Origin of the sequence: Streptomyces sp. NPDC006140 (assembly GCF_040628815.1) — a bacterium.
GTDB lineage: Bacteria > Actinomycetota > Actinomycetes > Streptomycetales > Streptomycetaceae > Streptomyces.
Window position 1 is genome coordinate 251,968 of record NZ_JBEXTS010000007.1, and the last position, 54,900, is coordinate 306,867.

Genomic DNA, 54,900 nt, shown 5'->3' on the forward strand with positions numbered 1-54,900 from the left:
TCGCCGCCGCCAACCCCTGCCCGCCGGAGCGCGCGGCCCTGGCCGCCCTCACCGACGACCCGCGCACCCTCGTGGAGATCCTGGAGGACCACCCGGCGCTGCGCGGCGCCCTGGACTGGCCGCGGCTCCTCGACCTCCTCACCCCCCTGCGCCCGCGCCACTATTCCATCTCCTCCTCGCCCGCCGTCGACCCCGGCCACGTGGACCTGATGGTCTCCCTGCTCCAGGCGCCCGCCCGCTCGGGCCGGGGCGTCTACCGGGGCACCGGCTCCGGCCACCTCGCCACGCTCCGGCCCGGCGACACGGTGTACGCGCGCGTGCAGCCCTGCCGGGAAGCCTTCCGCATGGAGGCCGCCGAGGGCTCCGCACCGGTCGTCATGGTCGCGGCGGGCACCGGCCTCGCCCCGTTCCGCGGCGCGATCGCCGACCGTACGGCGGCCCTCGCGAAGGGCGCCGCACTCGCCCCCGCCCTCTGCTACTTCGGCTGCGACGCCCCCGACGCGGACTTCCTGCACGCGGAAGAGCTGCGCGCCGCCGAGAGGGCCGGGGCGGTCTCCCTGCGCCCCGCCTTCAGCGCGGCCCCCGAGGGCGAGGTGCGGTTCGTGCAGCACCGCATCGCCGCCGAGGCCGAGGAGGTCCGGGCACTGCTGGACGCCGGAGCGCGGGTGTACGTGTGCGGTGACGGTTCCCGAATGGCCCCCGGGGTGCGGGAGGCGTTCCGTACGCTGTACCGCAAGCACACGCCGGACGCCGACGAGCGGGCCGCCGAGCAGTGGCTCGACGGGCTGATCGCGGACGGGCGGTACGTCGAGGACGTGTACGCGGCCGGCTGACCGAGAACGAAGGGGAGGGGTGGGCGCACGGTGGTGGACTCCTGGGAACGGGCCCGGCGCATTCTCGAGGAGGCGGGCCTGGACCCCGGCGGCCTCGCCCACCTCGCCCCGCTGGCCGGCGGCACGTACAACACCGTCGAGGAACTCCGCCTCACCGACGGCAGCCGCTACGTGCTGAAGATCCCGCCCGCCGCGGCCGTCCCCGGCCTGCGGCACGAGCGCCGGCTGCTCGTGTCGGAGGCCGAGTTCTACCGCTCGGCCGCCGGCGTGGGGGTCCGCGCGCCGCAGCTGGTGTCCCTGGGCGACGACTTCCTGCTGATGACGGCCTGCCCGGGCGACGCCTGGGACGACTCGCTCACGGAGCGGGAGACGACCGCGCTGCGCCGGGAGCTGGGCGGCCAGGTGGCCCGGCTCCACCGCGTGAGGGGCCCCGGCTACGGCTACCCCTCCGGCGCCCTCGGCCCGCTCGCCCCCGACTGGCGGACCGCGTTCCGGACGATGTTCGACGCCGTCCTCGACGACGCCCGCCGCTACGGGGCCCGGCTGCCCCGTCCCGCCGACGCGGTCGCGCGTACCGCCGAGTCCGCGTACGGCGCCCTCGACGAGGTCACCGTGCCCTGCCTCGTGCACTTCGACCTGTGGCAGGGCAACATCCTCGTCGACCGCTCGGACGGCGGCGCCCGCATCGGCGGCCTCATCGACGGCGAGCGCATGTTCTGGGGCGACCCCCTGGCCGACTTCATCTCCCTGGCGCTGCTCGGGGACATCAGGCGGGACGAGGCGTTCCTGGCGGGCTACCGGGAGGCCGGCGGCCGGGCGGAGTTCGACACCCCGGCCCGGCTCCGCCTCGCCCTGTACCGCGCCTACCTCGACCTGATCATGATCACCGAGACGGTTCCGCGCGAGTACGGCCCCGAACGGGAGCGCTGGCTTCAGGAGACGGTCGCCCCGGAACTCGTCGCCGCCCTGGACGAGATCGAGGCCCTCGTGGCGGACCCCGGGCATTAGCTCACCGACGGCGGCCGCCCGCACACCGGACAGTGCGTTCCCCACCTGGCGTGCTGCGCTGCCGGAGCGCGCATCGCGCTGAGGTTTCCCGGGGCGCGGCGGAGGTACTCGCGTGGCGCCCGGACGAGCGAAGGGAGTAATGCCGTGACCGACCACCGCCTCGAAGCACCCGGCGAGAACGGTGAGCCCGTCCCGCGGGACATGCCGGACCAGCAGGCCGACGCCGGCGAGGACCCGTGGGAGGTCGCACCGCGCTTCACGGGCACCGGCAAGGGCGAGAAGGACCAGGCGGCGGACGAGGCCGACGAGCCGGCCGAAGACGTCCCCGACACGGACGAAGCGGGGACGGGCCGGCAAGGCGCGCCGCGGTCCGGAACGGTCCACCCCGAGCACCCGGTGCCGGACGAGCCCTCCGCCTGAACGCGGACGCGGAGGACCCAGGAACACCGAGGGCCGCAGCCGGCTGTGGGGGTCGGCTGCGGCCCTCGGCCTCGTCCTCGTAGTGATCTTCGGCGGGTCAGCCCACCTTGCGGCCCCGCAGCGGCTCCGTGCCCGCCCCCGCGCCCTGCTGGAGGCCCTGCAGGAACTCCGCCAGCACATCCGTCGCCGTACGCTCCGGCTGCCAGCCGAGTTCCGTCCGGGCGCGCGCGGAGTCCATCAGGGGGAGCCGCAGCACCGCGTCGAACAGGTGCGGGGAGGCGGGCAGCAGGTGCAGGCCCCAGGCGGCCGCGATCGCCGAACGGGCCGCCGAGCGCGGCAGCCGCACGGGCCGGGCGCCCAGCATCTCGCCCAGCACGTGCGCGTCGACCGGCGGATCGGCCGCCAGGTTGAAGGCGCCCCGGGCGTCGGAGTGCACGGCCAGCCGGTACGCCTGCGCCGCGTCGTCCGTGTGCAGCGCCTGGACCCGCAGCCCCGGGATGTCGGGCAGGAAGGGCAGCAGCTCCGGGCGGGCCAGCGGGCCCGGCAGGAACTTGCCGCCGAAGATGCGGCGCTGCTCGCTCGCGGACTCCCGCTTGAACAGGAAGGCGGGGCGCATCCGCACCACCCGCGTCCCGGGGTGGTCGCGCTCGAACGTGTCCAGCGCGCGCTCCAGATAGGCCTTCTCCCGGCAGTACGCGGCGTCCGGCCAGCCGTGCGTCGGCCACGACTCGTCCACCGTCTCGTCCTTCGGGCCCGGCGAGTACGCCCCGACCGACGAGGCGTGCACCAGCGCCGGCACCTCCGCGGCGGCCACCGCCTCGAAGACCCGCATGCTGCCGAGCACGTTGGTGCGCCAGGTAGCCGCCGGATCGTGTGTCGGCTGGAACGCCCAGGCCAGATGGACGACCGCGTCGGCGCCCGTGAACCGCTCCACCAGGTCGGACCGCTCGGAGGCCAGGTCGACCGCGTCCCAGTCGGTCTTCGGGGGCGACCAGTCGGGGAGCCGCCGGGCCAGGCCCAGGACGGAGCCGATCTCGGGATCCTCGGAGAGGAGACGCACCACGCTCGTGCCCACGTTGCCCGTGGCGCCCGTGACGACGACCCTCATGCCCGTTGCGCTGCTCACCTCTGGCTCCTCTCGGCCGCGTGGTTCCGCGAGAGAGGACCGAGTACCCGGGTGGGGCGGATTGCACGTGGGCAGAAGGAAGCCCCGGCCGGACGGGGGAATCACGGCCGGGGCGGCTCTGAGGTGGGAGGCCCGGGGACACTGTCCCATCCGCACCCACGTGTTGTTCAACGGGGAACTACCGCTGGGTGTTCCGGGTTCGCGCGCCCGGCCCGTGAGGTGTGTCACTGCCCTTTGTCGTCGGGCACGGTCTCCGCCCAGAGGTTCTCCGCCTGGAGCAGGAGCGTGCCGAGCACCGCCGTGTGCGCGGCGCCCTCCTGGGCGTGCCGGCGGAGCTTGTCCTGCAGTTCCTCGTGGAGTTCCCGCATCGCCTTCTCGGTCCCGTCGTCCGGCCGGCCGTGCAGGCTGCCCTCGCGCAGACTGTCCGCCTGCGCCTGGCAGGCGTCCCCGATGAGCTCCAGCATCCGCGCGTACGACCGCAGGGCCCGGCCCTCGGGCGGGACAGGAGTCCGGTTGTCGTCCACGGACACCGCCAGAGCCCGGGTCAGGGCGGTGACGTGCCCGGTGATCCGGCCGAACCGCTCGTCCTCCTCCACCGGCGGCAGCGCGGCCTCCCCGTGCGGTACGCGGTGCAGGGCGCGCAGCGGGCCGGAGGTCAGGCGCAGGCTCTCCTGGCTCCAGCGGCGTGCCGAGTGCAGCGCGTCCAGGCGGTGCTCCAGCCCGGCCGAGGCGCTGAGCCAGCCGGCGGCGGTCTGCGCGTCCCACTCGCCCTCACGCAGGTCGGCGGCGACCCGGTGCAGGACGTCCCCCACGTCCCGGGCGAGCGCCACCAGGTTCTCCCGTACGTCCCGCAGATGGATCGGCGGCAGGACGAGCGCGTTGACGGCGACGCCGATGACGGCGCCGAGCGCGGCCTGGCCCACCCGGTGCCCCACGCCGGACAGGCTCACCGTGCCCGCGGCCAGGGTGAACAGGGCCGTGGTCGCCGCGTAGATGCCCTGGTCGCCGAAACGGGGCCAGTTCGCCAGCAGCATCAGCACCGGCACGGACAGGGCGAGCGCGCCGGTCGTGTCGCCGGTCACGGCCTGCGCCGCCGAGGCCAGCAGGGTGCCGACGCAGATCGCCCCGAACTGCCGCGCGCCCTGCACCAGCGAGCTGTAGACGGTCGCCTGCACCAGCACCAGGGCCACCCACGGCGCCATCAGGGCCAGCGGGTCCCCCATCCAGACCCCGCCCACCAGCCAGGCGATCACGGCCGCCGCGGCCGCCTTCAGCGACTGGACGACCAGATCCCTCTCCCGCCCGGGGCCCCGCCAGGCCGCCCGCATCGCGTCCCAGGCGGCCCGGGTCTCCCGTCGTACGGCGTCCACCGGCTGCACGGCACGGATGCCGTGCTGCAGATTCCGTATGCGCCTCGGGGCCGCTATCGCACCCCCGGGCCGCGGACCCGGGGCCGGGCCGCCGGTGTCGTCCGCAGTGGTGCCTCGGTCCCTCCGCGGGCGAAGGGCGCCCGCCGTCCGCCGTACCGCACTCGTCACACGCGTCATGCGCTGCGGGTATCCGCGTGACCGGGGGTTTCACGTCGCCTCACGCCAGCGGGCCGTCCCGGAGCGAGGCGAGGAGGTGCGCGGGGTCGGCGTAGACCGCGTCCGCGCCCGCCTCCTCCAGGTCCCTGCGCGGGATGCCGCCGCACAGCACGCCCACACAGCGCACCCCGGCCCGGCTGCCCGCGCGCATGTCCCACACCGTGTCGCCGACGAACACCGCCCGCTCCGCCGGCACCCCGGCCAGCTCCAGGGCGTGCTCGACCGGCTCGGGCGCCGGCTTGCCCCGGTCGACGTCGTCGGCACTGGCCGTGGCGGCGATGGCGTCGTCGGCGTCGATCGCCCGGCGCAGCGCGCTCAGCTCCGCGCCGCCCGCCGAGGTGGCCAGCACCACCGTCCAGCCCTCCCGGTGCAGGCGCCGCAGCAGCGCCCCGGCCTCCGGCAGCGCGGGCAGCCGGTCGAAGTACTGCCCGTACAGCGCCTTGTGCCCGGCGCTGATGTCCGCGTCCTGGTCCGTGTCCCGGTCGTCGCCCAGCAGATGGGCGACCAGGTCGGTGGACGGCAGGCCCACGGCCCGGTGGACGGCGTGCATCGGCACCTGGTGGCCCGCCTGCCGGAGGGCCTCCCACCAGGCGACGACATGCAGATGGTTGGTGTCGACCAGGGTGCCGTCGACGTCGAACACGGCCGCGCGTTCCATGGATTTCGGTTCCTTTCTCTCCGGCCGCGTGAGTACCACGTCAGCCGGACGGCACGCGCCGCTCACGGGTCCACGCCAGCAACTCGTCCAGCGACCACGTCGTCACCACCCGCTCGGGCGGCACCCCGCACTCCTCCGCCCGCGCGCACCCGTTGATCTGCCAGTCCAGCTGCCCCGGCGCGTGCGCGTCGGTGTCGACGGAGAACAGCACCCCCGCGTCCATGGCCCGGCGCAGCAGCCGCCGCGGCGGGTCGAGCCGCTCCGGCCTGCTGTTGATCTCCAGGGCCGTGTCCGTCTCGGCGAGCGCCGCGAACACCTCGTCCGCGTCGAACTCCGACTCCGGCCGCCCCCGCCCGGTCAGCAGCCGCCCCGTGCAGTGCCCGAGCACGTCCGAGTGCGGGTCACGGACGGCGGCCACCATCCGCCGGGTCATCGAGCGGGCGTCCATCCGCAGCTTGGAGTGGACCGACACCACCACGACGTCGAGCCGGTCCAGCAGCTCCGGCTCCTGGTCGAGCGAGCCGTCCTCGAGGATGTCGCACTCGATGCCGGTCAGCAGCCGGAACGGCGCCCAGGACTCGTTCAGCTCCGCCACCACGTCCAGCTGCTCGCGCAGCCGCCCGGCCGACAGCCCGCGCGCCACCGTCAGCCGCGGCGAGTGGTCGGTCAGCGCCGCCCACTCGTGCCCCAGCGCCGCCGCGGCCCGCCCCATCTCCTCGATCGGGCTGCCGCCGTCGGACCAGTCGGAGTGCAGATGGCAGTCCCCGCGCAGCAGCGCCCGCAGCTTCTCCCCGCCCCGCACGGGCCGCGGCTCACGCGCCTCGGCCTCCAGCTTCTCCAGATAGCCCGGCACCTGCCCGTCCAGCGCCTCCCGCACCACCTGCGCGGTCTTCGGGCCGACCCCCTTGAGCTGCTCCAGCGAACCGTCACCCGCCCGCCGGCGCACCTCGTCCCCGCCCAGCTCCTTCAGCACCCGCGCCGCCGTGCGGAAGGCGCGCACGCGGTACGTCGGCGCCAGGGACCGCTCCAGCAGGAAGGCGATCCGGTCCAGTGCCTCGACGGGGTCCATCGCCACCTCCACCTCAAGGGTTCCCCAGCGCCCCGCGGGCCGCACGACGGGCCGGCGGTTTGTCCCGTACCCACCCGGGTACTGCGATGCCTCGTCCCGCCCGCGTCGACGAGGAGGCCCGTCATGCCCGCCCCCACCGCCCCCACCGGCAGGGTCGCCGTGATCACCGGCGCCGACTCCGGCATCGGCAGGGCCACCGCCGTGCGCCTCGCCGAGGCCGGCCTGGACGTCGGCATCACCTGGCACAGCGACCACAAGGGAGCGGAGGAGACGGCGGAGGAGGTCCGGGCGCACGGGCGGCGCGCCGAGGTCGCCCGGATGGACCTCACCCGGCTGCCCGGCGCCGCCGACACCGTCGACGAGCTGTGCGAGCGCCTCGGCCGCCTCGACGTGCTGGTCAACAACGCCGGCACCGGCACCATGACGCCCTTCCTCGACCTGGAGCTGTCCAAGGTGCGCGAGGTCCTCGACGTCGACCTCGTCGGGCCGTTCCTGTGCGGGCAGAAGGCGGCCCGGCACATGATCCGGCAGGGGGACGGCGGCCGGATCGTCAACGTCACCTCCGTCCACGAGCACCAGCCGCGCGTGGGCGCCGCCCCGTACTGCGCCGCCAAGGGCGGACTCGGACTGCTCACCCAGGTCATGGCGCTCGAACTCGCCGAGCACGCCATCACCGTCAACGCCGTCGCGCCCGGCGAGATCTCCACGCCCATGACCGGGCAGGAGGACACCGACCCGCACACCGAGAGCCGCCCCGGCATCCCGCTCGGACGGCCCGGTGACGCCCGCGAGGTCGCCGCCGTCATCGCCTTCCTCGCCGGACCGGACGCGTCCTACGTCACCGGCGCCTCCTGGAGCGTCGACGGCGGCATGCTGCGGATGGGCCCGCAGGCCGGCTCGCACCTCACCGGCGACGACTGGCGTCGCCCCTGAGGGAGCCGCGGCGAGACCGCGCACCAGTTCCCGGCAGCGCCCGGCACACCCGTGGCAGGTCCGCGAGGTCAGCCACTGCGTGCCGTCCTCGATCCTCGGCCGCTGACCTGAACCCCGCGCCGGAGCCGGTTCCGCTCTACGCTCGATGCATGACCGAAATCTCGAGCCCGCACATAGCGCACCCCCGGATCATGGTGCTCGGGGTACAGCCGGGCACACCGCCGTTCCGGATCGTGGAGATCGACGGCCAGGTGGTCGGCGAGGCCAGGGCCATCACCGACGTCCTGGCGGCCGCGGCCGCGTTCGGCATCACGGTCCACGACCTGGACGACCCGGACGTGGTCCGCTGGGTCGGCGGGGACAAGTTCACGTGGACGGTGCACTAGACCCCACCGCCGTGGCCTACGATCTCCGGATCATGCCCGATCATGTCCACGCCACCGGCGCGTACTCGGCCGACGAACTGGTCTCACTCCTCAGCGACCGCCTCGGGCTGGTCTTCACCGAGCGCGACAGCTTCTTCCTCGGCGTTCACCACGTCGCCGCCCTCCCCGGCGGCCGGATCACCATTCAGCCCAACGCGATCCCCGGTGACGACGGCGAGGACGACCGCTACGCGGAGGAACACCCGGCGGACTGGGTTCTGCTGCTCACCACCACCTCGGTCGAGGACGCGGATCCGCCGGCCCGTCTGGAGTCCATCGAGGGGATCGTCCGCACGGACGGCCCGGAGTAGCCCGGCAGCTCAGCTGCCCGCCGTCGTCTTCCCCGGTCGGTCCCGGTGGGGCCTGCGGGCGTGGACCGCGCGGCTGAGGCGGCGGCCCAGGAGGAGGTAACCGATCAGCGCGCCCGTCGTGTTGAGGATGACGTCGTCGATGTCGAAGGCGCGGCCGGTGACCAGGGCGCCCTGGGCGAACTCCACCAGGAGCATCACCACGGCCGTCAGGAACAGGACGCGCAGGATGCCGCGGGTGCGGGGGGCGACCACGGGGACGAGGACGCCGAAGGGGACGCCCAGCAGGATGTTGCCGCCGATCTGCCGGACGGCGTCCCGCAGCTCCGGCTGGTCGAGATAGGCCTTGAGTGAACTGCCCGGCCGCAGATTGCTGTGGGTCAGCGCCTCGGAGGCGGGCGAGGGCTGCAGGGTCAGCCGTGCCAGCACCACGGCGAACGCGACCATGAACGCGAAGGCGCACAGCATCGCCAGCACCCGCAAGGGCAGCGGAAGCGGGCGACGCTCTCGCCCGGACCGGGCGGTCCGGGGACGTGACACTGCACCGGCCATTGGTCCTCCAGTCTTCAACTTCCCTGCGTGGTAACGCGGTTACCCAGAGCGGGACCGACGATGCCGCCACCGGCCGTTCCCAGCCACGGTTTCCCCGCCTCCCGCCGGGGCACTCCGCACCGGAGCCGCCGCGCGCCGCCACGTCCCGCAGCCGGCCCGGTGCTTGGATGACCGGGCCGCGCTCGCCGCGCTGTGGCTGGTGCTCGTCACCACCGTCGACGCCCTGGAGATCACCGTCGGCGCTGCCGCCGCCCTCCTCGGGGCACTCGCCGCCCGGGCCGCGCGGCGGGCGGTGACCCGGCGGTGAACGGCTGGATCCTCGCCGCGACGCTCCTGCTCGGCACCGGCCTGACCGCCGCCCTGTGGGGCGTCGCCACCGGCCCGCCGCGCCGCCGCGTCGTCGCGCAGAACCTGTCCACCGCTCTCGCCTGCCCGGGCCTGCTCCTCCTCGCCCAGGGCTACGACCGCCCCTCCTACGTCGACCTCGCCCTGGTCCTCGCCCTGCTCGGCCCCGTCGGCACGCTGGTCTTGCGCGTGGCCACGGGCCCGGGCCGGGCGACGGCGAAGCTCCTGCTGACGGGCCAGTCCGGGCACGTCGGGGACTACGTCGCGTGGCTCCTGGTGGGCACCACACTGCTGGGCGCGCCGGCCCTGCCCGGGATCCTCGGGAGCTGACTGACGCTGCCGGGGCCGGCCCCGGGCCGCCCGGAAGCCGGTCAGTTCCCGTACGAGACGTTCACCTCCTCGAAGCCCAGGGAGCGCAGCAGGCCTTCGAGCATGCCGGTGGTGTTCGACTCGGCGCGGGCGGTCAGCTCGCTCTCCTTCGCCGCGTCGCCGATGTGCCGTACCGCGAGCTGCTGCACGGCCTGTTCGCCGTTCGGGTTGTCCGAGAAGAGGTCGCCGAGGCGGTCGAAGAGACCGCGCTGCTTGGAGACGGCGTAGGAGCGTTCGGGGTCGAGGGCCGGCTTGCCCAGTTGCGCGTGGGGCAGCCGGAGCGTGGCGGACGTGCGGTCGCCGTTGACCCGCACGTCGTTCTCGCCGACCTTGCCCAGGTCGACGTAGGCGTCGACGGTGCCCGCGCCGACGTACAGGGTGCGGGTGCCGCGGATCGCGTCGGGGAGGAACTTCGCGTCCTTCTCCAGGTCCACGACGACCTGGAAGTTGCCGGAGGCGGCGTCGTAGCGGCTGATGTCCTGGATGGACTGCAGCAGTGCGGGGCCGGACCGGTCGTGGGTCTCGGTGCCGAACAGGTCCTTCAGGCCCGGGAGCACGCTCAGCCGGATCCCGGCGAAGAACACGACGAGCACCAGCACGAGCGCGGCCACCACCTTGGCCCAGCCGGGCATGCGCCTGGGGAGGCGCTTGACGGGAGTCGTCATGTGACGGCCCTCCTTCCTACTGACCGGATGCCCGCCACGCCCCCTGCCAGACCGCGGAGTTGAGGATTCGACGAACCCGGCGGAAGCATGCGGGGCGCAGGCGTGTCCCCCTCAGGGGCGGGACGTGGCCTCCGGCTGCTGCAGGGCCGCGTCGAGTGTCGGCTGCGGCGGCAGCAGCCGGGACAGGCCGGTGATCCGCAGGACGCGCAGGGTCAGCGGGTGGGAGCAGACGAGGAGCATGTACCCGCCCCGGTCGAGCACCCGGCTCCTGGCCCGGTACAGCAGCCGCAGGCCCGAGCAGTCGAAGAACTCGATCCGGCTGAGGTCGATCACGATCCGGGCGGCGGGGCGGTTCGTCTCCCGGTCCAGGTGCGGGGCGATCTCCGTGGCCGCGGCGAGGTCGATCTCGCCGCGGAACTCCAGCACCGTGTGCCCCCGTTCGTGGCGGACGCGCAGCTGCCGGGTGAGCGGTGCAGGTTCCTGCCGCACGACGAGATCGCCTCCAGCCTGCTCCGTGCGTGGGAGGGGCGCGGCCCTCAACACCGTTCCCCGTCCCGCAAGTTACCCCCGAACGAATGAATTTGAGCATGTTCGATTGACATATGTCTCTGAATTACAGGTGAGTTGGCCGAGGTTCGCGCGGGGGCGTGCGCGGGCGTGAGGCCCGGCGTGCACTCCTGTCTACGACAGGGCGTGCCAGGCCTTGGTGAGCGCCTGGCGGAACTGCTCGGTCTGGTGCGCCGTGAGGTCGCGCACCATCCGCTCCTCCAGCTCCCGGACGGGCCCGGCGTGCCGCGCGAGCAGCTCGCGTCCGGCGTCGGTGAGCAGGATCAGCAGCTCCCGGCGGTTGCGGGGATTGCGCTCCCGGCGCACCAGACCGCGGCCCTCCAGGGAGCGCACGAGGTCGGCGATCGACTGCGCGGTGACGAAGGAGTCGCGCGCCAGCTGGGCCGCCGACAGTCCGTCGTGTCGCTCCAGCACGGTCAGCGCGGTGTACTGGAGGGCGGTGATTCCGGACGGTCTGACCAGCTCGTCGAGGTGGGAGCGCACGACGAGTTCCACCTGCTTGACCATGTAGAGCAGGGAAGGGGGCGCCTTGGTCACCTGTGTGTCGAGCATGGAAGCAGGCTAGAGCATTGACAGGAAACCTGTCTGTAAAGAGACTGCGAACCAACAGGAATCCTGTTTGTTGAAATCTTGGCGACGACGCTGAGGAGTGGCGATGACCACCTTCGAGAAGGAACCCGGGCAGCTGTTCATCGGGGGCCGGTGGCGCGAGGCCGCGGACGGGGCGCGTACCGAGGTGGTCGATCCGTCCCGGGGCACGGTCGTCACCACCGTCGCGGAGGCGGGCCCTGCCGACGTCGACGCGGCCGTACGGGCCGCCCGCGCGGCCTGCGAGGACGGCGCCTGGTCCGGGCTGAGCGGCCGTGAGCGGGGCCGGGTGCTGCACCGCGTCGCGCAGCTGATCCGCGAGAACGCCGACGAGATCGCCGCACTGGAGAGCCTCGACGTCGGCAAGCCGATCACGCTGTGCGGCGCGGTCGACGTGACGAACGCGGCCAACGACTACGAGTACTACGCGAACCTCGCCCAGAGCCAGGACGGCGCCCTGCGCGACACCCCCATGAACGCCCTCGCCTACACCAAGCGCGAGCCGCTCGGCGTGGTCGCCGCGATCACCCCGTTCAACTTCCCGCTGATCCTTGCCGGTTCCAAGATCGGCCCGGCGCTCGCGGCCGGCAACACGGTCGTCCACAAGCCCGCCGACGAGACCCCGCTCAGCGCCCTGTACATGGCCCGGCTGTTCCAGGAGGCCGGCGTCCCCGACGGCGTGGTCAACGTCGTGACGGGCGCCGGACCGGTGGCCGGCGAGGCGCTGCTGCGCCACCGGGGCGTCGACAAGGTCGCCTTCACCGGCTCCACGGCGATCGGCCGGCACGTGGCGGCGGTCGCGGGCGAGGCGCTCAAGCCCGTCACCATGGAGCTCGGCGGGAACGCCGCCCACCTCGTCTTCGAGGACGCCGACCTGGAGAAGGCGGTCGGCGCCGTCATCAAGGGCTTCGTCTTCAACACCGGCCAGTTCTGCATGGGCGGCCCGCGCCTGCTGGTGGCCCGCTCGGTCTACTCCACGCTGCTCGGCATCCTCGCCGAGGCCGTGCCGGGCGTGCCGGTCGGCGACCCGCGCGACCCGAACACGGTCATCGGCCCGATGGCGGCCGCGAAGCACCTGAAGAAGGTGGAGGAGTACGTCGCCCTGGCCCGCAAGGAGGGCGCCCGGATCGTCTGCGGCGGCGAGCGGCTCGACCTGGACGGCGGCTACTACTACAAGCCCACCGTCATCGCCGACCTGGCCAACGACTCCCGGGTGATCCAGGAGGAGATCTTCGGCCCCGTCCTCACCGTGCAGCCCTTCGACGACGAGGACGAGGCCGTCGCCCTCGCCAACTCCACGCCGTACGGCCTGGCCTCGGGCGTGCAGACCACCAACCTCGCCCGCGCCCACCGCGTCGCCGACCGGCTCCAGGCCGGCATCGTCTGGGTCAACGACTGGGCGATGCTCGACCCCGCGGTGCCCTTCGGCGGCGTCAAGGACTCCGGCTACGGCCGCGAGTACGGCCCCGAGGCCCTCGCCGGTTACACCAAGGTCAAGTCCGTCGTCGTCTCGCTCGACTGAGCACCGTCGAACTGAGCACCGTCAAGGAGTCATCGCGATGCCCACCACCACCCGTGCCGCGGTCGTCGAGTCCGGCGGCGCGCCCTTCACCCTCTCCGACGTCGTCCTCGACGAGCCCGGCCCGCACGAGGCGCTGGTCCGCATGGTCGCCACCGGCCTGTGCCACACCGACCTCGGCGTGGCGAGCGGCGGACTGCCCTTCCCGCTGCCCGGGGTCCTGGGCCACGAGGGCGCGGGCGTCGTCGAGGCCGTCGGCCCCGCCGTCACCGGCGTCGCGCCCGGCGACCACGTCCTGCTCTCCTTCACCTCCTGCGGCGACTGCCGCAACTGCCGCGGCGGGCACCCCGCGTACTGCGCGACCTGGCTGCCGCTGAACCTGCTCGGCGGCAGCCGGGCCGACGGCACGAGCACCATCAGCCGCGGCGGTCAGGCCCTGGGCGGCCACTTCTTCGGCCAGTCCTCCTTCGCCGAGCGGGCGCTGGCCGACGAGCGGAGCCTCGTCAAGGTCGACCCGGACGTGCCGCTGGAGTCCATCGCCCCGCTGGGCTGCGGTGTACAGACCGGTGTGGGGGCCGTCTGGAACGTGCTGAAGCCGGACACCGGCAGCACGGTCGTCGTCCTGGGCGCCGGAGCGGTCGGCCTGTCGGCCGTGATGGCGGCGGCCCTGACCCCGGCCACCCGGATCGTCGCCGTCGACCGCGTCGCCGAACGCCTGTCGCTCGCCCGCGAACTGGGTGCCACGCACACCGTCGACACGAGCACGACGGAGCTGGGCGAGGCGCTCACCGGCATCACGGACGGTCAGGGCGCGGACGGTGTCGTGGAGACCACGGGCAACGTCGGCGTTCTGCGCCAGGGCGTCGACGCGCTCGCCGCCCGCGGCACCCTGGTCGTCGTCGGCGCCCCGCCCTTCGGCACCGAGGTCTCCCTGGACGTCAACGGCCTGCTCGGCGGCAAGCGGATCGTCGGCCTCACCCTCGGTGACAGCGAGACCCAGACCATGATCCCGGCGCTGGTCCGCCTGGTGAAGGACGGCCGGCTGCCGTTGCACCGCCTGATCGGCACGTATCCCTTCGGGGACATCGACCGGGCGGTGCAGGACATGCGGTCGGGCAAGACGATCAAGCCGGTGCTGATGTTCTGACGCGGTCGGCCGTCATCGCCGGTTCGCCTGAGGGCTCGGGGGGTGCGGAGGAGCGGCGTGTGCGGGTGTGCCGTGGCTCGTCGCGCCGTTCCCCGCGCCCCTTCGGGCGCTCAGTCGTTGACCAGGACCAGCTTTCCCGTGGTGCGGCCCGTGTCGCCTGCGGCGTGGGCCTCCGCGGCGGCGGCCAGGGGGAAGGTCCCGGCGATGGTGGCGCGGAGCCTGCCCGTCGCGGCCAGTTCCGCGATCGTCTCCATGCCGGCCCGGTCGGCGTCGACCAGCATCCGGACCGCCCGGACGCCGAGCCGCCCGGCCTCCTCGTAGAAGTCGTCCGAGCCACCCGGCAGGATCGACACCACGACACCGCCCGGGCGCAGCACGCGCAGGGAACGCAGGGCGGTGTCGCCACCGATCGTGTCCAGGACGACGTCGACGTCCTTCACGGCCTCGGTGAAGTCCGTCTCGCGGTAGTCCACCGCCTCGTCCACGCCGATCCCGCGCAGGAACTCGTGCTTGCCCGCGCTCGCGGTGCCGATCACGTACGCGCCGCGCTCCTTGGCGATCTGCACCGCCACGTGCCCGACCCCGCCGGCGGCGGCGTGGATCAGCACCCGCTGCCCGGGCCGCAGGTCGGCGTGCTCGGTCAGCGCCTGCCACGCGGTGAGCGAGACCAGCGGCAGCGCGCCCGCCTGGACGTGGTCGAGACCGGCCGGCTTGCGCGCGAGGGCACGCACCGGCGCGATGACGTACTCGGCGTGCGAGCCGTGCCCGAACGGGTACGGCAGCATGCCGAAGACCTCGTCACCCGGCGCGAACGCCGCCACGCCGATGCCGACGGCCTCCACCACGCCGGAGACGTCCCAGCCGAGGACGAAGGGCGGCTCGCCCAGGAAGCCGCCGGTGGCGCGGTGCTTCCAGTCGGTCGGATTGACCCCGGCGGCCCGCACCCGGACCAGCACCTCGTTCGGCCGCGGTACCGGGCGCTCGACCTCCACTGCCTTCAGGACCTCGGGGTCACCGAGGACGTCCTGGCTGATGGCTCGCATCGTGTTCCGTGTGCTCATGGTCATCCAGCGTGCCAGCCGGTGATCCACCCCGCCATGGCATGATGGCCACCATTCGATAGGATCGTGCCATGCGGCGTGAGCGAGTGGTGGTCCTGGCCCTGGACGGTGTGTACCCCTTCGAACTGGGCATCCCCAGCCGGATCCTCGGCGCCGCCGACGGCCGCTACGAGGTCCTGACCTGCTCGGCCGACGGCGGCCCGGTGCGCACCGCCGCCGACTTCGGCGTCACCGTGGAGCACGGCCCCGAGGCCCTGGCCACGGCCGGCACGGTGGTGATCGCGCCCGTCGCGCCGTCCCACCTGACCGACGAGGTGCCCGCCGAGGTCCTGGCCGCGCTCGCGGAGATCCGTCCCGGCACCCGCATCGTCTCCATCTGCACCGGCGCCTTCGTCCTGGCCGCCGCGGGGCTCCTCGACGGCCGCCGGGCGACCACCCACTGGCAGGTCGCCGATCACTTCCGGCGCATGTTCCCGCGCGTCGACCTCGACCCGGACGTGCTGTTCGTCGACGACCACCCGTTCCTCACCTCGGCCGGAGCCGCCTCCGGCGTCGACGTCTGCCTCCATCTCGTCCGCAAGGACCACGGCAGCCGGCTGGCCAACACCGTCGCCCGCCGCTGCGTGGTCCCGCCGTTCCGGGACGGCGGCCAGGCCCAGTACATCGAGCAGCCCGTCCCCGAACAGGGTGCCGCGAGCACCGCCGCGACCCGCGCCTGGGCCCTGGAACGCCTCGGTGAACCGCTCACCCTGGCCGACCTCGCGGGCCACGCCCGGATGAGCCGGCGCACCTTCGCCCGCCGCTTCCACGACGAGGTGGGCCTCAGCCCCGGCCGCTGGCTGATCCAGCAGCGCGTCTCCCGTGCCCGGCACCTGCTGGAGTCCAGCGACCTCACCGTGGACCAGATCGCCGGCCGGGTCGGCTTCGCGACCGGCGCCTCCCTGCGCCAGCACCTGCACGCGGCCATCGGCGTCTCCCCGCAGGCCTACCGCCGCACGTTCCAGAGCGCCCGCTGACCTCGCCCCGGCCCGGCCCCGATCAACTGGGCGGGATGCAAAGCCATTTGTCGACGTGTGGCTTTCTGTCGGAGCGTGACGGAACCCTCACGTCCGCCGGGGGTCGAGGTTGATCCTTTCGGGTTCAAACCCGATAAGGTTCCGATCGGCGCTGCGAGTTGACGCGATCGCGTCCGGTCACCTCGCGGTGCGTACTCATGAGTGCGGTCCACACACCCCCCGTTCGATCGTGTTGCTTCGAAGGATGCAGATGGAACTCGCCACTCCGCCACCGGCGGCGCGGGCCCCTGTCGCCTGGTACAGCTGGTGGTTGATGCCGCTGGGCCTGGGAGGCGGGACGCTTGCCGCCACGTTCATGAGCTCGGAGCGAATAACCGCGGCCGTCGCCGGTGTCGCGGCGACGGCGGCCAGCGCCGTGTGCGTACGCCTGCTGCTGCGCACCCGGGCCCAGCTGCACCGGGCGGAGGGCTCCTTCCGCACCACGCAGGCCGAGCACAACCAGCAGTGGCAGCAGCATGTGGCCGGCCTGGAACGGAAGTTCTCCGCCGAGCGCGCCACCCTGGAGTCCCAGCTCACCGAGCAGAACGCGGCGTACGAGCGGCGCCTGGCCGACCAGAGCGCCACGTACGAGACGCAGCTCGCCGACCAGTCGAGGGCCTACGAGGAGCGGCTGGCCGAGCAGGCCAAGTCCTACGAGGCGCAGCTCGCCGACCAGGCCGAGGTCTGGCAGGAGCAGCTCTCCCACCAACTCGCCGCGGTCGCCCTGCTCGCCGACGAGCAGCTGCCCGACGCGATGGACAAGCTCCGCTCCGGTGAGGCCATCGACGACGTCCTGCCGAGCGTCAACCAGTGCGCCAAGGTCAGTGCCGACCTCCAGGCCGAGCTGCGCAAGGTGCTGCGCACCGCCCTGATCGGCCTGGAGGCGGAGTTCGACCGCTCCACCTCCGCGGAGCAGGCCGTCATCAGCATCGGCAACCGCATCCACGTGCTGACGAGCAAGCTGCGCGGCCGGCTGCACGAGATGCAGGGCGAGCACGGCAGGCTGCCGGCCGTCGCCCGGGGCCTGATGGAGCTCGACCAGGAGATCGGCCCCGCCGACTGCCTCGCGGCCAGCATCGGCGTGCTCGGCGGCTCGGACCGGCCCGGGCGGCAGTGGCAGGAGCCCCAGCGGCTGCTGAGCGTGGTGCGCGGCGGTATCGGCCGGATCAAGGACTTCCACCGCGTCCAGGTCCGCCACCTGCCCGAACTCGGCGTCGACGGCGGCCTCGTGGACCACCTCACGCTGATCTTCGCCCACCTGCTGGACAACGCGGCCCGCTATTCGCCGCCCACCGAACCGGTGCTGATCTCCGGCAAGGAGGTCCCCAACGGCGTCGGCATCGAGATCCAGGACTCCGGCAAGGGCCTGAGCGAGGAGAAGAAGCGCGAGGCCGAGCACGCCCTCGCGGGCACCGCGCCCGGCGCGGGCCTCGGCGGCATCACCGAGGACGCCAGCATCGGCCTGCGCGTCGTCGGCGCCCTCGCCCGCCGCTACGGCATCCGCGTCACCTTCGCGGACTCGCCGTGGCTCGGCACCTCCGTGGTGGTCGTGGTCCCGCACAAGTACTTCAGCCCGCTGCCCACGGCCGCGACCGCCCAGGCCCCGGCCACCCCGGCCGCACCCCCCGCCGAGGTCCGCACCGCCGCGGCCGCCCCGGCCCGCGAGACGGCCACCGCACCGGCGGCGGACGCGCGGGCCGAGGCCGTGGAGACCACGCCCGGCGGTCTGCCCCGCCGCCGCAGCAAGCGGAACGAGACGGAGGGGCCCAGGCAGGCCGAGCGGACCGACCGGAGCACCGTCGCCGCCGTCCCGCCCGACGCCTCCTTCTCCGGCCTCGCCGCCTTCGCCACCGCCGGACGCGACGCCGCGGAGGCCTCCTGGGCGGACGACGCCCACGACACCCCCGGCGGACGCGAGTCCACCGAGCACCGCACCGAAGAGAGCGACTAGTCCTCATGACGCAACAAGGAACAGATGTGAGCTGGGCGCTCCGCGATCTCGTCGAGAGCATCCAGGAGATCCGTTTCGCCCTCGTGGCCTCCAGCGACGGCAAGGCCATCACCTCCTACGGCGCCGAAGACCCCGACGACGTCGACCGCTTCGCCGCCGTGGTCGCCGGCCTGCAGGCCCTGGCCCAGCCGGTCGCCGAGCAGTTCCCCAAGTACGCAGGCCAGCTGCGGCTGGCGATGATCGAGGTCGACGGCGGACACCTCTTCGTCGTCCGCGCCGGAGTCGAGACGTACCTCGGCGTCCTCGCCCGGGAAGGCCTCGACCAGGGCCTGCTGGGGCACCAGATGAGGGACCTGGCCCGCAGGATGGGTGAACTCCTCGGCACCACTCCGCGCCTGGAGGAGCACTCTGGATGAGTGCTCCCCGCAGGCCGTCGGACCCGTCCGGTCTCGAGCGCTACTACGTCCTCACCGGAGGGCGCAGCGGACCGGGCGGTTCGGCGTCGAGCCTCGACGTGGCGACCCTGGTCGTCGCCCGTGCCGCCCCGTTACCGGGCATGCAGCACGAGCACGAGGAGATCCTGCGCCGCTGCCGCGACCCGCTGTCGGTCGCCGAACTCGGCGCTCATCTCGGGCTGCCCTTCAACATTCTCGCGGTGCTGCTGTCGGACCTGCTGGACGCAGGTCGCGTCGAAGCCCGTAACCCCATCCCGGCACACGAAGCCGGCCGCGGGCCCGACCTCGCGCTCCTTGAGGAGGTACTCAGTGGACTTGAAAGGCTTTGACCAACCCGGAGGCTCGGCCGGGGACACCCGCTCGGTCAAGGTGATGATCGCCGGCGGGTTCGGCACCGGGAAGACCACCATGGTCCGGTCGGTCAGCGACATCAAGCCGCTCACCACCGAGGAGACCCTCACCCAGGCCAGCGCCGACGTCGACCACCTCATCGGCGTCGCCGACAAGACGCAGACCACCGTCAGCCTCGACTTCGGCAAGATCGGCATCAACGAGAGCCTGGTGCTGTACCTGTTCGGCACGCCGGGCCAGGAGCGGTTCTGGTTCCTGTGGAACGGGCTGTTCAAGGGGGCCCTCGGCGCGGTCGTCCTGGTGGACACGCGCCGCCTGGAGTCCAGTTTCCGGGCGATCGAGGAGATGGAGCGGCTGGAAGTCCCCTTCGTGGTCGCGCTGAACGTCTTTCCCGACTCGCGGAACTACCCGGTGGAGGAGATCAGGGACGCCCTGGACATCCCGGCGCACACCCCGGTCGTGGCCTTCGACGCCCGCGACCGGGCCTCCAGCCGGGACGTCCTGGTCGCACTGATCCACCATCTGAAGGAACGCTCGGCCGTGGCCCTGGAGCCCCGATGAACGATTCGACCGACCCCACCCTCCAGGCCGTGCGGGGCTGCCCCGTCGCCCACCACGGAGCCGACCTGACCCGGCTGTACGGCCCGGAGGCCGCGACCGACCCGGCGAGCATCTACGAGCGGCTGCGCAAGGAGCACGGCTCGGTCGCGCCGGTGCTGCTCGAAGGCGATGTGCCCGCCTGGCTGGTCCTCGGCTACCGCGACAACCGGCGCGTGCTCGACAACCCTCGCCAGTTCAGCCGGGACGCCCGGATCTGGCGGGACTGGCGCGAGGGACGGATCGAGGAGACCTCGCCGATCATGCCGATGGTCGGCTGGCGCCCCGACTGCGTGTCCCAGGACGGCGAACCGCACCGCAGGCTGCGTGGCGCCGTCACCGACGGGCTGCAGGCGGCGGCCGCCCGGGGCATCCGGCGGCACGTCACGTACTTCGCGAACAAGCAGATCGACGCGTTCGCCGACACCGGGCACGCCGACCTCGTGGCCGACTACGCCGAGCAACTGCCGATGCTCGTGCTCACCAGGATGCTGGGCCTTCCCGCGGCGGACGCGCAGCGCCTGATCGAGTCGTGCGCCCAGGTCCTCAAGGGCGGTGAGGGCGCCCTCGAGCACAACGAGCGGATCATGGAGATCCTCGCGGAACTCGCCGAGCGCAAGCGGGCCGAACCGGGCTCCGACTTCGCCACGGCCCTGCTGAAGCACCCGGCCGGCCTCGACCACGACGAGGTCGTCAGCCATCTGCGCCTGGTGCTGATCGCCGCGCACACCACCACCAGCAACCTGCTGGCCCGGGTCCTGCAACGGGTCCTCACCGACGCCGCCCGGCTCTCCGGTCTGGTCAGCGGGGAGCTGAACGTCTCCTCGGTGGTGGAAGAGGTCATGTGGGACACCCCGCCGCTGTCCGTGCTGCCGGGCCGGTTCGCCACCGCCGACCTGGAGCTCGGCGGCCACCACGTCCAGGAGGGAGAACTGCTCATCCTGGGCCTGGCCGCCGGCAACGTCGACCCGGAGGTACGGCCCGACTCGGCCGTCGCCGTGCAGGGCAACCAGTCGCACCTGGCGTTCAGTTCCGGACCGCACGAGTGCCCGGGGCAGAACATCGGCCAGTCCATCATCGAGATCGGCGTGGACGTCCTGCTGCACCGGCTGCCGGACCTGCGCCTGGCCGTACCGCCGGAGGAACTCAGCTCGACCGCCTCCACGTGGGAATCCCGGCTGGACAGCCTGCCGGTCGAGTTCGCCATCTAGGCCACGGCGACGGACCGTTGCCCGGCCGGCTTTTCCGGCCGGGCAACGCCGTGCGTGGGTGCAGCAGGGGCCGTTCGGGGCCTTCAGGATCGAGGCGTCAGCCGTCGAGCCAGTCGCCCGCGACGCCCGTGGGACGGTATCCCGTGGCGTTCCAGAGGAAATGCGGGTGGGCGCAGCCGAACATGTAGGCGAGCAGTGCGGTGTCCTCCCTCCCGGTCCGAGGGTCGTGCAGGGTGTGGAACCTCTCGGATCCGACCACGCCGGCGTCTTGCTGGACACGACGGGCGCGGTCCGGCGACGGTGCGGCGCTGGATGCCTCCACGGCGGCGATGTAGGTCCGGCGCAAGATCTCCCAGGTGCTGTCCGTGTCGCCGTACCAGGGGCCGTGCAGTGCTTCGAAGGCATGAAGCTCGGCGTCGAACAGGCGCCATGCCTGGGGGTGTTGGGCTCGGCAGCGTGCGGACAGCTCGGCGGTCCGGGTGCTCAGTGCCGGTGCGGTGGGCCGCGGGGCGATGGTGAGGGTCGTGCCATGGGTGAGGATGCCGGTGCACGGGTTGGGCTGCAGGTCGCACAGCGGGCAGTCCTCGGCCGGGGGGAGGCCCTGGGTGATGCCGTCGAACCACAGGGCGTGGCGGCCCGTGAGCCCCATCCAGACGATGGTCGTGGTCATCAGCCAGGTGTTCCACATCGGGCTGTGGGCCTCGGGCATGCAGCCGTACTTGACCAGGGCTATCGCGCAGGCGGCGTAGAACGCCTTGGTGTGGGTGGGCATGTCGGCGAGCCAGAAGTTGCTGATCTCGCCGGTGAGGGCGTCGGCTCGTACGTCGGCCATGTCGTCGATGACACGGCACAGCAGCAGGGAGGCGAGGTTTTCCTCCTGCCAGAGTTCGGTGTCGGGGGCGACGTGCCAGAACAGGCAGTCCAGCATCTGCAGGGCCGAGTAGGTGCTCTGGTCGAGCGGGTTGGTCTGGGGGAGCGTGACGCTGCCCGCGTCGTGCTGTCGGAGCCAGTACTCGTCGACGGATCGTTTGTGCGCTGCGAAGAGTCCGGAGACCAGGGCCCGCGCGCCGTTGGCGCTGAAACTCTCGGCCAGGCGGCTTTCGACGTGTCGGGTGAGGCGCGTTGTGTCGATGGTGTCGATCACGCGTTTGTATTCGTGGAAGACGAGGATGTCGTCCTCGAAGCGGTGGCGGTGGCCGAGGTCTCGTTCGAGGTCGTTCATCTGCCGGGTCCAGGACCATCCACCGGTCAGGACACTGTCGAGTTCCCGGCGGTGCGGCCAGGTCTTGACGGCGAGGGGACGACCGGCGCTCTGCCGCCAACGGTAGTCGTCCAGCGTGCGCGCGGGGGGCGTGGGCAGCCGACGGCACAGCGGGCAGGCGCAGACGGCGGTCTGCTCTTCCTCGCGCGGCGGGGTGAGTGCCCGGCTCCTCCAGGCGCCTTCCAGCATCGTGCAGGCCAGTCTGCAGACCTCGACATCGGTGCTGACCTGGGGGAAGGCTGTTTCTATCAGGCGCAGGCCGGTGTCTAGGTGCCGCAACCTGGCGTAGCCCTCCTCGTCGGGCGGGAGGAACGCGGGCTGCGCCGGACGGAGGGCTCCCTCCAGATGCAGCGTGGTGCCGGAGTGGGGGGAGCCGAATGCGTTCAGCCGCTGCTGAGCGGCGTTCTGGGAACTTCGGTACTGCTCCGTGCTCCCCTTGATGTGTTTCGCCAAGAGGCCGGCGAGGGTGTTCCCCGCCTCCGTGGGCTGGAGCTGGGCGCTTGGCTGCGCCGGGAGCGAGCTGTCGGCGGACGCCTTCGGAACAGCACCTGCGACTCGAGATTTCACACCGGTCTCCCCATGAACTGTGGTCCTGGCAACGGAATCGATCGACCGTGGTCGTTGACCGGCATGATCAGGAAGCACGCGCGGACCCGTCAGGCGTAGCGCGACCACTGGATCCGAGAGGCGCAGCTTCGCCCGAGGCGGGTGGGTGGCCGACGGGGATGTCGAAGGGCAGGTCGAACCGGACGTCCTGAGGCATGTGCTTCCTTTCGGGAGACGGACCGCAGAGTCCCCCCACCCCTGCGAGCGGACGGTTCCGTGACCGCCCGCACACTCGAACTGGGCTTCGCAGTCCGAAAGTTGAACCGAGAAGCGGTACGAGGCTGCCCACGGCGTGAATAAGCCATTCCGTGACCGCGCCGTGATCTCCGTTACTGCCCGAAGCGCATGAGCTGCGTATACTCCCTCGTCCCTCACCCGGTACCGGCTGGTCCGCCGAACCTCCGGAGCCTCGGAACGCCACACTGGCCGGAGTCCGTTCGACGACTCTCCAGGAGGCGCACCGACGATGACGTCCGCACCCGCACGCAGCGCTGAGCAGCGCACCAAGGACACCCTGCACCGTCTCGAACACGACGTGGACGCCTGGGTCGCCACGGCCGACGGCACGTCGGGGACGCCGTACCTCGTCCCGCTGTCGTTCCTCTGGAACGGCTCGTACCTGCTGTTCGCCACACCCGCGTCGAGCCCCACCGGGCGGAACCTCGCCGCGACCGGCCGGGCCCGGGTGGGCATCGGGCCGACCCGCGACGTGGTCATGGTGGACGGCACCGTGGAGACCGTCCAGCCCGCCGAGCTGACCGAGGAGGACGCCGAACTCTTCGCTGCCAAGACCGGCTTCGACCCCCGCCGCCTCGCCACGCCGTACCTCTACTTCCGCGTGGTGCCGCGGCGGGTGCAGGCCTGGCGGGAGGCCGACGAGCTGGACGGCCGCGAACTCATGCGCGACGGACGGTGGTTGACGGCCGACTGAATCGGCCGGACCGGGATATCCGCAAGGTACAGGGCCGCGGGGCACGAACGCCCCGCGGCCGGAATCCCGCGGAGGAGACATGGCACTGGTGAAAGCGGGGGTCCTCGTGCTCGACTGTGCCGAGCCCGAGAAGCTCGCCGTGTTCTACAAGGAACTGCTGGAGGGTGAGGAGGCGGACGCGACGGCCAACCGCGTGGAGATCAGGAGCGCCGACGGCTTCCGGATCGCCCTGCGCCGGGACGTCAACGCGACCCCGCCGAGCTGGCCACGTCCCGAGAACTCCCTCCAGGCGCACCTGGAGTTCGTGGTGGACGACCTCGACGCGGTGGAACGCCGCGTCATCAGCCTCGGCGGCCGTCCGCTGGAGGCCAAGGAGGCCTCGGGCCCCTTGGAGGAGCGCGGCTACGCCGACCCGGCGGGCCACTCCTTCACCCTGCGCCGGACCGCGCCGACCGCACCCAAGCAGGGCTGACCCGACCGGCCTGGCGGCAGCCCGGCGGTGAACAGGGCGAGCAGTGCGGTGAGGGCGAAGTCCAGGCCGGTGACGCCGGCCGGGACGAGAGAGCGACGATCAAGGCGGACGGCTGACCGCACAGGCCGGCCCCGCCCGGCCCGGGGCCGGGCGGGGCCGCGCCGCCGTCAGTCCCGGCCGCCCTTCTCGCCCACCGGCCAGGTGCCGGTCGAACGCTCGATGGCCTTGGCGCCCGCGCGGTCCACGGCGCTGCGCACCACGGCGAAGATGGCGCCCTGGATCGCGGCGGCCAGCAGGATCTCGCCCCAGCCGCGGTCCTTGTCCAGCGCGTCGGGCGCGTCCTCCTCGTGCCGGATCGCCATCCACGTCTTGCGGAAGGCGAGCCCGGCCAGCCAGCCGCCGGACCAGCCGAGCACGAAACCCACGGGCTGGTAGGCGAGGGACATCTTCTTCTTCTTGGCCACGGGGATCTCCTTGATAGCTGAAAGGGGTGGTGGAAGTGGTCAGGGTGTGTGCGCGGCCGGGACCCGCTCCTCGGCGCGGACCGGCCCGGGCGGAGTGCCGTCACCGAACGGCCGGCCGCCCAGCTCCTCGCGGTGGTGCGGGGTCAGCCAGCCGGACAGGTCCGGCCCCAGGGGCACGATGCGGGTCGGGTTGATGCCCGTGTGCACCTGGTAGTAGTGCCGCTTGATGTGGTCGAAGTCGACGGTGTCGCCGAACCCGGGCGTCTGGTAGAGGTCGCGGACGTACCCCCACAGCACCTGGTTCTCCGTCAGCTTCCAGCGGTTGCATTTGAAGTGACCGTGGTAGACGGCGTCGAAACGCACGAGCGTGGTGAACAGCCGGATGTCCGCCTCGGTGATCGTGTCGCCGACCAGGTACCGCTGCCGCTCCAGGCGGTCGGCGAGCAGCTCCAGCCGCCGGAACACGCCCGCGCAGGCGGCCTCGTACTCCTCCTGCCCGGTGGCGAACCCCGCCCGGTAGACGCCGTTGTTGACGTCCTCGTAGACGTCCGCCATCACCTCGTCGATCTCGTCGCGCAGCCGCTCCGGGTACAGGTCGGGCGCCCCCTCCCGGTGCAGGGCCGTCCATTCGGTCGCGAGGTCGAGGGTGAGCTGCTGGTAGTCGTTGGTGACCAGCTTCCCGCTGGGGACGTCCACGACGGCGGGCACGCTGACCCCGCCGGGGTGGTCCGTCTCGCGGCGGTCGTACGCCTCACTCAGATAGCGGATGCCGAGGACCGGGTCGCGGCCGTCCTCGTCCAGCGTGAAGCGCCAGCTGCGGTCGTCCTGGACCGGGTCGGCGACGGCCAGGGACAGCGCGTCCTCCAGCCCGAGCAGCCGCCGGGAGACCAGCGACCGGCTCGCCCACGGGCAGGCACGGCTGACGACCAGGCGGTAGCGGCCGGCCTCCACCGGCCAGCCGTCCCGGCCGTCCGCCGTGATGCGGTCCGTGAAATGCGCCTTGGACCGCTTGAACGTCCTCTTTCCGTAGGCGCTGTTGCCGCCGTCGCCGTCGTCGCGGCTCATGGGGAAGACCTCCTTGCCGTACGTGTGGCCTGCTTGTCGTGCGTGTGCCCTGGTGAACGCGTTCCCCGTTTTCCGCGGACGGCACGGTGTGAGCACCGCCGACCGGGGCAATCGGCGGGGGTGACTGAAGAAGGATCTGATCGGAGGACACGCGTCACCGTGCTGGTGGCGCTCGCGGCCAATCTGGTGATAGCGGCCGCCAAGGCCGTCGGCGGTCTGGCCGCCGCATCGCCCGCCCTGCTGTCGGAGGCGGCCCATTCGGTGGCCGACAGCCTGAACGAGGTGTTCTTACTGGCGGCCCTGCGCCGCAGCCGCCGCCCCGCCGACCGGCGTCACCCTTTCGGCTACGGCAAGGAGCGGTTCTTCTGGTCGCTCCTCGCGGCCGTCGGGATCTTCGTGATGGGAGGCTGCTTCTCCTTCTTCCAGGGCTTCGAAGCCCTGACGAGCGGAGCGGCGGAGGATCTCGGCGGCTATGTGGCCGGCCTGGTCGTGCTCGGCATCGCCCTCCTCGCGGAGGGCGGCTCCCTGCTGCGGGCCCTGTATCAGGTGCGCCGGCAGGGCGGTGGGCGCGAGGGGCTGCGGGACCCCGCCCTGCGGACGGTCGTCGCCGAGGACGGCACGGCGGTGCTCGGCGTCACGCTGGCCATCGCGGGCATGGCGCTGCACATGGTCACCGGCCAGGTGGTGTGGGAGGCGGCCGCCTCGCTCGCGATCGGCACGCTGCTGGTCTACGTCGCCTACCGGCTGGGCCGCGACGCCCGCGACCAGCTGATCGGCGAGGCGGCCGACCCGGAGGCGAGCGGGCGGATCCAGGCACTGCTGCGGGCGCAGCCCGAGATCGACAGCGTGGAGGCGCTGTTCACGATGAAGACCGGCCTCGACTCGGCCCTGGTGGCGGCCCGGGTCGATCTGGTGCCGGGCCTGGACAGCGAGCGGGTCGAGGAGGTCGCGGTGCGCATCAAGCGCTCCATCGCGAGGACGGTGCCCGAGGCCGACCAGATCTTCCTCGACGTCACGGACCGTGTCGCGCGCGAGGCAGCGGAAAGCCCCGCCGCGACGGGGGAGCGCGGCGGGGCCTGACCCACGCGTGCCCCGCCGCCGACGGTTCATGCACCCCGACCGGAAAATTTCCCCCCGCCGACTCCACCCCGCCCGCAGCCGGCCGCCCTGCCCTCCGGCACGGCAGGTCACGCCGGCTGCCGGGCGGACCGGCGTACCCTCCGGCACGGCCGCTGAGGACACCCCCGGCCGGAAACCGGGAACCCGGTCAGTCGTCCTCGGTCGGCTCCAGGACGAAGACCGGGATCTCGCGGTCCGTCTTCTTCTGGTACTCGGCGTACGCCGGATACGCCGCGACCGCACGCTCCCACCACTCGGCCTTCTCCGCGCCCGTGACCTCACGGGCCGTCATGTCCCGCTTGACCGGCCCGTCCTGGAGCTCCACGTGCGGGTCGGACTTGAGGTTGAAGTACCAGACCGGGTGCTTCGGCGCCCCGCCGAGGGAGGCCACCGCGGCGTACCGCCCCTCGTGCTCCACCCGCATCACCGGACTCTTGCGCAGCTTCCCGGTCCGGGCGCCCCGCGAGGTCAGCACCACCACCGGCATCCTGGAGCCCTGCAGGGTCGTCCCCCGCGTGCCCCCGGAACTCTCGTACAGCTCCACCTGCTCGCGCACCCACCGCGTAGGGCTGGGTTCGTACTCGCCCTCAAGAGGCATGGCAACCGTCCTCCCGTCGCGTCCACGACTGACCGACTGCCGCCTGCAACACCCGAAGGCCCGGGAATCATCCGCACCCCGCCGATTCCCGGCCACGCACCTCACCCCGGCGCCACCGCCATCCGCACGGCCAGCGCCGTCATCACCCCGCTCGCGACGAACGCCGTCACCAGCCGGCCCCGACGCCCCGTCAGCGCCCGGCCCAGCAGCGCACCGCCCCCGGCGAGCAGCACCTGCCAGCTCGCGGAGGCCGCGAAGGCGGCCAGCACGAACACGCCCTGCTCCAGCGGCCCGGCCGGCCCCGTGGCGTGGGAGCCGAGCACGAGTGCCGCGAAGTAGACCACGGTGGTGGGGTTGAGCAGGGTGATGCCGAGCAGCCCCCAGAACGCCCGGGCCGGACGCGGGGGAGCGGGGGCCGTCCGCGTGGCGAGCCGCCGGCCGCGGTACGCGCGCAGCGCGCCGACCGCGCCCCACACCGCCAGCGCGAGCAGCACCAGCACACAGACCCACCGCAGCGGCCCGAGCACCGGCCGCAGCGCGGTGGCCAGGGCCGTCCCGCCGAGCGTCGCCGCGAGGGCGTACAGCCCGTCGGCGGTGGCGACGCCGAGCGCGGCGCAGACACCGGTGCGCAGGGACGTGCGGGCGGTGAGGGAGACGAGGTAGGTGCCGACCGCTCCGACGGGGACGGCGATGCCGTAGCCGGCGAGCAGCCCGGCGACGAGCGCGGCGGTCATGACCGCGGCGCGGTCGGCCCTCCACGGCGGCCGGACGTCTGCTGTCGGCGCGCGGCGGAAGCGGCGGCGGACAGCGACGGACGGGCATCGAAGAAAGACATGGCCGGATCCTGACCCCTGCCCCGCCCCACCCACAACCGGTTTTGGATCCCGTTCGAACAGGAAGACGGCGTTCCTCGGCCAAGTTGCACGTCAGCACCGATCTGGCCGAACTTCACGTCGCTCCATAGATGCCTGGGGCATCTAATGATGATCGGCACGACGCACTCTTCGTCTGCGAGGTCTTCATGACGGACACGACCGCACCCGCCGAACCCGTCACCTTCCCCCAGAGCCGAACCTGCCCCTTCCACCCGCCCACCGGCTACGAGCCGCTGCGCGCCGAGCGCCCCCTGACCCGGATCACCCTCTTCGACGGCCGCGAGGCCTGGCTCGTGACCGGCCACGCGACCGCCCGCGCGCTGCTGGCCGACCCGCGCCTGTCGTCCAACCGCGACCGCCCCGGCTTCCCCGTCCCCACCAAGCGCTTCGCCGGGATCCGCAACCGCCGCACCGCCCTGCTGGGCGTCGACGACCCCGAACACCGCACCCAGCGGCGCATGGTCGTCGGGGACTTCACCCTCAAACGGGCCGTCGAACTCCGGCCGCGCATCCAGCGGATCGTGGACGAACGCCTCGACGCGATGATCGCCCAGGGGCCGCCCGCCGACCTGGTGAGCGCCTTCGCGCTGCCCGTGCCGTCCATGGTGATCTGCGCCCTGCTCGGGGTCCCGTACGCCGACCACGACTTCTTCGAGACCCAGTCGCGACGGCTGCTGCGCGGCCCGGAGACCGCCGACGTGCTGGACGCCCGGGAGCGGCTGGAGGCGTACTTCGGCGAGCTGATCGACCGCAAGCGGCGCGATCCCGGCCCAGGCCTGCTGGACGACCTGGTCCAGCGGCAGTCGCGCGACGGCGGGCTCGACCGCGAGGGCCTCATCGCCATGGCCCTCATCCTGCTGGTCGCGGGCCACGAGACGACCGCCAACATGATCTCGCTCGGCACCTTCACCCTGCTCCAGCACCCCGAGCGGCTCGCCGAGCTGCGCGCCGACCCGGAGCTGGTGCCCACCGCGGTCGAGGAGCTGATGCGGATGCTGTCCATCGCGGACGGCCTGCTGCGCCTCGCCGTCGAGGACATCGAGGTGGCCGGCACCACGATCCGCAGGGGGGACGGCGTGGTCTTCGCGACCTCCCTCATCAACCGCGACGAGACCGTCTACCCCGAGCCGGACACGCTCGACTGGAACCGCCCCGCCCGTCACCACGTCGCGTTCGGCTTCGGCATCCACCAGTGCCTCGGCCAGAACCTCGCCCGCGCCGAACTCGAGATCGCCCTGCGCACCCTCTTCGACCGGCTGCCCGGCCTGCGCCTGGCCGCCCCGGCCGAGGAGATCCCCTTCAAACCGGGCGACACGATCCAGGGGATGCTGGAACTCCCCGTGACCTGGTAAGAGGCTTCGGGAATGCGCATCGACATCGACAAGGACGTCTGCATCGGCGCGGGCCAGTGCGCCCTCACCGCCCCGGACGTGTTCACCCAGGACGACGACGGCTACAGCACCGTGCTGCCCGGCCGGGAGGACGGCGGCGGCAGCCCCCTGCTGCGGGAGGCGGCCCGCGCCTGCCCGGTGAGCGCCATCACCGTCTCCGAGACCGTGGGCTGACGCCGTAGCTCATCCGGCGCGCAGGAGCAGCCGGGCCGCCTCGCGCGCCTCGGCGGCGGGCCCGGCGCTCCTGGTGACGCCCGCCGTGACCATCGCACCCTCGGCCAGCAGGAACAGCTGCCCGCCCAGCGCGGCGGGCAGCCCCGCCGCCGCGACGAGGGAGTCGAGGTACTCCCGGAAGGCCCGCTTGTGCGCCCGCACCTGCGCGGCCACCCGCGCGGACGTGGCGCCCAGCTCGCCGTACGCGTTGATCCACGCGCAGCCGCGGAAGTCCGGCTCGCCGAACCACCCGCCCAGCCAGTCGAACACGGCCAGGATCCGCTCCTCGGGCTCCCCCTGCCGCTCGACGTACTCGGCCAGCCGCCCGCGCCAGCGCGCGTCCCGCCGCTCCAGATACGCCTCCACCAACTGCTCCTTCGCCGGGAACAGCTGGTAGAGCCGCTTGAGCGAGACCCCGGACGCGCCGCGGACGTCGTCCATGCCGACCGACTGCACGCCCCGCCCGTAGAACAGCTCCTCGGCGGCGTCCAGGGCCCGCTCCCGGGCCTCCGCACGGTCCATGAACGACCCCTCCTTGACGCGAGAACGAGCGTTCTCCTACCGTAGCAGCCACCCTGGAGAACGCTCGTTCTCCGCCGCTGACCGGGGAGGATCCATGACCGACCGCCCGCCGCTGCCGCCGTTCACCCGCGAGAGTGCCGCGCGCAAGGTCCAGGCCGCCGAGGACGCCTGGAACACCCGCGACCCGCACCGGGTCGCCCTCGCCTACACGGAGGACTCCGTCTGGCGCAACCGCGACACCTTCGTCACCGGCCGGGCCGCGATCGTCGAGTTCCTGACCCGCAAGTGGGAACGCGAGCGGGAGTACGCGCTGCGCAAGGACCTGTGGGCCTTCGACGGCAACCGCATCGCCGTCCGCTTCCAGTACGAGTGCCGCGACGCCGAGGGGCAGTGGTGGCGCTCCTACGGCAACGAACTGTGGGAGTTCGACGCGCACGGCCTGATGGCCCGCCGCGAGGCGAGCATCAACGACGTGCCGATCGAGGAGCGCGAGCGCCGCATCCACGGCCCCCGGCCGGAGTCGGAACGCGGAGCCGGCTTCCCCGTCCGGTGAGCCCCGGGGAGTCGCTAGGGTTTCCGGGATGACCGAACAGGCCGCCGCCCGCAAGCCCTTCCTCTACGTCGTCGTCTGCGCCGCCGGCATCGCCGCGGACGTCAGCAAACTGATCACCGCCGCGCAGGAGCGGGACTGGGAGGCCGGGGTCATCGCGACGCCGGTCGCCCTGAACGGCTTCTTCGACACCGCCGCCGTCGAGACGCAGACGGGCCGCCCGATCCGGTCGGCCTGGCGCACCCCGGGCGAGCCGCGCCCGTTCCCCGCCCCGGACGCCGTGGTCGTCGCGCCCGCCACCTTCAACACCGTCAACAAATGGGCGGCCGGCATCGCCGACACCCTCGCCCTGGGCACCCTCTGCGAGGCGGCGGGCCTCGGTGTGCCGATCGCCGTCCTGCCCTGCGTGGCCGACGCGCTGGCCGCCCACCCCGCCTACCGCGACAGCGTCGAACGGCTGCGGGGGATGGGCGTACGGTTCGGCGCGCCGTACACCGGAGAGCCGGGACCGGACGGGGAGCGGCCGGAGTTCGGGTGGGAGCGGGCCCTGGACCTCATCGAGCGCGGCTGACCGCCCGGCCCCGCGAACGGCCTTCCGGCACGGTCAGTCGCAGCCGACCGTCGGCCCCTCCAGCATGCCGCCGGTGTACAGCGCCTGCCCGCGCGGCATCCAGTAGCCCAGCTTCGAGACGACCGTCGAGCAGGCCGAGGCCAGTGCGACCCGGACGCGCACGGTGGCGGGACGGCCCGGCTGGAGGTCGGTGAGAGCGCAGTCCACGGAGTGCGTCAGCCGGTCCCGCGACGGGGCCCGGCCGATCAGCGGGTTGACGCACCGGCTGTCCGCCGTGCTGATCCGCACCCCCGTGCTCTCCTCGCCGATCAGCCCGAAGCGCGCGCTGCCGTCGCCCTGCTCGCTGTCGCGGTACACGGTGTACGTCAGCGTGGTCGTGGTCCCGGGGCGCAGGCTCCCCGGCTCGACCTCCACGCGGTGGGTGGGCCGCTGCTTCGGCGCGGTCAGGGTGAGCCTGGCCCGGACCGTGCCGCGCAGGTCCACACCGGCGGGCGTGGAGCGGACGCGCACGGCGGCGGTGACGTCGTAGGTCCCCGGGCCGGGGTACGGCTGCGAACCGGGCAGCGGCCCGGAGGCGACGGTCACGCCGTCGCGCCCGGCGGTCCAGCTGCCGGAGGTCAGGCAGGCGTACCGCACGGGCGTCCCGGGGCGGCGGCAGGTCGCGGGTGCCGAGACCGCCGTCACCGGGGTGCCGCTGCCCACGCACAGGCTGACGGCCGCCCGCTCGCCCCGCTCGCCGCGCAGGACGCCCGCGGGCGCGCAGAGCGTCGCCGGAGCGTCCGCGGCCGGTGCCGGGGACCGGACCTCGGGCCGCGGCGGGACCGGCCGGCTCCAGCCGGCCGAGGCAAGGGCCAGGGACACCGCGGCCGCCCCGGTCAGGATCCTGAGCGTCCTCCGTCGTGCCGCCACGCGTCCTCCCGTACGAGACCGGCCGGCCCGGCACCGGCCACCTGCGCCGAGGATGCGGCAGCGGGCGGACCGCCCCGCCGCTCCCACGCCGGGGCCGTCACCTGGGGGCAGCAACGCTGACGGGCCGTCAGCTCGACCGGCTCGACTCGCCTTCGAGCGCACACGAGCACGTACGCTCCCCTGGTAACCCCTCCCGAAGGCAGGAGCAGCAACCATGCAGTACGTGAAGCTCGGTTCGACGGGCCTGGACGTCTCGCGGATCTGTCTGGGGTGCATGACCTACGGGGTGCCCGACCGCGGCACGCACGAGTGGACCCTCGACGAGGAGGCCTCGCGCCCCCTGATCCGGCAGGCGGTCGAGGCGGGTGTCACCTTCTTCGACACGGCGAACATGTACTCCGACGGCACCAGCGAGGAGATCGTCGGCCGGGCCCTGCGCGACTTCGCGCGCCGCGACGAGATCGTGCTCGCGACGAAGGTGTACTACCCGATGCGCCCCGGACCGAACGGCGGCGGACTGTCCCGCAAGGCGATCATGACCGAGCTCGACCGGAGCCTCGCCCGCCTCGGCACCGACTACGTCGACCTCTACCAGATCCACCGCTTCGACCCGCACACCCCCGTCGAGGAGACGATGGAGGCCCTGCACGACGCCGTCAAGGCCGGCAAGGTCCGCTACATCGGGGCGAGTTCGATGTACGCCTGGCAGTTCTCCAAGATGCAGTACACCGCCCGGCTGAACGGCTGGACCCGCTTCGTGTCCATGCAGAACCACTACAACCTGATCTACCGCGAGGAGGAGCGCGAGATGCTGCCCCTCTGCGCGGACCAGGGCGTGGGCGTACTGCCCTGGAGCCCGCTCGCCCGCGGCCGCCTCACCCGCGACTGGGACACCACGACCGAGCGCGGCGCCACCGACCCCTTCGCCGGCAAGTTGTACCAGGAGGGCGACCGCACCATCGTCGAGGCGGTCACCCGCATCGCCGGGGAGCGGGGCGTGCCCCGCGCCCAGGTCGCCCTCGCCTGGCTGCTGCACCAGGACACGGTGACGTCCCCGATCGTCGGCGCGTCGAAGCCGCGGCACCTGGAGGACGCCGTGGCGGCCGTCGACCTGCACCTCGACGAGAAGGAACTCGAGGAACTCGAGCGGCCCTACACCCCCCACCCCATCGCCGGTCACTGACGCTCTCGCGGCTAGTGGGGCCCCTGCGGCGCGAACTCGGTGCCGCAGGGGCCCGCCCCTTCGCTCTCCGGCAGGACGACCCTCGCCCCGCTCATCGTCAGCGTGCGGTAGAACTCCCCGATCCGCTCGGCCGACCGCCCCACGTAGTGCCCGATGAACGACCGCCGGAAGCGGTCCTGCGAACGGTTCGGCTGCGACCCGTGCACCAGGCTCCCGTTGAAGAACAGGACATCCCCCGGCCGCATGTCCACCGGCACGGGCTCCAGCCCGGGCGGCGGGGGAACGTACTCCCGCGCGAAGGACACGTCCGGGTCGGCGAGCTCCGGGCAGAACACGTCCATCCGGTGGGTGCCGGGCACGACCTCCAGCCCGCCGTTCTCCCGGTCGATCACATCGCAGGCCACCCACGCCGCGACACACGTGCCCGGCTCCACCCGCAGATAGAAGTTGTCCTGGTGCAGCGCCTGCCCCCGGGCACCCGGCGGCTTGAAGTAGAACATGCTCTGCGCGGCCAGCACCTCCTCGCCCAGCAGCACCTCCAGCACCGTCCGGAGCCGGGCGTCCAGCAGGACCTCGCGCGCGAGGTCGTTGATCTCGTGCGGATGCATCACCCGCGGCCAGACGTGCAGCGGATCGGCGCCGGGCCCGGCGGAGGCACACGGCTGGAAGTGCCCGGGCACCGGGCCCGCCGCCCGCAGCGCCGCGAACTCCTCGCACAGCCGGCCGGTCTCGGCGGCCCCGAAGAGCCCGCGCACGACCGTGAAACCGTCCTCCTCGAACCCCTCCCGGTACCGCCGCAGCCCGGCGGGGTCCAGGATGGAAGCGCCGGCGGCGCCGTTGCCCGTGACTGTCATGAACGCACTCCTCGGTCAGGTGTCCTCGGTCCAGAACGCTAGGCCGCCCAGCCGTCGAGGAGGATGCCCGTGCGTGCTGTGGGATTGCCCGGCACTGCTGACAGCGGGACCGGCGGGGACCCCGCACCGCCGCCCGGCCTGGTCGTGCTCGGCCACTTCGACCAGCCGCCGGGCTACGTCGTCAGCCGGCCGCGCGGTTCGGCGAGCTGGCTGTTCACCTGGACCACGGCGGGGCGCGGACGGCTGTGGCAGGGCGGCGCCCGGGCCCCGGCCGGCGCGGGCGATCTGGTGGTGCTCGCCCCCGGCGTCCCGCACGGCTACACGGTCGAGCCCGGCGCCCGGCACTGGCGCTTCTGGTGGGCCCACTGCCAGGCCCGCACGTCGTGGGCCGCCTGGCTGCGGCCGTACGACAGGGGCGACGGGGTGTACCTGGTCACCTCCACCCCGGCCGGAGTGCGCGACCGCGTCGAGGCCGCTTTCCGGCGGATGCACGCCGATGCCCGCTGGACCGGGACCGGCACGCCCCCCGCGCCCACGGACCCGGACGGGCAGGTCGCCGTCGCGCACGGCAGCGCGGCCCGCGAACTGGCCCTGTGCGCCCTGGAGGAGATCGTCCTCCTCGCCACCGCGGGGGCCCGGCCCGCGGCGCCCCGGCCCGGTCTCGACCCCCGGATCCGCCGGGCGCGGGAGCTGATCGACGCCGACCCCGGCGCACCGCACACCGTCCGCTCGCTCGCCGAGGACGTCGCCCTGTCGCCGTCCCGGTTCGCCCACCTGTTCAGCCGGCAGCTCGGCCAGTCGCCCATGCGCGCCCTGCGCGAGGCCCGGCTCCGCCACGCCGCCCGGCTGCTGGAGAGCACCGACCTGCCCGTGGAACGCGTGGCCGCGGCCTCGGGTTTCGCCAGCCCGTTCCACTTCAACCGGGTCTTCCGCGAGCGCTACGGAATACCGCCCGGCGCGTACCGGACACACCACTAAAACTCCGCGGACAGCACGGAAATCCCTTTCGCTCCGCTGATTGACATTTTGTCAAAAGGCAGGTGCGGCGTACGCAATGCACGAAACCGTGAGATCCCTTGTTCCTTGTAGTTGACCTGTGCAAAGGTGTGCCTTGTCGGTGTGCGTACAACACACCTTTCTTCTGTATGCGCGAGGCCACCAGCCCGCATACCCCTTGGTATGGACTTTTCCCGCATGTCCTTGAGAGGAATGCAGCCGTGAAAGACGCAGGCCCGTCGAATTCCCCGGCCCCGGCCCGCGGGCCCGGTGCGACGGACGAGCAGCTGAGCGCCGAGCTGAGGAAGTGGACGGGAGCGACCCCCGCACTCCACCCCGTCGGCGAACTGCTGGACCGGCACTGGGAGGCGGGCTTCGCCTACGCCCGGCTGTGCACCGACGGTTCGCGCTCCGCGGGAATTCTCACCACCGCCGCATTCACCCGCCTCTTCGGCGAGACCCTGCGCCAGAACGGCCCGACCTCCGCGTGGCGGCCCCAGCTGCTGGTCACCGTCCGGCGTATCGCGGCCGAGTGGGCCGGCGACCACCGACGCGACATGCTCCACCCGGGCCTGCTGACCGGGGCCGGTGACGGGGAGCGGCCGGCCGCCCGGCTGCTGCCGCCGCACAACCGGCGCCTGCTCTCCGGGGCCTTCCAGCGGCTGCCCCAGTCCGCCCGCTGTCTGCTCTGGCACATCGAGGTCGAGGCCGAGCCGCTCACCGCCCCCGCCGGGCTGCTCGGCCTGGACGAGGAGGGCGCGCGCGTCGAACTGGGCCGGGCCCGCGACCGGCTGCGCGAGGAGTGCCTCCAGCTGCACCGCGAACTCGCCCCCGACGAGGAGTGCCGGCGCTACCTGCGGCTGCTCGACGTGACGTACCGGCGCGGGGGCGTCGGCATCGACGCGGATCTACGCGCGCATATCGAGGGCTGCGGGCACTGCAGCGCCGCCGCCGACCAGCTCGCCCGGTTCAACGACGGGCTCGGTGTCGCCCTCGCGGAGGCGGTGCTGGGCTGGGGCGGCCGGGACTACGCGGAGAACAGACCGGGCGAGGCCGCCGTGCCCGGGGACCCAGCAGGTGAGGCCCGCACCGCACCGGCCGGTGCCGCGCCGGGGGCCTTCCCGGACCCGGTCGCCCTCACCGGCACCATCGGCGAATCGTTCACCGGCCCCGACGGCATCCCGCCCGCCCCGGCCACGCCACCCACCGCCCCCGTCGCCCCGGGCACGAACGCGGCCCAGGACGGGACCGCGGCTCAGGCCCCTGCCTCCGGGAGCCTCTCCGCCCCGCCCGCCGCCGCGCCCCGGGGCCGCCGGGCCGAAGGCCCCCGCACCGCCCGCAGCCGGTCCGCCCACAAGGCGGCCCGCCGTGCCGCCCGGCGCCGTAACCTCACCGCCGGCGTCCTGACCGTCAGCGGCCTGGTCGTCCTGCCGCTGGTCCTGTGGTCCACCGGCAACTCCGGTGACGGCGCCCCGTCGGCGGGCGCGGACCGGCCCTCCGGGACTCCCGGCTCCGACGCGGGCGAGCCGGCCGGCGACCCGTCCTGGGCCGGAGCGGGCGACGCGGAGAAGGGCGCCCTGCGCGGCCGGCTGCACAACGTCGCCTCGGGCTTGTGCGTCGGCGTCGAGGGCAAGAAGGCCGTCGAGGACGCGGAGGCCGTGCTCACCCCCTGCTCCGCCGCCACCGCCCAGCAGTGGACGTACGAGACCGACGGGCTGCTGCGCAACGGCGCCGCCCCCGACCTGTGCCTCGACTCCCGCCTCGGCTACTCCGTACGGCTGGCCCCCTGCACGGGCGCGTCCCAGCCGGACACCAGGAACGTCCGCTACGACTTCACCCTCCAGGGCGCCCTGGTGCCCCGCTGGAACCAGGACCTCGCCCTGGCGCCGGCCGCGACCGACGGCTCGGGGGCCCTGGTCCTCAAGGCCCGGGCGGACGACGAGGCCCAGCGCTGGGTCGTCGACACCTCCAAGACCGACCTCCAGATGGAGGCCGTCAACTGGGACGCCCCCGCGCCGCCCCCGCGCCCGAAGCCAACCCCGACCCCCACCCCCACACCGTCCAGGACGCCCGAGCCCGCCCCGACCCCGTCCGCCACCCCGTCGACACCGACCGGCCAGGCGCCCGGCGCCCCGGAGTGCTCCCCCTACGGCTACCCTTGCGACACGGACGGCCAGGACGGCTACCCCGGCTACGGCTACCCGGGCTACGGCTACCCCGGTTACGGATACGGCGGCTACGGCTACGGCGGTTACGGATACGGTGGCTACGGCGGAGGCGGCCGCCGCTGACCCGGCGCCCGCTCAGCCGCCGACGACGCGCAGGGACAGCCACAGCGCCACCACGGCCGGCACCAGCGCGGCCGGCACCGCGAGCAGCCCGAGCCGGGTGAACTCCCCGAGGCCGACGCGGTGCCCGTGCTGCTGTGCGATCCGCCGCCACAGCAGGGTCGCCAGGGACCCGGCGTAGGTCAGGTTGGGGCCGATGTTCACGCCGAGCAGCACCGCCAGCACGGCACCCGGACCGGCCCCGGCGGTCAGCGGCAGCAGCACCAGCACCGCGGGCAGGTTGTTGATGAGGTTCGCCAGGACGGCGGCCAGCGCGGCCACGCCCAGCAGCGCGGGCAGGCCCGACCCGTCGGGCAGCACGCGGTGGAGCGCGTCGGCGAGCCCGTGGTCGACGACCGCGCGCACGACGACGCCGAGCGCGAGCACGAACGCCAGGAAGGCCGGGGCCGCCGACCGCACCACCGTCAGCGGGGTGGCCCGCCGCCGCAGCAGCGCCCGCCCGGCCAGTGTCACCGCACCGGCCAGGGCGGCCCACGCCGGGGCGATGCCGAGGGCGGAGGCCACGACGAACCCGGCGAGCGTGCACCCCACGGTGAGCAGTGCGAACAGCGGCAGCTCGGGCGGCCGCGAGGAGTCGGGGGAGGGGAGCGGGGCCGCCAGCTCCCGGTCGAAGAACCGCCGGAACACCAGGTACTCGGCGCCGATGGCCACCAGCCAGGGCAGCGCCATCAGCGCCGCGAACCTGGTGAAACTCAGCCCGCTGGCCGTGAACGCCAGCAGGTTCGTCAGGTTGGAGACCGGCAGCAGCAGCGAGGCGGTGTTCGACAGATGGGCGCACGCGTAGAGGTGTGGCCGGGCCTCGACGCCCATCCGGGCCGCGGTGGCGAGCACCACCGGGGTCAGCAGGACGACCGTGGCGTCCAGGCTGAGCACGGCCGTGATGACGGAGGCCAGCGCGAACACCGCGGTCAGCAGCCGCCCCGGGCGTCCCGCCGCCCAGCGGGCCATCCACGCGCCGCACGCCGAGAACAGCCCCTCGACATCGCAGAAGTGGGCGAGCACCAGGACGGCCGCGAGGAAGCCGACCACCGGCGCCAGCCGCTGGATCTCCTCCCAGGCGTGGTCCGGGGAGATCACCCCGACGGCGACCGCGAACCCGGCGGCGGGAACCGCCAGCACGGCCTCCGGCAGCCCCTTGGGGCGGGCGACGGCCCAGACCAGTACGGCGACCAGCAGCGTCACGGACAGGACTTCGGCGAGCGGGGTGTTCAGGGCGGGTCCTCCGGGACGTGATCAGGCCGTGCCCGCCCATGAAACCAGGCGCCGGTAAGAGACCTGCCACGGCCCCGCCGTCCACGCCGGGGCCTGCCGCGTCACGGCCTGCCGCCCACGCCGTAAGGAACACCGAGGAGGCGCGTCCCGGTCTCACACCTCGTCGAGCAGCGCCAGCTCGGCCCAGATCGTCTTGCCCTCGGCCGTGTGCCTGCTGCCCCAGCGCTGGGTCAGCTGGGCGACCAGGAGCAGGCCCCGGCCGCCCTCGTCCCAGGTCTTGGCCCGGCGCAGGTGCGGCGCCGTGTGGTTGGTGTCGGACACCTCGCAGATGAGCGTGGACGCGTCGTGGATCAGCCGGAGCCGGATGGGCGGGGCGCCGTAGCGGATGGCGTTGGTGACCAGCTCGCTCACCACCAGCTCGGCGGTGAACGTGGCCTCCAGCAGCCCCCAGCGCTCCAGCTGGTCGACGACCTGCTTGCGGATGGGCGCGACCAGCGCCGGGTCGGCGGGGATGTCCCAGGTCGCGACCTGCGAGGACGGCAGGCCCCGGGTGCGGGCCAGCAGCAGGGCGACGTCGTCGGCGGAGCCGCCCGGCGGGAGCAGGGCGTGCAGCACCCGGTCGCAGGTCTCGTCCAGCGAGTCGGCGGGGGCCGACAGCGCCTCGCGGAGCATCCGGTGCCCCGCCTCGCCGTCCCGCTCGTGGTGGGCGAGCAGCCCGTCCGTGTGGAACGACAGGACACTGCCCTCCCGCAGCTCCACCTCGGCCGACTCGAACGGCAGCCCCCCGACCCCCAGCGGCGGGCCCGAGGGCAGGTCGAGCTGCCGGGCCGGGCCGCCGGGCGGGACGAGCAGGGGCGGCGGGTGCCCGGCGCGGGCCAGGGTGCAGCGCCGCGACACCGGGTCGTACACCGCGTACAGGCAGGTCGCGCCCACCTCTCCGGTGCCCGCGTCGCCGCCGGACTCCTGGGACAGCCGCACCACCAGGTCGTCGAGGTGGGTGAGCAGCTCGTCGGGGGCCAGGTCGATGTCGGCGAGGGTGCGCACGGCGGTGCGCAGCCGGCCCATGGTGGCCGAGGCCTGGATGCCGTGGCCGACGACGTCCCCGACGACCATGGCGACCCGCATCCCGGACAGCGGGATCACGTCGAACCAGTCGCCGCCCACGCCGGAGCGGGTGGCGGGCAGATAGCGGGAGGCCGCCTCCACGGCCGCGGTGCGCGGCAGCACCCGGGGCAGCAGGCTGCGCTGCAGCGTGAGGGTCGTCTCGCGCTCGCGGGAGTAGCGGCGCGCGTTGTCGATGCAGACGGCGGCCCGGGCCGTGACCTCCTCGGCCAGCAGGACGTCGTCGTCCGTGAAGGGCTCCGGGCGCCGGAAGCGGGTGAAGACGGCGACCCCGAGGGTCGTGCCCCTGGCCTGGAGCGGCACGGACATCGTCGAGTGGACGCCGTACTCCTGGACCCGCCGGAAGCGGACCGGGTCCCAGGCGAGCCACCGCTCCAGCTCGGCGGACGAGCCCGAGGCCACCACCGTGTGGCCCGCGACCAGCGAGGCGGCCTGCGGGGAGGTCTCCGGGTAGACGTCCACCTGGCCCGGCTTGGCGACGGCCTCGGGGCTGCCCTGGTTGACCGACTGGTGGGCGGCCCGGCGCAGGCTCACGGGCGGGGCGGGCGGCCCCGCGGACTCGCCGCCGTGCTCCCGCGGGTCGAGCAGGTCGACACTGACGAAGTCGGCGAGTGCCGGGACGCACACGTCCGCCAGCTCCTGCGCCGTCCGGGTGACGTCGAGGGTGGTGCCGATGCGCACGCTCGCCTCGTTGACCAGTTGCAGCCGCTCCCGCGACCGGTACTGGTCGGTGAAGTCGTGGGCGGTCACGCACACGCCCCGCACCTGACCGGTGCCGTCGGTGAGGGGAGCCAGCCGGGCCAGCCAGGCGTGCGCACCCCGGCTCTCGCCGCTGGCCTTCATGTACGTCTGCATCTCCTGCCGCCGGCCCGTGCTCAGCACCCGGCGCAGATACTCCTCCAGCTCCGCGTTCTGCGGGCGGCTGCCGATGTCGGTGGGCCGCAGACCCAGCAGGCGGTCGGCCGGCAGCCCCACGAGGTCCGCCATGGCGTCGTTGACGCCGCGCAGCCGGAGCCGGTCGTCGAAGATCATCGTGGCGCAGGGCGACTGCGTGAGGGCCGCCCGCACCAGGGGGTCCTCCGGCAGCTCCCCGTCGGGCGCCCGCGGCGGGGACACGGCGAGCCAGTCGGTCGTCTCGGGGCCGTCCGGCGGTCTGCGGTGGGCGAGCACCCACACGGGCACCGTGTGGCCGTCGCGGTGCCGCAGCGCGAGGGTGCCGCTCCAGCGGGAGTTCAGGGGCACGGGCGGGGCGTCCGCGCCGTCGGCCAGCAGCTCGGCCGCCGGGCGGCCCACGACCTCGGGGGCCGTGTGGCCCAGCAGGGCGCGGGCGCCCTCGCTCCACTCGGTGAGCGTGCCGTCGGCGGCGATGACGGCACGGGCGGCCACGCCATCGTCGAACGGCTCGTCCGGGCTCATCGTCGCCACTCCATACGGACACTCACAGTGAACAGGGAGGTCACTTGAGTTCCAGACTAGTCCGTGGACGCCCGGTGTGGACCGGTAACCCCCCGGCCGCCCGGCCCCGGGGGCCGAGGTGGACATCCGGCCGATGTGACCTCCGGGGCAGAAGGCGGCCTCCGCACTCTTGACGGCCCTATGTGACGCATCGACAGAATCTGTTTGTTCACGGTCGGTTGTGATTAGTTCTGGGTCCTCATGAGGGAGAACCGCCATGTCGGTCACGCGCAGATCGGTCCTGCTCGCCTCCGCGGCCGCGCCCGCGGCCGGAGCGCTGCTGGGCGCGCCGGAGGCGTGGGCCGCCGAGGAGGCGCGCGGCGCGTCCGGCCGCCGCACCGTCGCGCTGCGCGACGGCTGGCGCTTCGTGCTGGTCGATCCGGGCGGCATCACCGACCCGACCGGTGCCTACGCCGACGCCGCCCTGCCCGGGTACGACGACTCCTGGTGGCGTGAGATCGCCGTCCCGCACGACTGGAGCATCGAGCAGGCCCCCACCACCGAGCACGGCACGACCAGCGGCACCGGCTTCCTCCCGGGCGGCCTCGGCTGGTACCGCCTCGCCTTCACCCTGCCGCGCGCCCTCGCCGGGAAGCGGATCTCGGTGGAGTTCGACGGCGTCTACATGGACTCCATCGTCTACTGCAACGGCAAGGAGGCCGGCCGCCACCCCTACGGCTACACGGGCTTCGCCCTCGACCTCACGGACCTGGTGCACACCGACGGCACCACCGAGAACGTGCTCGCCGTCAAGGTCCAGAACCGCCTGCCCAGCAGCCGCTGGTACTCGGGCAGCGGCATCTACCGCGAGGCCCGCCTGGTGATCACCGAGCCGGTGCACGTGGCCCGCTGGGGCACCCGCGTCACCACGCCCGAGGTCTCCCGCGAGCGGGCCGTCGTACGGGTCGCCACCTCGGTCGTCGACGCGTCGGGCAGCGGCGCGGACGTCGAGGTCGTCTCCCGCGTCGTCGACCCGAAGGGCCGGACGGTCGCCCGCGCCTCCTCCACGGCCGTCGTCACCGGCGCGCACACCGAGACCCACCGGCTCACGGTCCCGCGCCCCGAGCTGTGGGACATCGACGCCCCGCACCGCTACACCCTGCACACCGAGCTGCGCACCGGCGGCCGGACCACCGACACCTACCGCACGGTCTTCGGGATCCGCACCTTCCGCTTCGACCCGGACGAGGGCTTCTTCCTCAACGGCCGCCACCACAAGATCAAGGGCGTCGACCTCCACCACGACCTGGGCGCCCTCGGCGCCGCCGTGAGCCTCGACGCGGTCCGCCGCCAGCTGGAGATCATGCGGTCCATGGGCGTCAACGCCCTGCGCACCGCCCACAACCCGCCCGCCCCCGAGGTGATCCAGGTCTGCGAGGAGCTGGGCGTCATCATGCTGGTGGAGGCGTTCGACTGCTGGCGCACCGGCAAGAACCGGTACGACTACGGCCGGTTCTTCGACGAGTGGGGCGAGAAGGACGCCACCGAGATGGTGCTCGCGGCCCGCAACTCGCCCGCGGTGCTGATGTGGTCCATCGGCAACGAGGTCCCCGACTCCACCTCCACCGCCGGCCTCGCCATGGCCGACCGGATCATCGCCGCGATCAAGGCGGCCGACGACACCCGACCGCTGGTCATCGGCTCCGACAAGTACCGCCGCATGCCCGCGAAGGGCTCCGCCGCGGACCTGATGCTCGCCAAGCTGGACGGCCTCGGCCTCAACTACAACACCGCCAAGTCGGTGGACCAGCTGCACGCGGCCTACCCGCACCTGTTCCTCTTCGAGTCCGAGTCGTCGTCGGAGACCTCGACGCGCGGCGCGTACCAGGAGCCCGAACACCTCAACACCGGCGAGAACCACACGCCGGGCAAGCGGGCGACCTCGTCCTACGACAACAACCTCGCCTCCTGGACCATGAGCGGCGAGTACGGCCACAAGAAGGACCGGGACCGCAAGTGGTTCGCCGGGCAGTTCCTCTGGTCGGGCATCGACTACCTCGGCGAGCCCACCCCGTACGACGTCTTCCCGGTCAAGGCGTCCTTCTTCGGCGCGGTCGACACGGCCGGCTTCCCGAAGGACATGTACTACCTGTTCCGGAGCCAGTGGACCGACGAGCCGATGGTCCACCTGCTGCCGATGACCTGGAACCACACCGAGGGCGACACCGTCGAGGTGTGGGCGTACGCGAACGTCGACACCGTCGAGCTGTACCTCAACGGGAAGTCCCTGGGAGTGCGGCGGTTCGACACCAAGAAGACCGTCGACGGCCGCGTGTACCTGGAGACGACCGAGGCGACCGGGGACGACAAGACCTTCACCGACGGCCCCTACCCGGGCAGCTACACCAGCCCGAACGGCAGCGCCGGCAAGCTCCACCTGACCTGGAAGGTGCCCTACGCGCCGGGCGAACTGAAGGCCGTCGCGCGGCGGGACGGCCGGGTGGTCGCCACCGACGTGCTGCGCACCGCCGGCGCCCCGCACGCGATACGCCTGACCCCGGACCGCACGTCCCTCGCCGCCGACGGCCGTTCCCTGGTCTTCGTGACCGCCGAGGTCGTCGACCGGCGCGGTGTCGTGGTGCCCGACGCCGGGCACCTGATCTCCTTCGACGTGGCGAACGGCTCCCTCGCGGGACTCGACAACGGCAGCCAGGAGAGCGCCGAGCGCTACCAGGCGAGCACCCGCACCGCCTTCCACGGCAAGGCCCTCGCCATCGTCCGCTCCGGCACCAGGACGGGCCGGGTGACGGTGACGGCCCGGGCCGACGGCCTGCGCACCGGCACGGCGTCCGTGCGCGCCACACCGGCCCGCGACCGGGCCGAGACCGACCCGCCGGTGTTCAAGCCGGAGCACCCCGCGCCCGTCACCTACCCGCACGCCGACGCCAGTTACTCGGGCCGCCCGGACACCCTGCCGGCCGCCATGCTCGACGGCGACCCGGCCACCGGCTGGTCCAACGGCTTCTTCAAGCAGGCCACGGCCCTGCTGCCCGCCTTCGACGGGGCGCGTACGGAGGACTGGGTCTCGGTCGACTTCGGACGCACCCGCGGTTTCGACCGGGTCGACGTCTCCTTCACCGTGGACGCCACGCACAGCCTGCCCGCCTCGATCGAGGTGGCGGTGTGGGACGGCCGTGCCTGGCGGGCCGCCCGGGACACCACGATCGACTGGGCCACCGCCTCCGGCGCCCCGACCGTGATCACCTTCGCGCCCCTGCGCGGCTCCCGCATCCGGCTCACCCTGACGAGCCGCCACCCCGACGAGGCCCGGGGCGCGATCCGCATCAGCCGGCTGGAGACCCCGGCCGCCTGAGCCCGGACCCCGACGGTCCGGACGGGCGGCGAACGGCCAGTCCTGTCCGGACCGTTGACGGGGTGTCACAACAGCCACAACCATGGCCTGCGTCCGCATCTGGGAGCGCTCCCATCCCGAGCGCCACCCGCACCTCCCCAGAGGAGCCCAGACGTGAAACGACGCAGAACCGCCCTTCTCTCCCTGACCGCCCTCCTGGCGACCGCGCTCACCGCGCTGCCCTCCGCACCGGCCGGGGCCGAGGAGGTCGAACAGGTCAGGAACGGCACCTTCGACTCCACCACCGACCCCTGGTGGACGACCAGCAACGTCACCGCCGGACTGTCCGACGGCCGGCTCTGCGCCGACGTCCCCGGCGGCACCACCAACCGCTGGGACGCCGCCGTCGGGCAGAACGACATCACCCTCGTGAAGGGGCAGACGTACCGCTTCTCCTTCAGCGCGACCGGGACCCCCGCCGGGCACGCGGTACGGGCGATCGTGGGCCTGTCGGTGGCCCCGTACGACACCTACCACGAGGTGACACCGCAGCTCAGCGTCTCCGGCGACCGCTACTCCTACACCTTCACCTCGCCCGTCGACACCGCCCAGGGCCAGGTCGGCTTCCAACTCGGCGGCAGCGCGGACGCCTGGCGCTTCTGCATGGACGACGTCTCCCTGCTGGGCGGGGTGAAGCCGGAGCCCTACGAGCCCGACACCGGGCCCCGGGTCCGGGTCAACCAGGTCGCGTACCTGCCCGCCGGGCCGAAGAACGCCACCCTGGTCACCGACGCCACGGCGAAGCTGCCCTGGGAGCTGAAGAACTCCCGCGGGACGGTCGTCGCCCGGGGCACGACCGTGCCGCGCGGCGTCGACGCCTCCTCCGGGCAGAACGTCCACTCGATCGACTTCGGCGCCCACCGCACGAAGGGCACCGGCTTCACGCTCGTCGCCGACGGCGAGACCAGCCGCCCCTTCGACATCGACGCGAGCGCCTACGAGCGGCTCCGGCTGGACTCGGCGAAGTACTACTACACCCAGCGCAGCGGCATCGCGATACGCGAGGACCTGCGGCCCGGCTACGGCCGCAAGGCCGGGCACGTGGGCGTGGCACCCAACCAGGGCGACACGAACGTGCCGTGCCAGCCCGGCGTCTGCGACTACGCGCTCGACGTGAGCGGCGGCTGGTACGACGCCGGCGACCACGGCAAGTACGTCGTCAACGGCGGCATCTCCGTCTGGGAGGTGCTCAGCACCTACGAACGCGCCCTGCACGCCCGCACCGGCGACGCCGGCAAGCTCGGCGACGGCACCCTCGCCATCCCCGAGAGCGGCAACAAGGTGCCGGACCTCCTCGACGAGGCCCGCTGGGAGCTGGAGTTCCTGCTGAAGATGCAGGTGCCCGACGGCAAGCCGCTGGCCGGCATGGCCCACCACAAGATGCACGACGAGCAGTGGACCGGCCTGCCGCTGATGCCCCATGACGACCCGCAGAAGCGCGAGCTGCACCCGCCGTCCACGGCCGCGACCCTGAACCTGGCCGCCACGGCCGCGCAGGCGGCCCGCCTCTACCGGCCCTACGACAAGGCCTTCGCCGCCAAGGCGCTGGCCGCCGCCCGCAAGGCCTGGTCGGCGGCGCTCGCCCACCCCGACCGCTACGCCTCCGAGAGCGACGGCGTCGGCGGCGGCGCCTACGCCGACACCGACGTCAGCGACGACTTCTACTGGGCGGCGGCCGAGCTGTACCTCTCCACGGGCGAGAAGCGGTTCGAGGACCACGTCCTGAAGTCACCGGTCCACACGGCCGACCTCTTCAAGCCCATCGGCTTCGACTGGGCCCGCACCGGGGCGGCGGGGCGCCTCGACCTCGCCACGGTGCCGAACAAGCTGCCCGGCCGCGACAAGGTCCGCCAGTCCGTCGTCCAGGGCGCCGACCGCTACCTGGCCACGCTGAAGGCCCACCCCTACGGCATGCCGTACGCGCCGGACGGCAACAAGTACGACTGGGGCTCCAGCCACCAGGTCCTCAACAACGCCGTCGTCCTCGCCACCGCCTACGACATCACCGGCGCCTCGAAGTACCGGGACGGCGCACTCCAGAGCATGGACTACATCCTGGGCCGCAACGCGCTGAACATCTCCTACGTCACCGGCTACGGCGAGGTCAGCGCGCAGAACCAGCACAGCCGGTGGTACGCCCGCCAGCTCGACCCCGCCCAGCCCAACCCGCCGAAGGGCACCCTCGCCGGCGGGCCGAACTCGAGCATCCAGGACCCCTACGCACAGAGCAAACTCCAGGGCTGCGTCGGCCAGTTCTGCTACATCGACGACATCCAGTCCTGGTCGACCAACGAGCACACGATCAACTGGAACGCCGCCCTGACCCGCATGGCCTCCTTCGTGGCGGACCAGGGATAGGGCCGGTACGGCACCGCCGCGTGCCGGGGGAGTCCGCCGACAGGACGCCCCCGGCACCCGCGCGTAGCCTGGTGTCATGCCAGCGGTGCGGGTCGACGGCATCGAGGTCGCGTACGACCGGGTGGGCCGGGGCCCGCCCCTCGTGCTCGCGCACGCCGCGACGACCGACGCCCGCGTGTTCCGTCCGCAGCTGGCGGACCTCGCCGACGAGTTCACCGTGATCGCATGGGACGAACCGGGCGCCGGCCGCTCCTCCGACGTCCCGCCCTCCTTCGTCCTGGCCGACTACGCCCGCTGCCTCGCGGCGGTCATCGAGGACGCCGGTCTCGGCCCGGCCCATGTCCTGGGCCTCTCCTGGGGCGGGACCGTCGTCCTGGAGCTCTACCGGAACCACCCCGAGCTCGTCCGCACGCTGCTCCTCGTCGACACCTACGCCGGCTGGAAGGGCTCGCTGCCCCCGGCGGAGGTACGGCAGCGGGTCGCGGGGGCGGAGCGGATGCTCGCGGTCCCGGCCGAGGAGTTCGCGCCGACCATGCCGGGCCTGTTCGCCGCCGAGCCACCCGCCGACGCCGTGCGGCTGCTGTCCGTGATGTCGGCCGACACCCGCGCCCGGACCATCCGCACCGAACTCACCATCATGGCCGGGACCGACCAGCGCGACCTGCTGCCCGCGATCGAGGTACCGGCCCTCCTGCTCTGGGGCGAGCTGGACGCGCGCTCCCCGGTGGAACCCGTCGCGCACCGGTTCCTCGCCGCGATCCCGGAGGCCACGCTGGTCGTGCTCCCCGGCGTCGGGCACCTCAGCAACATGGAGGCCCCGGACGCCTTCAACCGGACCGTCCGGGAGTTCTGCCGCGCCCACTCCTGAGCGGCCCGGCCACGGCCCGGCGCGACGGCCCGTGCCCGACGGGTTCCCCCGGCCGCTCGTGGGCGGTCAGGGTGTGCAGCCGGGCCGGGTCCAGCGGCTCGTGCACCTCGACGTACTCGCCGTGCGGCAGCCGCTTGATCACGCCGGTGGGACGGCCGTGCGCCACCAGCTCCCGGTCGCGCTCCCGCAACCCCAGGCAGATCCGCCGGGTGACGACGAAGACCGCCGCCGGGACGGCGAACATCCCGATGCGCACCGCCCACGTCACCGTGTTGATCGACAGGTGGAAGCGGGTCGCCACGATGTCGTTGCCGCCACCCGCCAGCAGCACCAGGTAGAGGCTGATCCAGGCCGCCCCGATCGCCGTGCGGACCGGGCGGTCGCGCGGCCGGTCCAGCAGATGGTGCTCGTGCCGGTCCCCGGTGAACCGGGCCTCCAGGAACGGGTACACGCCGATGAACACCAGCAGCAGCGGGAACACCACGATCGGGATCAGCACGCCCAGCACCAGCGTGTGCCCCCACAGCGTGATCTCCCAGCCGGGCATGATCCGCACCAGGCCCTCGGCGAAGCCGAGGTACCAGTCGGGCTGGGCGCCCGTCGACACCTGGTCGGCGCGGTAGGGGCCGTACGACCAGACCGGGTTGATCGTCGCCACCGCCGCCATCAGCGCCAGCACCCCGGACACCAGGAAGAAGAAGCCGCCCGCCTTCGCCAGGTACACCGGCATGAAGGGCGCCCCCACCACATTGCGTTCGGTGCGGCCGGGCCCCGCGAACTGGGTGTGCTTGTGGTACACGACGAGCAGCAGGTGGAGCACGATCAGCGCCGCCATCACCCCGGGGATCAGCAGCACGTGCAGCGCGTAGAAGCGGGCCACGATGTCGTCGCCCGGGAACTCGCCGCCGAACAGGAACATCGCCAGGTACGTCCCCACGATCGGCACCGACAGCAGCGCGCCGTGCACGAACCTCAGGCCCGTGCCCGACAGCAGGTCGTCGGGGAGCGAGTAGCCGAACAGCCCCTCGAACAGGCCGAGGAACAGCAGCAGCCAGCCGAACAGCCAGTTGACCTCCCGCGGCTTGCGGAACGAGCCGGTGAAGAAGTGCCGCATCATGTGCGTCAGCATCCCGGCGACGAAGACCAGCGCTGCCCAGTGGTGCAGCTGCCGGATCAGCAGTCCGCCGCGCACGTCGAAGCTGATGTCCAGCGTGGAGGCGTACGCCTCGGACATGCGCACGCCGTTCAGCGGCGTGTAACTCCCGTCGTACACCACCTCGTTCATCGACGGGTGGAAGAACAGCGTCAGATACGCGCCGGTGAGCACCAGCACCACGAAGCTGTACAGGCAGATCTCGCCGAGCAGGAAGGACCAGTGGTCCGGGAACACCTTGCGCAGGTACTTCCGGCCGAGCGTGTGGGTGCCGAGCCGGCCGTCGAACCAGTCGGCGAGGCGCTCGCCGCGTCCGGCGCTCACGCCGCCTCCCTGGGCACGTGGGTGAGCTTGTCCGGGTTGGCCACCACGTAGATGCCGCGCACCCGGTCGCCCTCCGGCGTGAGGTCCAGGACCAGGACGGCGAAGGGCGCGTCGCCGTCGAACAGCACCGCCGCCTCGTCGCCGTTGACCCGCCGGTAGCGGAACACGGGGTTGCGCGGGCCGCCCCGCCCGGACGTGAGCAGGCGCGTCACCTTGTCCCGGCCGTGCACCGGGCGCAGGCTCGCCGGCCGGCGCTTGCCGCCGGCGTCCGTCCACGCCGTCACGTCCGGCGCGAGGATCTCCATCAGCGCGGCGATGTCGCCGCCCAGCGCCGCCAGCACGAACCGCTCGGTCGCCTCCCGTCGCACCCGCGGATGCGCCTGGTACCGCGGCCGCCGCGCGTGCACATGCTCCCGGGCCCGGCGCGCCAACTGCCGTACGGCGGCGGGGGAGCGGTCGATGATCTCGGCGATCTCGGCGTGCGGGTAGCCGAACACCTCGCCCAGGACGAACACGGCCCTCTCCAGCGGGGTCAGCGACTCCAGGACCACCAGCATCGCCAGCGACACCGATTCGCTCCGCAGGGCCGGACCGTCGGCGGTGCCGGCGTCCTCCTCGGCGACCAGCGGCTCGGGCAGCCACGCCCCCACGTACGTCTCCCGCCGTCGGCTGATCACCGCGCGGCGTCGCAGGGCGTGGTTGACCGCCACCCGGACGAGATAGGCGCGCGGGTTGTCGATGCCGGCCGGCGCAGCACCTCCGCCGCGGGCCGTCCAGGACAGCCACGTCTCCTGCAGGACGTCCTCGGTGTCGGCGACACTGCCGAGCATGTTGTAGACGACGCCGAACAGCAGCTCGCGATGGTCGACGAACACCCCGGTCGCCTCGTCGAGCGGGGCGTCGGTGCCAGGTGCGGAGATCTCGGTCATGCGTGGCCCTCCCGTGTACGCGCTCACCACTGCGAGCCGGACAGGGCCCCGGAATGTGACATCGCACTGGCGGATGTGACCCACATCTCAGCCCCCGAGCGGGCGGGACGCCTGGGTGGTACCTCCCCGTACCTGCCGTGACCTGGGGCTATTTACGGGTCAGTACCCCGGGCGCTACCGTGAAGGCATGCCAGCTCTCAACGTCGAGTTCAGCGATCGCGAACTTGAGGACCTGCGGCAGATCGCCAAGGAGCGCGGTACGTCCATGAAGGCGCTCGTGCGCGAGGCGGCCGCGGCCGACATAGCCCGCCACCGGGCCCTGCAGGAGGGCGCGGAGGCCTTCCGCCGGTTCTTCGCGACCCACGCCGACGAGTTCGCCGCCGCCTTCCCCGACGACGAACCGCCCACCAAGGGCGAGGGGCGGGCCGCCTGACCGATGGCACCCGTCCTCCATATCGACGTGCCCTGGCTGCTCCAGCGCCACGAAGAGGTCCTGCCGGACCAGCCGACGATCAACGACTTCTCCGCGCTGGTCGCCGCCGTCGCCCGGCACCGGGTCGACCCGCCGCGCCTCGGGGTGAACTCCGACCCGGCCTGGCGGGCGGCCGCGCTGCTGCACACCCTCGCCGTGCTCCGGCCGCTGCCCTCGGCCAACGCCCGCTTCGCCTGCTCGGCCGCCGTGGCGTACATGTTCGTCAGCGGCGTCGGCATCGACCCGCCCTACGGCGCCCTCGTCGACCTCGCCCGCGACCTGATGTCCGGCACGACCGACGTCTACGGCGCGGCGGACCGGCTGCGCTCCTGGCAGATCTGAGCGGAGGGGTCACCGGCCGAGGGCGGTACCCAGTGGACTGCGCCGGAGCGTGCGCCGGGAGCGTGCGCGGCGCACCTGGTGCGGGTGCCCGATTCACACGGGGCGCATGGAAATGTCGAAAACCGGTGCGATCGACGTGCGTCTGTTCCTATTTCTGACTTTCTGTCAAGGATGGGGATGTTGTCCATGCGCCTTGTTGGCCGTGTGGGGGTTGTGCAAGAGTGAAACACGCGTGCGGGGGGAATGGCCGAGTGTCGCACGTGATTTGTTGACCGGGTCCGATTCGCCACCGGCGAATTCGCCCCTCCCGCGCCGCGCCAAAAAAGGTACGCACCAACCGGGCTCCTTTTTCGGCGTCAGGACTTCTGTGTGTCACATGCGCGTGGGAAGGAACCATCTCAGTGCCCACCCCCCACCCCCCTCGTCCCCCGTATCCCCCGCCCGGCGGGGATCCAGGGGAATCCGACGAGAGCCTCGCCGCCCCGCTCAGAGGCAGCCCGGAGGGCGAGGTCGCCGCCCATTCCGTCGCGCTGCTGATGGCGCGGCACTGGCAGCCGGTGCACGACTACGCGGTCATCTGTCTCGCCTCGTCGGCCAAGGTCGCCGCGATGGTCACCGGGACCGCCTTCCACCGGACCCTCAACCGCCTCGCCTTCGGCGAGTCGGGCGTCGCGCTGCGCCCGGCCCTTCTGGTGACCGTGCGCGACACGATCCGGGAGTGGTCGGGCGACGACCGAATATCGGCCGTCCTGCCCGCCTTGCAGAAACCGGCCGGAGGGCGCGGGCTGCGCGCGGCGACGTCCATGACGCCCGAAAATCGCGCCCTCGCGGAGCGGGCATTCCAGGCACTTCCCGCAGCCGCGCGCTGTTTGCTGTGGCACGTCGAGGTCGAGGCCGATCCTTTAAGCGTCCCGGCCGGTCTGCTGGGCATGGATACCGACATCGCGTCGGCCGCACTCGAACAGGCACGGGACACATTCCGTGAAGGTTGTGTACATGCCCATCGGGAACTCGCGCCGACCCAGGATTGCCGGTTCTACAACCGACTGCTCGACGTCCCGATCCGCCGGGGCGGCACCCTGCTGCCGGACGTCCAGGAGCACCTGGCGGAGTGCCGCTACTGCCGGAACGCGGCCGAACAGCTGAGCCATTTCGAGGGGCCGCTGGGCCCGTTGATCGCCGAGGCGGTGCTCGGCTGGGGCGCACGCCGGTACCTCGACTCGCGACCCGGCCGGTCCGCGCACGGCACGCGGGGCGGTCGCGCCGGCCGGCGCGGCGGCGGGCGGCGCGGCGGCGGGGCCCGGGGGGACGGGCGGCACCGCCTGCTGTCCAGGATCCCCATGCCCGCGCGCCGGGTCCCGGACGCGCTGCGGTCCCCCCGGGCGCTGCTCTCCGGCGTCGGCGCGGTGTCGGCCGGGGTGCTGGCCACCGTGCTCATCATCAGCGCCTCGTCGTACGACGGCGGCCAGGCCGACCCGGCCGGCTCCAACAGCGCCGCCGGCTCCGACGGCACCGGGTCCGTGTCACCGCCCGGCACGGCGGGGCTGCCCACGGCACCGGGCGTGACGCGGCTGCGCAACGCCGGCGCCGACCTGTGCCTGGACATCCGGGACCTGCCGAAGGAGGGCTCGGCGACGAAGCTGGCGCCGTGCTCGACGGTGTGGACCCAGCAGTGGACGTACGAGGACGACGGGCTGCTGCGCAGCGTCGCCGACCCCGGGCTGTGCCTGGACTCGCACAAGGACGCGGGCGTGGTGGTCCTCGGCACCTGCGCCGACGAGGACACCGAACGGGCCGACGACGTGCGCTACGACCTCACCGTGCAGGGCGAGTTGCTGCCCCGCTGGGACGTGCGGCTCGCCCTCGCCGCCACGCACGACGACCCGGACGCCGACATCGTCGTCAAGGTCCGCGACCGCTCCGAGGCCCAGCGCTGGCAGCCGGAGCCCCTGCCGACGACGGCCGGCTCGCTGTCGATCGAGGAGCAGGAGGGCCGAAAGGCCCGGCAGGTGACCCTGCCCCACGGCCGGACGGCGTGACCACGGCCCCTGCGGCCCCTGGGGCCTGAGCGGGCTGCGCGGTGTACGCGCCGCGCAGCCCCCCGGGTCAGGCCGGGTCCTCGACGAGGTCGGCCGGACCGACCGTGCCCGGGGTGGCATGGCCGGACAGGGCGAGGGTGAGGTCGAGTTCGGCCAGCAGGCAGCGGATGACGTGCTCGACACCCGACTGCCCGTCGAGCCCGAGGCCGTACACGTACGGGCGGCCGACGAGGACGGCCCGCGCGCCCAGGGCGAGCGCCTTGAAGATGTCGTCGCCGGTGCGGACGCCGCTGTCGAAGAGCACGGTGAGCCGGTCGCCGACGGCCTCCGCCACGCGGGGGAGCGCGTCCGCCGCCGCGACGGAGCCGGCCACCTGCCGTCCGCCGTGGTTGGAGACGACCACGCCGTCCATGCCGGCCTCGGCGGCCAGCCGGGCGTCGTCCGGGTGCAGCACGCCCTTGAGGACGATGGGGCCGTCCCAGTTCTCCCGCAGGAACGCCAGGTCCGGCCAGGTCTTGCCGGGGTCGCCCTGAAGCCCGATGAAGTGCCGCACCGCCGCGGCCAGGTCCTCCTCCACCGGCTTCGCCAGGCCCGCCTTGAAGGCCGGGTCCGTGAAGTAGTTGGCCATCCCCACCCCGTTCAGGAACGGCAGGTACGCCTGGTCGAGGTCGCGCGGCCGCCAAGCGAGCAGGGGTGTGTCCAGCGTGACCACGAGCACGGTGAATCCGGCGGCCCGGGCCCGGTTCAGGAAGCTGCGGGCCACGTCCGGGTCCTTGGGCCAGTAGAGCTGGAACCAGCGTTCGGCCTCGCCCATCACCTCGGCGATCCGCTCCATCGGCGTGCTCGACACGGAGGACAGGATGTACGGCACACCCTGCGCCGCGGCGGCCCGGGCCGCCGCGGGCTCCGCATCCGGATGCATGATCGACAACACCCCGACGGGAGCCAGGGCCAGCGGGGCGGCCAACGGACGGCCGAGGACCTCCACCGAGAGATCCCGCTCGCGCACGTCCCTCAGCATGCGGGGCACGATCCGGCGGCGCTCCAGCGCCGCCCGGTTGGCGCGGGCCGTGCTGCCGTTCCCCGCGCTGCCCGCCACATAGCCGACCGGACCGGCGCCGAGCCGCCGCTCGGTGAGTTCCTCCAGGCGGGTCAGGTCCGTGGGCAGTCGTGGGACGACCCCCGCCATGCCGTTGAGGTAGATCTCGTACTGGTAGTCGGCCCAGTGCTGTGCCATCGGCCGGTCCCGCCTCTCGTCGTCGAGCCTGCGTCGAGCCGACGATACGGCGAGCGGGCCGGTGACCGGCCGTCGGCACGGACCGCGGGTCAGCCTCCCGCGACCGACGAGTGCAGCACACCGGCCAGTTCACGCGGCTGCGAGAACATCGGCCAGTGGCCCGTGGCCATCTCCACCAGCTCCCACCGGTCACTCTTGAGGAGTGCGGCCACCGCCGGCAACGGCTCGTCCCCGTCGAGGAGGCACTTCACGTACGTCGCCGGAAGGTCGGCCAAAGAGCGCTCCGGACGGGCCGGTTCGGTGAGCGTGG

General features: G+C 73.1%; 55 protein-coding genes (2 of these 55 cut by a window edge). 32 read left to right on the forward strand and 23 right to left on the reverse strand.

All coding sequences use genetic code 11. The features are described from left to right. The 3 genes from ABZ386_RS20395 to ABZ386_RS20405 form a co-directional block, all read left to right on the forward strand. Positions 1 to 833, forward strand: partial view of a cytochrome P450 gene (locus tag ABZ386_RS20395; protein ID WP_358965445.1) — the 3' portion only. Its footprint begins 2,344 nt before the window's first position; the window shows 833 of its 3,177 coding nt (coding positions 2,345–3,177); its start codon lies off the left edge, out of view; the stop codon is at positions 831 to 833. Positions 834 to 863: 30 nt separating this feature from the next. Continuing rightward, on the forward strand, positions 864 to 1,841 hold the full coding sequence (locus tag ABZ386_RS20400; protein ID WP_358965447.1) for an aminoglycoside phosphotransferase family protein: 978 nt from the start codon (positions 864 to 866) through the stop codon (positions 1,839 to 1,841). A 144-nt stretch (positions 1,842 to 1,985) separates the two neighbouring features. After that, positions 1,986 to 2,261 carry a hypothetical protein gene (locus ABZ386_RS20405; protein ID WP_351335714.1) on the forward strand — a complete coding sequence of 92 codons (276 nt, stop codon included), beginning with the start codon at positions 1,986 to 1,988 and terminating at the stop codon, positions 2,259 to 2,261. A gap of 97 nt (positions 2,262 to 2,358) precedes the next feature. On the opposite strand, the gene ABZ386_RS20410 is transcribed toward ABZ386_RS20405, so the two are convergent. From ABZ386_RS20410 to ABZ386_RS20425, 4 genes are all read right to left on the reverse strand, one after another. Beyond that, positions 2,359 to 3,387 carry an SDR family oxidoreductase gene (locus ABZ386_RS20410; RefSeq protein WP_358965451.1) on the reverse strand — a complete coding sequence of 343 codons (1,029 nt, stop codon included), beginning with the start codon at positions 3,385 to 3,387 and terminating at the stop codon, positions 2,359 to 2,361. A gap of 224 nt (positions 3,388 to 3,611) precedes the next feature. Then, positions 3,612 to 4,715, reverse strand: coding sequence for an aromatic acid exporter family protein (locus tag ABZ386_RS20415; RefSeq protein ID WP_358965521.1), 1,104 nt, complete (start codon positions 4,713 to 4,715; stop codon positions 3,612 to 3,614). Between the two features lie 259 nt (positions 4,716 to 4,974). Beyond that, positions 4,975 to 5,631 (reverse strand): HAD family hydrolase, encoded by a 657-nt coding sequence (locus tag ABZ386_RS20420; protein ID WP_358965453.1) that lies wholly within the window; start codon positions 5,629 to 5,631, stop codon positions 4,975 to 4,977. A gap of 40 nt (positions 5,632 to 5,671) precedes the next feature. After that, on the reverse strand, positions 5,672 to 6,700 hold the full coding sequence (locus ABZ386_RS20425) for a PHP domain-containing protein (protein ID WP_358965455.1): 1,029 nt from the start codon (positions 6,698 to 6,700) through the stop codon (positions 5,672 to 5,674). A gap of 123 nt (positions 6,701 to 6,823) precedes the next feature. Here ABZ386_RS20425 and ABZ386_RS20430 point away from each other — a divergent pair, with 123 nt between their 5' ends. The 3 genes from ABZ386_RS20430 to ABZ386_RS20440 all read left to right on the forward strand — a co-directional run bounded on the left by ABZ386_RS20430 (position 6,824) and on the right by ABZ386_RS20440 (position 8,369). Beyond that, entirely contained in the window at positions 6,824 to 7,633 is an 810-nt protein-coding gene (locus ABZ386_RS20430; RefSeq protein ID WP_355725857.1) for an SDR family oxidoreductase, read from the forward strand. Positions 7,634 to 7,782: 149 nt separating this feature from the next. Continuing rightward, positions 7,783 to 8,019 (forward strand): hypothetical protein, encoded by a 237-nt coding sequence (locus ABZ386_RS20435; protein ID WP_358965457.1) that lies wholly within the window; start codon positions 7,783 to 7,785, stop codon positions 8,017 to 8,019. A gap of 32 nt (positions 8,020 to 8,051) precedes the next feature. Next, positions 8,052 to 8,369 (forward strand): hypothetical protein, encoded by a 318-nt coding sequence (locus tag ABZ386_RS20440; RefSeq protein ID WP_358965458.1) that lies wholly within the window; start codon positions 8,052 to 8,054, stop codon positions 8,367 to 8,369. Between the two features lie 9 nt (positions 8,370 to 8,378). On the opposite strand, the gene ABZ386_RS20445 is transcribed toward ABZ386_RS20440, so the two are convergent. Then, positions 8,379 to 8,918 carry a VanZ family protein gene (locus ABZ386_RS20445; protein ID WP_351335699.1) on the reverse strand — a complete coding sequence of 180 codons (540 nt, stop codon included), beginning with the start codon at positions 8,916 to 8,918 and terminating at the stop codon, positions 8,379 to 8,381. Between the two features lie 163 nt (positions 8,919 to 9,081). Between ABZ386_RS20445 and ABZ386_RS20450 the strand changes: the two genes are divergently transcribed. Together ABZ386_RS20450 and ABZ386_RS20455 are read left to right on the forward strand one after the other, a co-directional pair. Then, positions 9,082 to 9,225: a hypothetical protein gene (locus ABZ386_RS20450; RefSeq protein WP_351335696.1), complete on the forward strand. Its 144-nt coding sequence runs from the start codon at positions 9,082 to 9,084 to the stop codon at positions 9,223 to 9,225. Continuing rightward, positions 9,222 to 9,593, forward strand: coding sequence for a monovalent cation/H+ antiporter complex subunit F (locus ABZ386_RS20455; RefSeq protein WP_358965459.1), 372 nt, complete (start codon positions 9,222 to 9,224; stop codon positions 9,591 to 9,593). The genes ABZ386_RS20450 and ABZ386_RS20455 overlap by 4 nt, the downstream gene beginning before the upstream one ends. Positions 9,594 to 9,634: 41 nt before the next feature. Here the strand turns inward: ABZ386_RS20455 and ABZ386_RS20460 are convergent, their stop codons facing one another. The 3 genes from ABZ386_RS20460 to ABZ386_RS20470 all read right to left on the reverse strand — a co-directional run bounded on the left by ABZ386_RS20460 (position 9,635) and on the right by ABZ386_RS20470 (position 11,416). After that, complete coding sequence (locus tag ABZ386_RS20460) at positions 9,635 to 10,297, reverse strand: DUF4230 domain-containing protein (RefSeq protein WP_351335693.1); 663 nt, start codon at positions 10,295 to 10,297, stop codon at positions 9,635 to 9,637. A gap of 111 nt (positions 10,298 to 10,408) precedes the next feature. Further along, complete coding sequence (locus ABZ386_RS20465) at positions 10,409 to 10,786, reverse strand: anti-sigma factor antagonist (RefSeq protein ID WP_351335690.1); 378 nt, start codon at positions 10,784 to 10,786, stop codon at positions 10,409 to 10,411. 192 nt (positions 10,787 to 10,978) lie between these two features. Next, positions 10,979 to 11,416, reverse strand: a complete 438-nt coding sequence (locus tag ABZ386_RS20470) for a MarR family transcriptional regulator (RefSeq protein WP_114256988.1) — start codon at positions 11,414 to 11,416, stop codon at positions 10,979 to 10,981. Between the two features lie 103 nt (positions 11,417 to 11,519). Here ABZ386_RS20470 and ABZ386_RS20475 point away from each other — a divergent pair, with 103 nt between their 5' ends. Beyond that, entirely contained in the window at positions 11,520 to 12,974 is a 1,455-nt protein-coding gene (locus ABZ386_RS20475; RefSeq protein WP_358965461.1) for an aldehyde dehydrogenase family protein, read from the forward strand. Between the two features lie 37 nt (positions 12,975 to 13,011). After that, a complete protein-coding gene (locus ABZ386_RS20480; protein ID WP_351335684.1) occupies positions 13,012 to 14,118 on the forward strand; it encodes an NAD(P)-dependent alcohol dehydrogenase in 1,107 nt (368 codons plus the stop codon). Between the two features lie 110 nt (positions 14,119 to 14,228). Here the strand turns inward: ABZ386_RS20480 and ABZ386_RS20485 are convergent, their stop codons facing one another. Further along, positions 14,229 to 15,179, reverse strand: a complete 951-nt coding sequence (locus tag ABZ386_RS20485; RefSeq protein WP_356504138.1) for an NADP-dependent oxidoreductase — start codon at positions 15,177 to 15,179, stop codon at positions 14,229 to 14,231. A gap of 71 nt (positions 15,180 to 15,250) precedes the next feature. Here ABZ386_RS20485 and ABZ386_RS20490 point away from each other — a divergent pair, with 71 nt between their 5' ends. The 6 genes from ABZ386_RS20490 to ABZ386_RS20515 all read left to right on the forward strand — a co-directional run bounded on the left by ABZ386_RS20490 (position 15,251) and on the right by ABZ386_RS20515 (position 20,799). After that, positions 15,251 to 16,195, forward strand: a complete 945-nt coding sequence (locus ABZ386_RS20490) for a helix-turn-helix domain-containing protein (RefSeq protein ID WP_351335678.1) — start codon at positions 15,251 to 15,253, stop codon at positions 16,193 to 16,195. 250 nt (positions 16,196 to 16,445) lie between these two features. Continuing rightward, the gene (locus ABZ386_RS20495) at positions 16,446 to 18,185 is read left to right on the forward strand and encodes an ATP-binding protein (RefSeq protein ID WP_351335675.1); all 1,740 of its coding nucleotides are present in this window, start codon (positions 16,446 to 16,448) and stop codon (positions 18,183 to 18,185) included. Between the two features lie 5 nt (positions 18,186 to 18,190). Continuing rightward, a complete protein-coding gene (locus ABZ386_RS20500) occupies positions 18,191 to 18,601 on the forward strand; it encodes a roadblock/LC7 domain-containing protein (RefSeq protein ID WP_003994857.1) in 411 nt (136 codons plus the stop codon). Beyond that, positions 18,598 to 18,969 (forward strand): DUF742 domain-containing protein, encoded by a 372-nt coding sequence (locus tag ABZ386_RS20505; protein ID WP_104784390.1) that lies wholly within the window; start codon positions 18,598 to 18,600, stop codon positions 18,967 to 18,969. Before ABZ386_RS20500 ends, ABZ386_RS20505 begins: the two co-directional genes overlap by 4 nt. After that, the gene (locus ABZ386_RS20510) at positions 18,950 to 19,552 is read left to right on the forward strand and encodes an ATP/GTP-binding protein (protein ID WP_351335671.1); all 603 of its coding nucleotides are present in this window, start codon (positions 18,950 to 18,952) and stop codon (positions 19,550 to 19,552) included. The genes ABZ386_RS20505 and ABZ386_RS20510 overlap by 20 nt, the downstream gene beginning before the upstream one ends. Further along, on the forward strand, positions 19,549 to 20,799 hold the full coding sequence (locus ABZ386_RS20515; RefSeq protein ID WP_358965463.1) for a cytochrome P450: 1,251 nt from the start codon (positions 19,549 to 19,551) through the stop codon (positions 20,797 to 20,799). The genes ABZ386_RS20510 and ABZ386_RS20515 overlap by 4 nt, the downstream gene beginning before the upstream one ends. A gap of 97 nt (positions 20,800 to 20,896) precedes the next feature. Here the strand turns inward: ABZ386_RS20515 and ABZ386_RS20520 are convergent, their stop codons facing one another. Then, positions 20,897 to 22,513 (reverse strand): hypothetical protein, encoded by a 1,617-nt coding sequence (locus ABZ386_RS20520; protein WP_356673966.1) that lies wholly within the window; start codon positions 22,511 to 22,513, stop codon positions 20,897 to 20,899. Positions 22,514 to 23,132: 619 nt separating this feature from the next. Here ABZ386_RS20520 and ABZ386_RS20525 point away from each other — a divergent pair. Together ABZ386_RS20525 and ABZ386_RS20530 are read left to right on the forward strand one after the other, a co-directional pair. After that, positions 23,133 to 23,597: a pyridoxamine 5'-phosphate oxidase family protein gene (locus tag ABZ386_RS20525; RefSeq protein WP_114257000.1), complete on the forward strand. Its 465-nt coding sequence runs from the start codon at positions 23,133 to 23,135 to the stop codon at positions 23,595 to 23,597. Between the two features lie 79 nt (positions 23,598 to 23,676). Further along, positions 23,677 to 24,069, forward strand: coding sequence for a VOC family protein (locus ABZ386_RS20530; RefSeq protein WP_114257001.1), 393 nt, complete (start codon positions 23,677 to 23,679; stop codon positions 24,067 to 24,069). Between the two features lie 167 nt (positions 24,070 to 24,236). Here the strand turns inward: ABZ386_RS20530 and ABZ386_RS20535 are convergent, their stop codons facing one another. Then, a complete protein-coding gene (locus ABZ386_RS20535) occupies positions 24,237 to 24,533 on the reverse strand; it encodes a DUF4235 domain-containing protein (protein ID WP_114257002.1) in 297 nt (98 codons plus the stop codon). Positions 24,534 to 24,572: 39 nt separating this feature from the next. Continuing rightward, positions 24,573 to 25,598 (reverse strand): glutathione S-transferase C-terminal domain-containing protein, encoded by a 1,026-nt coding sequence (locus tag ABZ386_RS20540; RefSeq protein WP_351335662.1) that lies wholly within the window; start codon positions 25,596 to 25,598, stop codon positions 24,573 to 24,575. A 120-nt stretch (positions 25,599 to 25,718) separates the two neighbouring features. On the opposite strand from ABZ386_RS20540, the gene ABZ386_RS20545 reads away from it, so the two are divergent. Then, positions 25,719 to 26,678 carry a cation diffusion facilitator family transporter gene (locus ABZ386_RS20545; protein WP_356505220.1) on the forward strand — a complete coding sequence of 320 codons (960 nt, stop codon included), beginning with the start codon at positions 25,719 to 25,721 and terminating at the stop codon, positions 26,676 to 26,678. A 187-nt stretch (positions 26,679 to 26,865) separates the two neighbouring features. Here the strand turns inward: ABZ386_RS20545 and ABZ386_RS20550 are convergent, their stop codons facing one another. Both ABZ386_RS20550 and ABZ386_RS20555 read right to left on the reverse strand, forming a co-directional pair. Then, positions 26,866 to 27,315, reverse strand: coding sequence for a nitroreductase family deazaflavin-dependent oxidoreductase (locus tag ABZ386_RS20550; RefSeq protein WP_355728551.1), 450 nt, complete (start codon positions 27,313 to 27,315; stop codon positions 26,866 to 26,868). A 101-nt stretch (positions 27,316 to 27,416) separates the two neighbouring features. After that, positions 27,417 to 28,049, reverse strand: coding sequence for a LysE family transporter (locus tag ABZ386_RS20555; protein ID WP_358965465.1), 633 nt, complete (start codon positions 28,047 to 28,049; stop codon positions 27,417 to 27,419). Between the two features lie 287 nt (positions 28,050 to 28,336). Between ABZ386_RS20555 and ABZ386_RS20560 the strand changes: the two genes are divergently transcribed. Both ABZ386_RS20560 and ABZ386_RS20565 read left to right on the forward strand, forming a co-directional pair. Further along, on the forward strand, positions 28,337 to 29,542 hold the full coding sequence (locus tag ABZ386_RS20560) for a cytochrome P450 (RefSeq protein ID WP_358965467.1): 1,206 nt from the start codon (positions 28,337 to 28,339) through the stop codon (positions 29,540 to 29,542). A 12-nt stretch (positions 29,543 to 29,554) separates the two neighbouring features. Next, entirely contained in the window at positions 29,555 to 29,755 is a 201-nt protein-coding gene (locus ABZ386_RS20565) for a ferredoxin (protein ID WP_114257008.1), read from the forward strand. 9 nt (positions 29,756 to 29,764) lie between these two features. Here ABZ386_RS20565 and ABZ386_RS20570 read toward each other — a convergent pair whose 3' ends face one another. Beyond that, complete coding sequence (locus ABZ386_RS20570) at positions 29,765 to 30,316, reverse strand: TetR/AcrR family transcriptional regulator (RefSeq protein ID WP_358965469.1); 552 nt, start codon at positions 30,314 to 30,316, stop codon at positions 29,765 to 29,767. Between the two features lie 94 nt (positions 30,317 to 30,410). Here ABZ386_RS20570 and ABZ386_RS20575 point away from each other — a divergent pair, with 94 nt between their 5' ends. Together ABZ386_RS20575 and ABZ386_RS20580 are read left to right on the forward strand one after the other, a co-directional pair. Then, positions 30,411 to 30,869, forward strand: coding sequence for a nuclear transport factor 2 family protein (locus ABZ386_RS20575; RefSeq protein ID WP_355728913.1), 459 nt, complete (start codon positions 30,411 to 30,413; stop codon positions 30,867 to 30,869). A gap of 28 nt (positions 30,870 to 30,897) precedes the next feature. After that, positions 30,898 to 31,437, forward strand: a complete 540-nt coding sequence (locus ABZ386_RS20580) for a flavoprotein (RefSeq protein WP_358965471.1) — start codon at positions 30,898 to 30,900, stop codon at positions 31,435 to 31,437. 33 nt (positions 31,438 to 31,470) lie between these two features. Here the strand turns inward: ABZ386_RS20580 and ABZ386_RS20585 are convergent, their stop codons facing one another. Further along, positions 31,471 to 32,346: a hypothetical protein gene (locus ABZ386_RS20585; RefSeq protein ID WP_358965473.1), complete on the reverse strand. Its 876-nt coding sequence runs from the start codon at positions 32,344 to 32,346 to the stop codon at positions 31,471 to 31,473. Positions 32,347 to 32,560: 214 nt separating this feature from the next. On the opposite strand from ABZ386_RS20585, the gene ABZ386_RS20590 reads away from it, so the two are divergent. After that, positions 32,561 to 33,529, forward strand: coding sequence for an aldo/keto reductase (locus tag ABZ386_RS20590; protein WP_351335635.1), 969 nt, complete (start codon positions 32,561 to 32,563; stop codon positions 33,527 to 33,529). Between the two features lie 11 nt (positions 33,530 to 33,540). Here ABZ386_RS20590 and ABZ386_RS20595 read toward each other — a convergent pair whose 3' ends face one another. Next, positions 33,541 to 34,383, reverse strand: coding sequence for a phytanoyl-CoA dioxygenase family protein (locus ABZ386_RS20595; protein WP_351335632.1), 843 nt, complete (start codon positions 34,381 to 34,383; stop codon positions 33,541 to 33,543). A gap of 63 nt (positions 34,384 to 34,446) precedes the next feature. Here ABZ386_RS20595 and ABZ386_RS20600 point away from each other — a divergent pair, with 63 nt between their 5' ends. Together ABZ386_RS20600 and ABZ386_RS20605 are read left to right on the forward strand one after the other, a co-directional pair. Next, positions 34,447 to 35,361, forward strand: a complete 915-nt coding sequence (locus ABZ386_RS20600) for a helix-turn-helix domain-containing protein (protein WP_351335629.1) — start codon at positions 34,447 to 34,449, stop codon at positions 35,359 to 35,361. Positions 35,362 to 35,600: 239 nt separating this feature from the next. Then, positions 35,601 to 37,670 carry an RICIN domain-containing protein gene (locus ABZ386_RS20605; protein WP_358965474.1) on the forward strand — a complete coding sequence of 690 codons (2,070 nt, stop codon included), beginning with the start codon at positions 35,601 to 35,603 and terminating at the stop codon, positions 37,668 to 37,670. Positions 37,671 to 37,682: 12 nt separating this feature from the next. Here ABZ386_RS20605 and ABZ386_RS20610 read toward each other — a convergent pair whose 3' ends face one another. Together ABZ386_RS20610 and ABZ386_RS20615 are read right to left on the reverse strand one after the other, a co-directional pair. Then, positions 37,683 to 38,939, reverse strand: a complete 1,257-nt coding sequence (locus ABZ386_RS20610) for an arsenic transporter (protein ID WP_356505309.1) — start codon at positions 38,937 to 38,939, stop codon at positions 37,683 to 37,685. Between the two features lie 153 nt (positions 38,940 to 39,092). Continuing rightward, the gene (locus ABZ386_RS20615) at positions 39,093 to 41,477 is read right to left on the reverse strand and encodes a SpoIIE family protein phosphatase (RefSeq protein ID WP_358965476.1); all 2,385 of its coding nucleotides are present in this window, start codon (positions 41,475 to 41,477) and stop codon (positions 39,093 to 39,095) included. A gap of 256 nt (positions 41,478 to 41,733) precedes the next feature. On the opposite strand from ABZ386_RS20615, the gene ABZ386_RS20620 reads away from it, so the two are divergent. The 3 genes from ABZ386_RS20620 to ABZ386_RS20630 all read left to right on the forward strand — a co-directional run bounded on the left by ABZ386_RS20620 (position 41,734) and on the right by ABZ386_RS20630 (position 48,094). Then, entirely contained in the window at positions 41,734 to 44,829 is a 3,096-nt protein-coding gene (locus tag ABZ386_RS20620) for a glycoside hydrolase family 2 TIM barrel-domain containing protein (protein ID WP_358965478.1), read from the forward strand. Between the two features lie 153 nt (positions 44,830 to 44,982). Continuing rightward, entirely contained in the window at positions 44,983 to 47,226 is a 2,244-nt protein-coding gene (locus tag ABZ386_RS20625; RefSeq protein WP_356505237.1) for a glycoside hydrolase family 9 protein, read from the forward strand. Between the two features lie 76 nt (positions 47,227 to 47,302). Continuing rightward, entirely contained in the window at positions 47,303 to 48,094 is a 792-nt protein-coding gene (locus ABZ386_RS20630; RefSeq protein ID WP_114257021.1) for an alpha/beta hydrolase, read from the forward strand. Here ABZ386_RS20630 and ABZ386_RS20635 read toward each other — a convergent pair. Together ABZ386_RS20635 and ABZ386_RS20640 are read right to left on the reverse strand one after the other, a co-directional pair. Continuing rightward, a complete protein-coding gene (locus ABZ386_RS20635) occupies positions 48,054 to 49,571 on the reverse strand; it encodes a cytochrome bc complex cytochrome b subunit (RefSeq protein WP_358965480.1) in 1,518 nt (505 codons plus the stop codon). The genes ABZ386_RS20630 and ABZ386_RS20635 overlap by 41 nt on opposite strands. Next, positions 49,568 to 50,500, reverse strand: a complete 933-nt coding sequence (locus tag ABZ386_RS20640) for a sigma-70 family RNA polymerase sigma factor (RefSeq protein WP_358965481.1) — start codon at positions 50,498 to 50,500, stop codon at positions 49,568 to 49,570. Before ABZ386_RS20640 ends, ABZ386_RS20635 begins: the two co-directional genes overlap by 4 nt. 187 nt (positions 50,501 to 50,687) lie before the next feature. On the opposite strand from ABZ386_RS20640, the gene ABZ386_RS20645 reads away from it, so the two are divergent. From ABZ386_RS20645 to ABZ386_RS20655, 3 genes are all read left to right on the forward strand, one after another. Next, on the forward strand, positions 50,688 to 50,933 hold the full coding sequence (locus ABZ386_RS20645; RefSeq protein WP_094056765.1) for a hypothetical protein: 246 nt from the start codon (positions 50,688 to 50,690) through the stop codon (positions 50,931 to 50,933). Between the two features lie 3 nt (positions 50,934 to 50,936). Further along, the gene (locus tag ABZ386_RS20650) at positions 50,937 to 51,314 is read left to right on the forward strand and encodes a toxin Doc (RefSeq protein ID WP_114257024.1); all 378 of its coding nucleotides are present in this window, start codon (positions 50,937 to 50,939) and stop codon (positions 51,312 to 51,314) included. A 401-nt stretch (positions 51,315 to 51,715) separates the two neighbouring features. Continuing rightward, positions 51,716 to 53,353 carry an RICIN domain-containing protein gene (locus tag ABZ386_RS20655; protein ID WP_351335607.1) on the forward strand — a complete coding sequence of 546 codons (1,638 nt, stop codon included), beginning with the start codon at positions 51,716 to 51,718 and terminating at the stop codon, positions 53,351 to 53,353. 67 nt (positions 53,354 to 53,420) lie between these two features. Here the strand turns inward: ABZ386_RS20655 and ABZ386_RS20660 are convergent, their stop codons facing one another. Both ABZ386_RS20660 and ABZ386_RS20665 read right to left on the reverse strand, forming a co-directional pair. Further along, positions 53,421 to 54,590 carry a lactate 2-monooxygenase gene (locus ABZ386_RS20660; protein ID WP_351335604.1) on the reverse strand — a complete coding sequence of 390 codons (1,170 nt, stop codon included), beginning with the start codon at positions 54,588 to 54,590 and terminating at the stop codon, positions 53,421 to 53,423. 89 nt (positions 54,591 to 54,679) lie between these two features. Further along, positions 54,680 to 54,900, reverse strand: the 3' portion of a protein-coding gene (locus ABZ386_RS20665) for an alpha/beta fold hydrolase (protein ID WP_358965482.1). Its footprint extends 475 nt past the window's final position; 221 of the gene's 696 nt are visible here — the last part of the coding sequence; its start codon lies off the right edge, out of view — the gene reads right to left on this strand; the stop codon is at positions 54,680 to 54,682.

Excerpts from the sequence above, each read along its gene's own strand:
- ABZ386_RS20485 (WP_356504138.1), bottom strand. The coding sequence starts at position 15,179 with ATGAGCACACGGAACACGATGCGAGCCATCAGCCAGGACGTCCTCGGT.
- ABZ386_RS20420 (WP_358965453.1), bottom strand. The coding sequence starts at position 5,631 with ATGGAACGCGCGGCCGTGTTCGACGTCGACGGCACCCTGGTCGACACC.
- ABZ386_RS20440 (WP_358965458.1), top strand. The coding sequence starts at position 8,052 with ATGCCCGATCATGTCCACGCCACCGGCGCGTACTCGGCCGACGAACTG.
- ABZ386_RS20530 (WP_114257001.1), top strand. The coding sequence starts at position 23,677 with ATGGCACTGGTGAAAGCGGGGGTCCTCGTGCTCGACTGTGCCGAGCCC.
- ABZ386_RS20650 (WP_114257024.1), top strand. The coding sequence starts at position 50,937 with ATGGCACCCGTCCTCCATATCGACGTGCCCTGGCTGCTCCAGCGCCAC.
- ABZ386_RS20490 (WP_351335678.1), top strand. The coding sequence starts at position 15,251 with ATGCGGCGTGAGCGAGTGGTGGTCCTGGCCCTGGACGGTGTGTACCCC.
- ABZ386_RS20570 (WP_358965469.1), bottom strand. The coding sequence starts at position 30,316 with ATGGACCGTGCGGAGGCCCGGGAGCGGGCCCTGGACGCCGCCGAGGAG.
- ABZ386_RS20620 (WP_358965478.1), top strand. The coding sequence starts at position 41,734 with ATGTCGGTCACGCGCAGATCGGTCCTGCTCGCCTCCGCGGCCGCGCCC.
- ABZ386_RS20460 (WP_351335693.1), bottom strand. The coding sequence starts at position 10,297 with ATGACGACTCCCGTCAAGCGCCTCCCCAGGCGCATGCCCGGCTGGGCC.
- ABZ386_RS20505 (WP_104784390.1), top strand. The coding sequence starts at position 18,598 with ATGAGTGCTCCCCGCAGGCCGTCGGACCCGTCCGGTCTCGAGCGCTAC.
- ABZ386_RS20430 (WP_355725857.1), top strand. The coding sequence starts at position 6,824 with ATGCCCGCCCCCACCGCCCCCACCGGCAGGGTCGCCGTGATCACCGGC.
- ABZ386_RS20480 (WP_351335684.1), top strand. The coding sequence starts at position 13,012 with ATGCCCACCACCACCCGTGCCGCGGTCGTCGAGTCCGGCGGCGCGCCC.
- ABZ386_RS20425 (WP_358965455.1), bottom strand. The coding sequence starts at position 6,700 with ATGGACCCCGTCGAGGCACTGGACCGGATCGCCTTCCTGCTGGAGCGG.
- ABZ386_RS20445 (WP_351335699.1), bottom strand. The coding sequence starts at position 8,918 with ATGGCCGGTGCAGTGTCACGTCCCCGGACCGCCCGGTCCGGGCGAGAG.
- ABZ386_RS20525 (WP_114257000.1), top strand. The coding sequence starts at position 23,133 with ATGACGTCCGCACCCGCACGCAGCGCTGAGCAGCGCACCAAGGACACC.
- ABZ386_RS20560 (WP_358965467.1), top strand. The coding sequence starts at position 28,337 with ATGACGGACACGACCGCACCCGCCGAACCCGTCACCTTCCCCCAGAGC.
- ABZ386_RS20415 (WP_358965521.1), bottom strand. The coding sequence starts at position 4,715 with ATGCGGGCGGCCTGGCGGGGCCCCGGGCGGGAGAGGGATCTGGTCGTC.
- ABZ386_RS20540 (WP_351335662.1), bottom strand. The coding sequence starts at position 25,598 with ATGAGCCGCGACGACGGCGACGGCGGCAACAGCGCCTACGGAAAGAGG.
- ABZ386_RS20470 (WP_114256988.1), bottom strand. The coding sequence starts at position 11,416 with ATGCTCGACACACAGGTGACCAAGGCGCCCCCTTCCCTGCTCTACATG.
- ABZ386_RS20630 (WP_114257021.1), top strand. The coding sequence starts at position 47,303 with ATGCCAGCGGTGCGGGTCGACGGCATCGAGGTCGCGTACGACCGGGTG.
- ABZ386_RS20590 (WP_351335635.1), top strand. The coding sequence starts at position 32,561 with ATGCAGTACGTGAAGCTCGGTTCGACGGGCCTGGACGTCTCGCGGATC.
- ABZ386_RS20565 (WP_114257008.1), top strand. The coding sequence starts at position 29,555 with ATGCGCATCGACATCGACAAGGACGTCTGCATCGGCGCGGGCCAGTGC.
- ABZ386_RS20555 (WP_358965465.1), bottom strand. The coding sequence starts at position 28,049 with ATGACCGCCGCGCTCGTCGCCGGGCTGCTCGCCGGCTACGGCATCGCC.
- ABZ386_RS20600 (WP_351335629.1), top strand. The coding sequence starts at position 34,447 with ATGCCCGTGCGTGCTGTGGGATTGCCCGGCACTGCTGACAGCGGGACC.
- ABZ386_RS20660 (WP_351335604.1), bottom strand. The coding sequence starts at position 54,590 with ATGGCACAGCACTGGGCCGACTACCAGTACGAGATCTACCTCAACGGC.
- ABZ386_RS20580 (WP_358965471.1), top strand. The coding sequence starts at position 30,898 with ATGACCGAACAGGCCGCCGCCCGCAAGCCCTTCCTCTACGTCGTCGTC.
- ABZ386_RS20500 (WP_003994857.1), top strand. The coding sequence starts at position 18,191 with ATGACGCAACAAGGAACAGATGTGAGCTGGGCGCTCCGCGATCTCGTC.
- ABZ386_RS20515 (WP_358965463.1), top strand. The coding sequence starts at position 19,549 with ATGAACGATTCGACCGACCCCACCCTCCAGGCCGTGCGGGGCTGCCCC.
- ABZ386_RS20615 (WP_358965476.1), bottom strand. The coding sequence starts at position 41,477 with ATGAGCCCGGACGAGCCGTTCGACGATGGCGTGGCCGCCCGTGCCGTC.
- ABZ386_RS20575 (WP_355728913.1), top strand. The coding sequence starts at position 30,411 with ATGACCGACCGCCCGCCGCTGCCGCCGTTCACCCGCGAGAGTGCCGCG.
- ABZ386_RS20435 (WP_358965457.1), top strand. The coding sequence starts at position 7,783 with ATGACCGAAATCTCGAGCCCGCACATAGCGCACCCCCGGATCATGGTG.
- ABZ386_RS20475 (WP_358965461.1), top strand. The coding sequence starts at position 11,520 with ATGACCACCTTCGAGAAGGAACCCGGGCAGCTGTTCATCGGGGGCCGG.
- ABZ386_RS20495 (WP_351335675.1), top strand. The coding sequence starts at position 16,446 with ATGGAACTCGCCACTCCGCCACCGGCGGCGCGGGCCCCTGTCGCCTGG.
- ABZ386_RS20645 (WP_094056765.1), top strand. The coding sequence starts at position 50,688 with ATGCCAGCTCTCAACGTCGAGTTCAGCGATCGCGAACTTGAGGACCTG.
- ABZ386_RS20550 (WP_355728551.1), bottom strand. The coding sequence starts at position 27,315 with ATGCCTCTTGAGGGCGAGTACGAACCCAGCCCTACGCGGTGGGTGCGC.
- ABZ386_RS20640 (WP_358965481.1), bottom strand. The coding sequence starts at position 50,500 with ATGACCGAGATCTCCGCACCTGGCACCGACGCCCCGCTCGACGAGGCG.
- ABZ386_RS20595 (WP_351335632.1), bottom strand. The coding sequence starts at position 34,383 with ATGACAGTCACGGGCAACGGCGCCGCCGGCGCTTCCATCCTGGACCCC.